The 53,884-nt window shown below is 70.0% G+C and carries 60 protein-coding genes, 1 rRNA gene and 1 riboswitch (1 of these 62 cut by a window edge); of the genes, 44 read left to right on the top strand and 17 right to left on the bottom strand.

Going from position 1 to position 53,884, the window contains the following annotated elements; translation table 11 throughout:
* The 3 genes from rrf to DFR74_RS18700 all read left to right on the top strand — a co-directional run.
* Positions 1-93: ribosomal RNA gene (rrf, locus tag DFR74_RS18690) — 5S ribosomal RNA — on the top strand; the annotation flags it as partial.
* 515 nt (positions 94-608) lie between these two features.
* Complete coding sequence (locus DFR74_RS18695; protein WP_211334142.1) at positions 609-1,439, top strand: helix-turn-helix domain-containing protein; 831 nt, start codon at positions 609-611, stop codon at positions 1,437-1,439.
* A 66-nt stretch (positions 1,440-1,505) separates the two neighbouring features.
* Positions 1,506-2,087, top strand: a complete 582-nt coding sequence (locus DFR74_RS18700; protein WP_067513969.1) for a dihydrofolate reductase family protein — start codon at positions 1,506-1,508, stop codon at positions 2,085-2,087.
* Positions 2,088-2,109: 22 nt separating this feature from the next.
* Here the strand turns inward: DFR74_RS18700 and DFR74_RS18705 are convergent, their stop codons facing one another.
* From DFR74_RS18705 to DFR74_RS18715, 3 genes are all read right to left on the bottom strand, one after another.
* Positions 2,110-3,132, bottom strand: a complete 1,023-nt coding sequence (locus tag DFR74_RS18705) for an ABC transporter substrate-binding protein (protein WP_067513970.1) — start codon at positions 3,130-3,132, stop codon at positions 2,110-2,112.
* Positions 3,129-4,007: an ABC transporter ATP-binding protein gene (locus tag DFR74_RS18710; protein WP_084538170.1), complete on the bottom strand. Its 879-nt coding sequence runs from the start codon at positions 4,005-4,007 to the stop codon at positions 3,129-3,131. The genes DFR74_RS18705 and DFR74_RS18710 overlap by 4 nt, the downstream gene beginning before the upstream one ends.
* Before the next feature lie 450 nt (positions 4,008-4,457).
* Entirely contained in the window at positions 4,458-5,477 is a 1,020-nt protein-coding gene (locus tag DFR74_RS18715; protein ID WP_067513971.1) for a FecCD family ABC transporter permease, read from the bottom strand.
* Positions 5,478-5,519: 42 nt separating this feature from the next.
* Positions 5,520-5,605, bottom strand: a riboswitch (adenosylcobalamin (AdoCbl) riboswitch).
* A gap of 94 nt (positions 5,606-5,699) precedes the next feature.
* Here DFR74_RS18715 and DFR74_RS18720 point away from each other — a divergent pair.
* From DFR74_RS18720 to DFR74_RS18745, 6 genes are all read left to right on the top strand, one after another.
* Positions 5,700-6,863: an alpha/beta fold hydrolase gene (locus tag DFR74_RS18720; RefSeq protein ID WP_067513972.1), complete on the top strand. Its 1,164-nt coding sequence runs from the start codon at positions 5,700-5,702 to the stop codon at positions 6,861-6,863.
* Positions 6,864-6,929: 66 nt separating this feature from the next.
* Positions 6,930-8,015 carry an ABC transporter substrate-binding protein gene (locus DFR74_RS18725; RefSeq protein ID WP_067513973.1) on the top strand — a complete coding sequence of 362 codons (1,086 nt, stop codon included), beginning with the start codon at positions 6,930-6,932 and terminating at the stop codon, positions 8,013-8,015.
* Between the two features lie 2 nt (positions 8,016-8,017).
* Entirely contained in the window at positions 8,018-8,887 is an 870-nt protein-coding gene (locus DFR74_RS18730) for an ABC transporter permease (RefSeq protein WP_067513974.1), read from the top strand.
* Entirely contained in the window at positions 8,863-9,606 is a 744-nt protein-coding gene (locus DFR74_RS18735) for an ABC transporter ATP-binding protein (RefSeq protein ID WP_195126791.1), read from the top strand. Before DFR74_RS18730 ends, DFR74_RS18735 begins: the two co-directional genes overlap by 25 nt.
* Positions 9,603-10,952 carry an LLM class flavin-dependent oxidoreductase gene (locus tag DFR74_RS18740; protein WP_067513975.1) on the top strand — a complete coding sequence of 450 codons (1,350 nt, stop codon included), beginning with the start codon at positions 9,603-9,605 and terminating at the stop codon, positions 10,950-10,952. The genes DFR74_RS18735 and DFR74_RS18740 overlap by 4 nt, the downstream gene beginning before the upstream one ends.
* A gap of 133 nt (positions 10,953-11,085) precedes the next feature.
* Positions 11,086-12,342, top strand: coding sequence for an MFS transporter (locus DFR74_RS18745; RefSeq protein WP_232331916.1), 1,257 nt, complete (start codon positions 11,086-11,088; stop codon positions 12,340-12,342).
* 280 nt (positions 12,343-12,622) lie between these two features.
* On the opposite strand, the gene DFR74_RS18750 is transcribed toward DFR74_RS18745, so the two are convergent.
* Positions 12,623-13,210 carry a TIGR03086 family metal-binding protein gene (locus tag DFR74_RS18750; RefSeq protein ID WP_084538171.1) on the bottom strand — a complete coding sequence of 196 codons (588 nt, stop codon included), beginning with the start codon at positions 13,208-13,210 and terminating at the stop codon, positions 12,623-12,625.
* Positions 13,211-13,271: 61 nt separating this feature from the next.
* On the opposite strand from DFR74_RS18750, the gene DFR74_RS18755 reads away from it, so the two are divergent.
* On the top strand, positions 13,272-14,051 hold the full coding sequence (locus DFR74_RS18755; RefSeq protein ID WP_084538172.1) for an AraC family transcriptional regulator: 780 nt from the start codon (positions 13,272-13,274) through the stop codon (positions 14,049-14,051).
* Positions 14,052-14,093: 42 nt separating this feature from the next.
* Here the strand turns inward: DFR74_RS18755 and DFR74_RS18760 are convergent, their stop codons facing one another.
* Together DFR74_RS18760 and DFR74_RS18765 are read right to left on the bottom strand one after the other, a co-directional pair.
* On the bottom strand, positions 14,094-14,540 hold the full coding sequence (locus tag DFR74_RS18760) for a hypothetical protein (RefSeq protein ID WP_067513976.1): 447 nt from the start codon (positions 14,538-14,540) through the stop codon (positions 14,094-14,096).
* Positions 14,541-14,608: 68 nt separating this feature from the next.
* Complete coding sequence (locus DFR74_RS18765; protein WP_067513977.1) at positions 14,609-15,193, bottom strand: TetR/AcrR family transcriptional regulator C-terminal domain-containing protein; 585 nt, start codon at positions 15,191-15,193, stop codon at positions 14,609-14,611.
* A gap of 105 nt (positions 15,194-15,298) precedes the next feature.
* Between DFR74_RS18765 and bioB the strand changes: the two genes are divergently transcribed.
* The 6 genes from bioB (at position 15,299) to DFR74_RS18795 (ending at position 20,380) form a co-directional block, all read left to right on the top strand.
* Entirely contained in the window at positions 15,299-16,336 is a 1,038-nt protein-coding gene (gene bioB, locus DFR74_RS18770; RefSeq protein ID WP_067513978.1) for a biotin synthase BioB, read from the top strand.
* A gap of 10 nt (positions 16,337-16,346) precedes the next feature.
* On the top strand, positions 16,347-16,574 hold the full coding sequence (gene bsaP / locus DFR74_RS18775; protein ID WP_067513979.1) for a biotin synthase auxiliary protein BsaP: 228 nt from the start codon (positions 16,347-16,349) through the stop codon (positions 16,572-16,574).
* Complete coding sequence (locus DFR74_RS18780; protein WP_067513980.1) at positions 16,574-17,212, top strand: DUF2567 domain-containing protein; 639 nt, start codon at positions 16,574-16,576, stop codon at positions 17,210-17,212. The genes bsaP and DFR74_RS18780 overlap by 1 nt, the downstream gene beginning before the upstream one ends.
* A 373-nt stretch (positions 17,213-17,585) precedes the next feature.
* Positions 17,586-18,119, top strand: a complete 534-nt coding sequence (locus DFR74_RS18785) for a DUF1353 domain-containing protein (protein ID WP_067513981.1) — start codon at positions 17,586-17,588, stop codon at positions 18,117-18,119.
* 191 nt (positions 18,120-18,310) lie between these two features.
* A complete protein-coding gene (locus DFR74_RS18790) occupies positions 18,311-20,080 on the top strand; it encodes a thiamine pyrophosphate-binding protein (RefSeq protein ID WP_067513982.1) in 1,770 nt (589 codons plus the stop codon).
* 117 nt (positions 20,081-20,197) lie between these two features.
* Positions 20,198-20,380 carry a hypothetical protein gene (locus tag DFR74_RS18795; RefSeq protein WP_067514001.1) on the top strand — a complete coding sequence of 61 codons (183 nt, stop codon included), beginning with the start codon at positions 20,198-20,200 and terminating at the stop codon, positions 20,378-20,380.
* Between the two features lie 27 nt (positions 20,381-20,407).
* On the opposite strand, the gene DFR74_RS18800 is transcribed toward DFR74_RS18795, so the two are convergent.
* On the bottom strand, positions 20,408-21,166 hold the full coding sequence (locus DFR74_RS18800; protein WP_067513983.1) for an NUDIX hydrolase: 759 nt from the start codon (positions 21,164-21,166) through the stop codon (positions 20,408-20,410).
* 76 nt (positions 21,167-21,242) lie between these two features.
* Here DFR74_RS18800 and nadA point away from each other — a divergent pair, with 76 nt between their 5' ends.
* The 3 genes from nadA to nadC all read left to right on the top strand — a co-directional run bounded on the left by nadA (position 21,243) and on the right by nadC (position 25,106).
* Positions 21,243-22,286, top strand: a complete 1,044-nt coding sequence (gene nadA, locus DFR74_RS18805) for a quinolinate synthase NadA (protein WP_067513984.1) — start codon at positions 21,243-21,245, stop codon at positions 22,284-22,286.
* Between the two features lie 195 nt (positions 22,287-22,481).
* A complete protein-coding gene (locus DFR74_RS18810) occupies positions 22,482-24,170 on the top strand; it encodes an L-aspartate oxidase (RefSeq protein ID WP_067513985.1) in 1,689 nt (562 codons plus the stop codon).
* Positions 24,171-24,245: 75 nt separating this feature from the next.
* Entirely contained in the window at positions 24,246-25,106 is an 861-nt protein-coding gene (gene nadC, locus DFR74_RS18815; RefSeq protein ID WP_067513986.1) for a carboxylating nicotinate-nucleotide diphosphorylase, read from the top strand.
* Positions 25,107-25,292: 186 nt separating this feature from the next.
* Here the strand turns inward: nadC and DFR74_RS18820 are convergent, their stop codons facing one another.
* Positions 25,293-25,955 carry a GNAT family N-acetyltransferase gene (locus DFR74_RS18820; RefSeq protein WP_067513987.1) on the bottom strand — a complete coding sequence of 221 codons (663 nt, stop codon included), beginning with the start codon at positions 25,953-25,955 and terminating at the stop codon, positions 25,293-25,295.
* Positions 25,948-26,397, bottom strand: a complete 450-nt coding sequence (locus DFR74_RS18825; protein WP_067513988.1) for a MarR family winged helix-turn-helix transcriptional regulator — start codon at positions 26,395-26,397, stop codon at positions 25,948-25,950. The genes DFR74_RS18820 and DFR74_RS18825 overlap by 8 nt, the downstream gene beginning before the upstream one ends.
* 77 nt (positions 26,398-26,474) lie before the next feature.
* On the opposite strand from DFR74_RS18825, the gene DFR74_RS37215 reads away from it, so the two are divergent.
* Together DFR74_RS37215 and DFR74_RS37220 are read left to right on the top strand one after the other, a co-directional pair.
* Positions 26,475-27,107 (top strand): MFS transporter, encoded by a 633-nt coding sequence (locus tag DFR74_RS37215; protein ID WP_228801709.1) that lies wholly within the window; start codon positions 26,475-26,477, stop codon positions 27,105-27,107.
* Complete coding sequence (locus DFR74_RS37220) at positions 27,065-27,541, top strand: MFS transporter (RefSeq protein WP_067513990.1); 477 nt, start codon at positions 27,065-27,067, stop codon at positions 27,539-27,541. The genes DFR74_RS37215 and DFR74_RS37220 overlap by 43 nt, the downstream gene beginning before the upstream one ends.
* 149 nt (positions 27,542-27,690) lie before the next feature.
* On the opposite strand, the gene DFR74_RS18835 is transcribed toward DFR74_RS37220, so the two are convergent.
* Positions 27,691-28,869, bottom strand: a complete 1,179-nt coding sequence (locus tag DFR74_RS18835) for a winged helix DNA-binding domain-containing protein (protein WP_067513991.1) — start codon at positions 28,867-28,869, stop codon at positions 27,691-27,693.
* 745 nt (positions 28,870-29,614) lie between these two features.
* Between DFR74_RS18835 and DFR74_RS18840 the strand changes: the two genes are divergently transcribed.
* The 4 genes from DFR74_RS18840 (at position 29,615) to DFR74_RS18855 (ending at position 35,315) form a co-directional block, all read left to right on the top strand.
* Positions 29,615-30,607: an alpha/beta hydrolase family protein gene (locus tag DFR74_RS18840; protein WP_067513992.1), complete on the top strand. Its 993-nt coding sequence runs from the start codon at positions 29,615-29,617 to the stop codon at positions 30,605-30,607.
* A 337-nt stretch (positions 30,608-30,944) separates the two neighbouring features.
* Positions 30,945-31,808, top strand: a complete 864-nt coding sequence (locus DFR74_RS18845; protein ID WP_067513993.1) for an arylamine N-acetyltransferase family protein — start codon at positions 30,945-30,947, stop codon at positions 31,806-31,808.
* A gap of 56 nt (positions 31,809-31,864) precedes the next feature.
* The gene (locus DFR74_RS18850) at positions 31,865-33,613 is read left to right on the top strand and encodes a penicillin-binding transpeptidase domain-containing protein (protein ID WP_067513994.1); all 1,749 of its coding nucleotides are present in this window, start codon (positions 31,865-31,867) and stop codon (positions 33,611-33,613) included.
* A gap of 115 nt (positions 33,614-33,728) precedes the next feature.
* Positions 33,729-35,315 (top strand): serine/threonine-protein kinase, encoded by a 1,587-nt coding sequence (locus DFR74_RS18855; RefSeq protein ID WP_113975185.1) that lies wholly within the window; start codon positions 33,729-33,731, stop codon positions 35,313-35,315.
* Positions 35,316-35,447: 132 nt separating this feature from the next.
* Here the strand turns inward: DFR74_RS18855 and DFR74_RS18860 are convergent, their stop codons facing one another.
* The 3 genes from DFR74_RS18860 to DFR74_RS36690 form a co-directional block, all read right to left on the bottom strand.
* Positions 35,448-36,293, bottom strand: a complete 846-nt coding sequence (locus DFR74_RS18860; RefSeq protein ID WP_067514178.1) for a helix-turn-helix transcriptional regulator — start codon at positions 36,291-36,293, stop codon at positions 35,448-35,450.
* A gap of 381 nt (positions 36,294-36,674) precedes the next feature.
* On the bottom strand, positions 36,675-37,517 hold the full coding sequence (locus tag DFR74_RS18865; RefSeq protein ID WP_228791432.1) for an inositol monophosphatase family protein: 843 nt from the start codon (positions 37,515-37,517) through the stop codon (positions 36,675-36,677).
* Positions 37,453-38,325 (bottom strand): DUF5919 domain-containing protein, encoded by an 873-nt coding sequence (locus tag DFR74_RS36690; protein WP_067514184.1) that lies wholly within the window; start codon positions 38,323-38,325, stop codon positions 37,453-37,455. Before DFR74_RS36690 ends, DFR74_RS18865 begins: the two co-directional genes overlap by 65 nt.
* 196 nt (positions 38,326-38,521) lie before the next feature.
* On the opposite strand from DFR74_RS36690, the gene DFR74_RS37650 reads away from it, so the two are divergent.
* The 6 genes from DFR74_RS37650 to DFR74_RS18895 all read left to right on the top strand — a co-directional run bounded on the left by DFR74_RS37650 (position 38,522) and on the right by DFR74_RS18895 (position 43,702).
* Positions 38,522-38,644 (top strand): hypothetical protein, encoded by a 123-nt coding sequence (locus DFR74_RS37650; protein ID WP_267465206.1) that lies wholly within the window; start codon positions 38,522-38,524, stop codon positions 38,642-38,644.
* Positions 38,645-39,195: 551 nt separating this feature from the next.
* A complete protein-coding gene (locus DFR74_RS18875; protein WP_067514176.1) occupies positions 39,196-39,414 on the top strand; it encodes a hypothetical protein in 219 nt (72 codons plus the stop codon).
* A gap of 3 nt (positions 39,415-39,417) precedes the next feature.
* The gene (locus tag DFR74_RS18880; protein ID WP_067514175.1) at positions 39,418-40,800 is read left to right on the top strand and encodes a hypothetical protein; all 1,383 of its coding nucleotides are present in this window, start codon (positions 39,418-39,420) and stop codon (positions 40,798-40,800) included.
* Between the two features lie 8 nt (positions 40,801-40,808).
* A complete protein-coding gene (gene cyaB / locus DFR74_RS18885) occupies positions 40,809-41,375 on the top strand; it encodes a class IV adenylate cyclase (RefSeq protein ID WP_113975201.1) in 567 nt (188 codons plus the stop codon).
* Positions 41,376-41,738: 363 nt separating this feature from the next.
* Positions 41,739-42,770 (top strand): aldo/keto reductase, encoded by a 1,032-nt coding sequence (locus DFR74_RS18890; RefSeq protein WP_267898909.1) that lies wholly within the window; start codon positions 41,739-41,741, stop codon positions 42,768-42,770.
* Between the two features lie 320 nt (positions 42,771-43,090).
* Complete coding sequence (locus DFR74_RS18895; protein ID WP_438944321.1) at positions 43,091-43,702, top strand: maleylpyruvate isomerase family mycothiol-dependent enzyme; 612 nt, start codon at positions 43,091-43,093, stop codon at positions 43,700-43,702.
* A 5-nt stretch (positions 43,703-43,707) separates the two neighbouring features.
* Here the strand turns inward: DFR74_RS18895 and DFR74_RS37655 are convergent, their stop codons facing one another.
* A complete protein-coding gene (locus DFR74_RS37655) occupies positions 43,708-43,836 on the bottom strand; it encodes a hypothetical protein (RefSeq protein WP_267465207.1) in 129 nt (42 codons plus the stop codon).
* 144 nt (positions 43,837-43,980) lie between these two features.
* A complete protein-coding gene (locus tag DFR74_RS18900) occupies positions 43,981-44,211 on the bottom strand; it encodes a hypothetical protein (RefSeq protein WP_067514171.1) in 231 nt (76 codons plus the stop codon).
* A 238-nt stretch (positions 44,212-44,449) separates the two neighbouring features.
* Between DFR74_RS18900 and hisD the strand changes: the two genes are divergently transcribed.
* From hisD to DFR74_RS18925, 5 genes are all read left to right on the top strand, one after another.
* On the top strand, positions 44,450-45,787 hold the full coding sequence (gene hisD, locus DFR74_RS18905) for a histidinol dehydrogenase (protein ID WP_067514170.1): 1,338 nt from the start codon (positions 44,450-44,452) through the stop codon (positions 45,785-45,787).
* Entirely contained in the window at positions 45,784-46,917 is a 1,134-nt protein-coding gene (locus DFR74_RS18910; RefSeq protein ID WP_067514169.1) for a histidinol-phosphate transaminase, read from the top strand. Before hisD ends, DFR74_RS18910 begins: the two co-directional genes overlap by 4 nt.
* A 16-nt stretch (positions 46,918-46,933) precedes the next feature.
* The gene (gene hisB / locus DFR74_RS18915; RefSeq protein ID WP_113975203.1) at positions 46,934-47,569 is read left to right on the top strand and encodes an imidazoleglycerol-phosphate dehydratase HisB; all 636 of its coding nucleotides are present in this window, start codon (positions 46,934-46,936) and stop codon (positions 47,567-47,569) included.
* Positions 47,566-48,201: an imidazole glycerol phosphate synthase subunit HisH gene (gene hisH / locus DFR74_RS18920; RefSeq protein WP_067514168.1), complete on the top strand. Its 636-nt coding sequence runs from the start codon at positions 47,566-47,568 to the stop codon at positions 48,199-48,201. Before hisB ends, hisH begins: the two co-directional genes overlap by 4 nt.
* 137 nt (positions 48,202-48,338) lie before the next feature.
* A complete protein-coding gene (locus DFR74_RS18925; RefSeq protein WP_232331923.1) occupies positions 48,339-48,857 on the top strand; it encodes a hypothetical protein in 519 nt (172 codons plus the stop codon).
* Between the two features lie 129 nt (positions 48,858-48,986).
* On the opposite strand, the gene DFR74_RS18930 is transcribed toward DFR74_RS18925, so the two are convergent.
* Entirely contained in the window at positions 48,987-49,511 is a 525-nt protein-coding gene (locus DFR74_RS18930) for a nuclear transport factor 2 family protein (protein WP_084538200.1), read from the bottom strand.
* A 101-nt stretch (positions 49,512-49,612) separates the two neighbouring features.
* On the opposite strand from DFR74_RS18930, the gene DFR74_RS18935 reads away from it, so the two are divergent.
* From DFR74_RS18935 to hisI, 8 genes are all read left to right on the top strand, one after another.
* Positions 49,613-50,065: a MarR family winged helix-turn-helix transcriptional regulator gene (locus DFR74_RS18935; RefSeq protein WP_067514166.1), complete on the top strand. Its 453-nt coding sequence runs from the start codon at positions 49,613-49,615 to the stop codon at positions 50,063-50,065.
* A gap of 63 nt (positions 50,066-50,128) precedes the next feature.
* Positions 50,129-50,860 carry a bifunctional 1-(5-phosphoribosyl)-5-((5-phosphoribosylamino)methylideneamino)imidazole-4-carboxamide isomerase/phosphoribosylanthranilate isomerase PriA gene (priA, locus tag DFR74_RS18940; protein ID WP_067514165.1) on the top strand — a complete coding sequence of 244 codons (732 nt, stop codon included), beginning with the start codon at positions 50,129-50,131 and terminating at the stop codon, positions 50,858-50,860.
* Positions 50,861-50,869: 9 nt separating this feature from the next.
* Positions 50,870-51,697, top strand: a complete 828-nt coding sequence (locus DFR74_RS18945) for an inositol monophosphatase family protein (protein ID WP_067514164.1) — start codon at positions 50,870-50,872, stop codon at positions 51,695-51,697.
* Positions 51,698-51,702: 5 nt separating this feature from the next.
* A complete protein-coding gene (gene hisF, locus DFR74_RS18950) occupies positions 51,703-52,476 on the top strand; it encodes an imidazole glycerol phosphate synthase subunit HisF (protein WP_067514163.1) in 774 nt (257 codons plus the stop codon).
* 147 nt (positions 52,477-52,623) lie between these two features.
* Entirely contained in the window at positions 52,624-53,037 is a 414-nt protein-coding gene (locus DFR74_RS18955) for a MarR family winged helix-turn-helix transcriptional regulator (protein ID WP_067514162.1), read from the top strand.
* 4 nt (positions 53,038-53,041) lie between these two features.
* Positions 53,042-53,239 carry a hypothetical protein gene (locus tag DFR74_RS36045; RefSeq protein ID WP_157115897.1) on the top strand — a complete coding sequence of 66 codons (198 nt, stop codon included), beginning with the start codon at positions 53,042-53,044 and terminating at the stop codon, positions 53,237-53,239.
* On the top strand, positions 53,236-53,382 hold the full coding sequence (locus DFR74_RS18960) for a hypothetical protein (RefSeq protein WP_195125828.1): 147 nt from the start codon (positions 53,236-53,238) through the stop codon (positions 53,380-53,382). The genes DFR74_RS36045 and DFR74_RS18960 overlap by 4 nt, the downstream gene beginning before the upstream one ends.
* Positions 53,383-53,433: 51 nt before the next feature.
* Complete coding sequence (hisI, locus tag DFR74_RS18965; RefSeq protein ID WP_067514161.1) at positions 53,434-53,781, top strand: phosphoribosyl-AMP cyclohydrolase; 348 nt, start codon at positions 53,434-53,436, stop codon at positions 53,779-53,781.
* A gap of 10 nt (positions 53,782-53,791) precedes the next feature.
* Here the strand turns inward: hisI and DFR74_RS18970 are convergent, their stop codons facing one another.
* A protein-coding gene (locus tag DFR74_RS18970) for a MarR family winged helix-turn-helix transcriptional regulator (protein ID WP_084538199.1) crosses the window boundary here: on the bottom strand, positions 53,792-53,884 show its 3' end. The gene runs 396 nt beyond the window's last position; 93 of the gene's 489 nt are visible here — the last part of the coding sequence; the start codon falls outside the window, past its right edge; it ends in the stop codon at positions 53,792-53,794.

The following is a 53,884-nucleotide window of genomic DNA, read 5'->3' on the forward strand; positions in this document are numbered from 1 at the left end:
ACGCCCGGACCCATTCCGAACCCGGAAGCTAAGGCCACCAGCGCCGATGGTACTGCACTCGACAGGGTGTGGGAGAGTAGGACACCGCCGGACAAATCTTGTGAAAGGCCCCCAACCTCACGGTTGGGGGCCTTTCCGCATTTCCGGGCCCTTCCCCTACGCGGTTCCCCGGCACACGTATTCGGCGGCGCGGGCTTGCCATGCTGCGGTCGGCTGTCGACGAATCCGCAAGCGGTGGAGTGCGATCGACACCGACGATCCCGCCAGCCGCGGCGAGATGACGGTCGTCTACCTTCTCGCCGCCGCCGACGGTGGCACCGACCTGCACGCGACGCACTACAACGTTCCGCCTTCGGTTCGCCCGGAGGACAACGAACTCGGCTGGTCCTCTCCCTCGCGAAACTCACCGATCTCGCCGAACGCGCGGCATGGTGAGCCGCGGAGGGGTCTATGAGTGTCGCCCCCCGGAAAGAGCGTGCCGGGCAGGTCAATCCGGCGTGGAAGCGGGCGACCATGGCAAACGGCCGGGCTCGGTTCCGGAGGCGCAGCGGCTGGGCCATCCCGGCGCGCGACGCCGGCACATCGGCGATGCTGTGAGCATGGAGTACGTGTCCAGAGTGCCGCGACCTCCGCTGGACGGACTGATCGACGACCTCTACTACCTGGAGGGTGCGCCGCCGTACGACCGGCTGACGCTGCCGCCGTCGCCTTCGGCGTTGCTCATCGTCAATCTCGGGGCGCCGTTCCGCATCCGCGGCGGCACCGATCGCGAGACGTCCGAGTACGTCGACGGCTGCGTGGTCACCATGCCCAGTCGTGCGGTGGAGTTCGGCTACCCGCCGTGGACTCGGTCCGTCGGCGTGCACTTCAAGCCGTGGGGGCCGGCGCCGTTCCTGGCGATGCCCGCGACCGAACTGCGTGATCGGCCGGTGACGATCGAGCAGGTGTGGGGCCGGGCCGCCGTCGCTGAACTGCGAGACCGGCTCGCCACCACGGACTCACCGCACTCGATGCTGACGCTGCTCGAGGAGGAGCTGATGCGGCGGCTGCGCGAGACCCCGGGCATGGGGCTGGTCCAGTACACGAGCAACGTCATCGTCGCGACCAATGGGGCGGTGGCGATCGGCGACCTGAGCGAGGCGGCCGGAGTCAGCAGCACCCATCTGGCCCAGCAGTTCAAGGAACTCGTCGGCGTCACGCCGAAGCGACTGGCCCGCGCGCAGCGCTTCACCACCACCGTGCTCGCGATCGATTTCGCCGGACCGATCGACTGGGGCGAGATCGCCGCCGGCGCGGGCTACTTCGACCAAGCTCACTTCGGCCACGAGTTCCGGGCGTTCACCGGTCTCACGCCGACCCGGTACGCCGAGGTCCGGCGGCGGTTCCTGCGCGAACACCCCGGCCACGTCCTCGACAGCTGGCCGCTGCCCGCCGATTGATTTCTTACAAGAGCGACGGATCACGACACGCTAATTTGAGGGCACCCCGAAGCAGAGGAGAGCCCCGTGGGCAAGGTGGTCATGTACAGCTCGGTGTCGGTGGACGGCTTCATCGCCGACGAGAACGACCAGCCCGGACCGCTGTTCGACTGGCTGGCCAGCGGTGACGTGCCGTTGGACGAGAGCGGCACGGTGAAAGTCTCGCAGACGTCCTACGACTACACCCGGCAGTACTGGGACCGGATCGGAGCGACCATCGCAGGCCGCCACGTCTTCGACATGACGGACGGCTGGGACGGGAAGCCCCCGGGCGGGATCGACCACGTGGTCGTCGTGACGCATCGGCCGCCGCCCGAGGGCTGGGACCCCGAGGCGCCGTTTCACTTCGTCGAGGGCATCGAGGCGGCCGTGGCCACAGCGCAGGAACTGGCGGGCGAGCGCCTGGTTGAGGTCGCGGCCGGTGACGTCGGGGGCCAGGCGCTCGCCGCGGGTCTGGTCGACGAAGTGCGAATGGACGTCGTTCCCGTCGTGTTCGGGTCCGGCAAGCGCTACTTCGGGTCGGTCGACGCGCAGCACTTGCTGGAGGATCCCGACGTGGTGATTCAGGGCAACCGGGTGCTTCACCTGCGCTATCGGGTGCGCCGTTGATCGACCTCGACGCCGACCACTCTCAGCGGAGCGCGTCGTCGAAACGGGGCGTGATGTCGGACGGCGGCACCAGGTTCCACGCTTCGAGCTGTTTGCGGATCTGCTCGGCGGCGTCGATGTTCAACGGGCCGCTGGTCCACAGCGCGTAGGGCAGGTTGAGGAAGCGGCCCTCGACCACGGCGGGGAGCTGGTTGATGCCGGGCTTGGCGCGCAGCAGGTTCACCTTCTCCTCGAAGGTCTGCGGCGGGTAGTCCACGAACATGATGGCGTCCGGGTTCGAGGCGGCCAGGCGCTCCCAGGACACGCGGGTCCAGGTGTCCTCGACGTCGCCGAGCACGTTGCGCGCACCGGCCGCCTCCAGGATCGCCTGCGGCGCACCGAATTTACCGCTCGAATACACGGTGTCGCTGGCGCTGTCGAACAGGAAGACCTCCGGGGCGCGTTCGGGGCGCGGGGCTGCGGTGAGGGCGGCGAGGCGGGCGTCGAGGTCGGTGGTGAGTTCGGTCGCGCGGTCCTCGCGGCCCGTGATGGCGCCGAGGTTGGTGAGGTCGGTACGCAGCGCCGTCCACGGTTCCACGATGCCGCGCGCGTGCTCGCCCGACCGGCAGCTCTCGGTGAGGACGTACGCGGCGACGCCGTCCTTGCGCAGGGAATCCGGGGTGAGGTTCTTGGCCTCGTCGTAGCCGTAGCTCCAGCCCGCGACCATCACGTCGGGGCGCTGCGCCAGCACGGTCTCCCGCGAGGGATATTCGGGCGCAACGGAATTCAGGCCGTCCACCACGTCGCCGTAGTGCCTGCGCAACGTATCCGCGTCGCGCTGGATGCTGGACACCGCCGTCACCTGGTCCTGCGCCCCGAGCGCGAGCACCATCGAGATCAGGTTGCCGTCGTTGACGAACATCCGCTGCGCGGGCGCGGGGAACGACACCTCCGCATCGCAGTTGCGCACGGTGAGGTCGCCGGCCGCGGGCGGCTGGGAGGTGCCGCACCCGGCGAGGGTGACGGCCAGCGCGGTCGCGGCCAGCGCTCGATTGCGGATATTCATGAGGTCGCCTCTCGTGGGGTGATCAACAGATGGTCTTCGCCGGTGTCGGGATGGCGCACGCGGGTCGCGCGCACTCCGAACACCTCGCCGACGATCTCGGGCCGCAACGCGACCTCCGGTGGTGTGAGCGGGAGTGCGGAGCCGTTGTGCAGCACCAGGATTCGATCGCAGTACCGGTCGGCGAGCGCGAGTTCGTGCAGCGCCGTCACCACGGTGCGGTTCAGGGTGCGGGCCAGCGACAGCAGTTCCAGGCGGTGCGTGATGTCGAGGTGGTTGGTGGGTTCGTCCAGCATCAGCACCGGCGTGTCCTGGATGAGCGCCCGCGCCAGCAGCACGCGCTGACGCTCGCCGCCGGAGAGTTTGTGCACCGGCCTGCCCGCGAATCCCGCCAGGTCGACCGCCGCCAGCGCCGCGTCGATGACGTGCTGTTCGCGCGGCCCGCCGACACCCCACGGCGGCAGGTAGGGTGTGCGCCCGAGTGCGACCACCTCACCGGCGAGCAGATCGGCGGGCGGCCGCTCGTCCTGCGCCACCAACGCCACGGTCCTGGCCCGCGCCCGAGCCGAAACATCGTGCACGGCAACACCATCCACGGTCACACGCCCGGCCTTCGGTCTGCGCACTCCGGCCAGGACGTGCACCAACGTGGTCTTCCCGCTGCCGTTCGGCCCGACGATCCCCACGACCTCTCCGGGGCCGATCTGGAACTCCGCGCCCCGCACCACTTCTCGGCGCCCCACCGCACACGTCAAACCCTCGGCCACGATCGCGGCCCCACCCTGCTCCCGCCGCCCGAACCCGGACGTGTCGCCGTGCGCCCGCGTTACCCCGGCGCCCAGGACTTCGACCGGTTCGTGGCGCTGAACCTCACTCATCGCCGGCCGCCCGTGGTCCGCTCGGCATCTCGTGCCGGATTCGAGATGGCGCCCCGGTTGCCGCCGCGCGGGTATGCCCATCGCCCGACCGATTGGTACGTCGGGCACGGGTCGGACCTACCGCACCCGCCTGATGCTCGGCGGAGCGGCATTCAGGACCCGTTGCCTCGGTGGCGATTTCGCCGAATCCCGGAGTCTGATGGCTGGCGTGAGGACCCTCGGGCCGACGGCGCGAACCCGGGCTGTGCCCGGTGCCGTTGCCGGAGATCGGAGCCAGACCCGAAGTACCGCTGAGCCATACAACGGAACGATGGCCGCGAGCGGAGTCGGGCCATGGTGGGCTGAGTCTGCCGCCGACACCCCGGCACGCATGGTTCAGCCGAGGTCGCTGGGCTACACGCTGATCGACGGGTAGTGCAACGCCGAATCCCGGAGCCCGGTGAACGCCCCTCATGCGTCACCGAACCGGTAGCGGCGGCGGCCGAGGAGGAGCAGGAATGTCGGGGCGCCGATGAGGCCGGTGAGGACGCCGACGGGGATCTCGGTGGGCGGGACCAGGACTCGGGTGGCGGCGTCGGCGACGACCAGGAACAGGGCGCAGACGGGCAGGAGCGTGCGGTGGCGCGGGCCGACGAGCAGGCGGGCGGCGTGCGGGACGACCAGGCCGACGAACCCGATCCCGCCCGACACCGCGACCAGCACCCCCACCAGCACCGCAAGCAGTACGAACAACGCGATCCGCAACTGTTTCACCGGCACGCCCACGGAGGTGGCCGTGTCCGCTCCCAACGTGAGTGCGTCCAGCCAGCCCGCCGCCGCGACCAGCGCAGCCCCGCACAGCAGTACCACCGTCAACGGCAGGCCGAGGGTCGCCCAGTCCGCACCGGCGAGACTGCCGAGCAACCAGAACAGCACCGACTGCGCGGCGGCGGGATCGGCGCTGCGGAACACGAGGTAGCTGCTCAGCGCCGCGAACGCCGAGCCGAGCACGGTCCCGGTGAGCACCAGCCGCAGCGGCGTGAGACCGCCCTGCGCGATCGCGATGAAGAACACGAGCCCGGCCGCCATCGACGCACCCGCCAGCGCGCCGCCGGTGAGCGCCCACACACCCGCGCCGGCAAACAGCCCGGAGGTGATGACGGCCGCCGCGCCGACCCCGGCCCCGGACGACACGCCGAGCAGGAACGGATCGGCGAGCGGATTGCGCACCAGCGTCTGCATGGCGGCCCCGGCCAGCGCGAGTCCGGCGCCCACGATCGCGGCCAGCAACGTTCTGGGCACCCGCAGCTGCCACACGATGGTGTCCAGGCTCAGATCCACCGGCGCCACGCCCGTGAGCCGGTGGCGCAGGACCTCCACCACCGACGACACCGGCAGTGTCTCCGCGCCGAAACCGGTGGCCGCCACCATCGCCACGACCAGCAGTGTCCCGAGCACGGGGACGGCGATCGAGGTCCGCACGCGGATCATCGGCGGTGCTCCACAGGCAAGTCGCGGCCCTTCCAGAGAAGTCCGGCGGGGGAGGTCTGACTTTCGCCGCGAGGCGATCACAGTGGCGCGACCGTTCCGGATTCTCACCGGATTCCCGCACCCGCCGGGGATTGATCAGCAAACTCTACCGTTCGGCCCGCGCCGCCCCGACGGCCGGTCGGCGACGTGGCGAGGGTGCGCGTCCGTCGTTACCGTGAAGAGATGTCGCCGAGGGACGAACGGCATCCGTCCACCGTCAGCGACTGGGATGACGAGCGGCGCAAGGCCCGGCTCCGCGAGACCCGGTTCGGGTTCCGGTGGGAGGGGTGGCGTCGCACCCGGCTGACGCTGTCGCGGGTCGCCGCGCTGCTGATCCTGGCCCTCACGGTCGCCGCCCAGTACTGGGTGTACGACGTGATGCCCGAACGGGCGCGGCTCGCGCTGACCGAGCCGGCGCTGCTGCCCGTCGCGCCGCCCGCCGAGGATTCGGGCTGGGACACCGCGGTGGTCGACATGGTGGGCCTGGGCAACTTGAACGCCGCCGACACCGCCGCCGCGCTGCCCTCGCTCAACCGGATCGGCGTGGTGTGGGCGATCCGCTACGACAACGAAGGCATCGACAGCCGCGTGATCGCGGACCTCATCGTGCGCGCCGCCCAGATGTCGGGGGTGCGCAATATCGTGCTGGCCGGGCACAGCATGGGCGGGGTGATCGCGCTCGAGGTCGCCGAGCACATCCACCGCGGCAGCGACCGGCGGCTGGTGGCGGTGCTGCTCGACTGCACGCCCATGGATCTGAACGCGGTGCGCCCGGAGAGCCGCGGCCGGGGCGAGGACATGCTGCGCTGGATGGGCTGGCTGCCGGGCGCGCGGGAGAGCCGCACGATGCGCTTCGCCGTCGAAACCTACGCTCGCCGTGATCGTTTCATCGACCGGACCGGTCCGGTGCCCGGGATCGCGGCCGGTGAGCTGGGCGAGGTGTTCGACGAGGTGCTGACGGAGAAGATCCTCTCGCACAACGCCGCGAGCAACGGGCTGATCCATTCGCAGTTCCTGGCCATCGTCGGCGGCGGCGCGGTGGACAATCTGCGCGCCCTGTCCGAGCCTGTCGACGGAAAGCCGCGCCCCGCAATCGTTTTCCTGCGGCCGCGGGTCGGCTCGCACGACGGCGTGGTCGACGTGGACTACTCGCACCGGGTGTTGCTCGAACAGGTCGGCGGGCCCGACGGCAGTCTGCTGGTGGCCTATCCGCGCGGCACGGGCCACGCGAATCCGCGCCAGGCTCCGCAGGGCTACAACGAGGTGATCGAGGCGCAGGTGCTGCCGTTCGTGCAGCGCTATCTGGACCGGGCCCGCGACGTCCACTACACCGCGTCACCTCGGTGAGTGTCTTTCGAATCACGCTAACGCTAACGGTTTCAGCGGCTCCCGGGCCCTGCTTCAATTCGCGTCATGTTTCGACCGAGTACGTTCCTTCCCGGCCTCCGTGGCCGCACCACCGCCGCTCTGCTCGCCGTGGCGACGGCCGCGACCCTCGGACTGACCGGCTGCGCGAAGGACGACGCTCCGGTCGCCGCCTCCGACGCCCCGCTCACCTCCACCGTGCCCGCGGGCACCGAACTCGTGATCGCCGACCAGTCCGAGCGGTTGCAGCAGGCGCTGCGCGCGTCCGGTGAACTGGACAAGCTGCCGTTCGAGGTGGAATTCGCCAACTTCGTCGGCGGCCCCGCGATTCTCGAGGCGTTCCGCGCCGGCGCGGCGGATGTGGCGCCCGTCGGTGATGTGCCGCCGATCCACGCGCTGGCCGCGGGCCAGGACGTGCCGATCATCGCCGCCTATCGCACCGCCACCAACGCGCTGAAACTCGCGGTGGCGCCGGGACAGTCGATCACGACGCTGGCGGAGCTGAAGGGCAAGAAGATCGCCTACGCCGAGGGCACCGCCCAGCAGGCGGCGGTGCTGCGGGCGCTGGACAAGGCGGGCCTGGAAACCGGTGACGTGGAACTGGTCCGGTTGCAGTTGGCCGAGTTCCCCGACGCGATCCGCACCGCCCAGGTGGACGTGGCCCCGCTGATCGAGCCGAACGTCACCCGGTTCCTGCGCACCCCGGGCGCCTCGCTCATCCCCGATTCCGAGACCGAGGGCATCTACCCGGGCCTGGCCTATCTCTACGCGCGCCGCGAGGCGACCAACGATCCCGCCAAGTCGGCGGCGCTGGCCGTGCTGGTCGGCGCGTATGTGCGGGCCTACCAGTGGGTCAACACCCACCCGCAGGAGTGGGCGCAGCAGTACTACGTGGACAACCAGAAGGTCGGCCCCGAGGACGCGACCCGCATCATCGAGTCCCTGGGCGCCTACACCTTTCCGAACTTGAACGAGGATCTGATCGCCCAGCAGCAGTCCACCATCGACGCGATCGACGCCGCGGGCGAACTGCCCAGGAAGGTCAGCGCTTCCGACGGTTTCGACCTGCGCTTCGCCCCGTTCATCGAGCAAGCGGTCGCCGAATCCGGCGCCGCCACCGACCCCAAGGAATAGCGATGGCGACCATCGAGGCCGGGGTGCTCGGCCGCCGCGTCGGCGGCGCGGCGAGCAGCAACCCCGCGGAATTGCAGGCGCGGGGCAAGGTTTCGCGCCGCAGGCTCGGTCCGGGCAAGGCGATCCCGTTCGGATTCGCGCTCGGCCCGGCGCTGCTGATCCTGGCGTGGGTGCTCGGTTCGGCGACCGGGTCGCTGGATCCGGAGACGTTGCCCGCGCCGTGGACGGTGGCGCAGACGGCCGGCGATCTCATCGCCGACGGCCGGTTGCAGTCCAACCTGCTCACCTCGGTGCAGCGCGCCGGGATCGGCCTGGTGCTGGGCGTCGGCATCGGTGTGGTGCTCGCGCTGCTGGCGGGGCTGAGCCGGTGGGGCGAGGCGCTGCTGGACGGGCCGGTGCAGATCAAGCGCGCGGTGCCGACGCTGGCGCTGATCCCGCTGTTCATCGTGTGGTTCGGCATCGGCGAGGAGATGAAGCTCGTCGTCATCACCACCAGTGTGCTGGTGCCCGTCTACATCAACACCCACGCCTATCTGCGCAGCGTGGACGCCCGGTACGTGGAACTGGCCGAGACCGTGAAGCTTTCGTGGTGGCAGTTCATCCGGCGCATCGCGCTGCCGGGTTCGCTGCCCGGGTTCTTCATCGGATTGCGCCTGGCCGTGACGATTTCGTGGCTGGCCCTGGTGGTGGTGGAGCAGGTGAACGCCACCAGCGGCATCGGGTACCTGATGACGCAGGCGCGCACCTACGGCCAGATCGACGTGATCGTCGTCGGTTTGGTGATCTACGGATTGCTCGGCCTGTTCGGCGATGTCGCGGTGCGGGCGTTGGAGAGGAAGGCGCTGTCGTGGCGGCAGACACTGGCGGACTGAATGTGGTCCGTACCCGCGCGCTGAGACGCGGGTTCGGCGACCGCGTGGTGTTGCGCGGCATCGATCTGGACATCGCGCGCGGCGAATTCGTCGCGCTGCTGGGCCGCAGCGGCTCGGGCAAGAGCACACTGCTGCGCGCGCTGGCCGAATTGGACGACGACGTCCCGGGTTCCGGTGAACTCACCGTGCCCGAGGAGCGCGCCGTAGTGTTCCAGGATTCGCGGCTGCTGCCCTGGGTGCGCGTGCTCGACAACGTGACGCTGGGCCTCACCGGCTCCGGCGCGGCCGAGCGCGGCCGGGCGGCGCTGGCCGAGGTCGGGCTCGAGGGCCGGGAAAAAGCTTGGCCGCGTGAGCTTTCCGGTGGTGAGCAGCAGCGTGTGGCGCTGGCGCGCTCGCTGGTGCGCGAACCCGAATTGCTGCTGGCCGACGAGCCGTTCGGCGCGTTGGACGCGCTGACCAGGATCCGCATGCACGTGCTGTTGCAGGACCTGTGCGCCAAGCACAAGCCCGCCGTGCTGCTGGTGACCCACGATGTGGACGAGGCGGTGCTGCTCGCCGACCGCGTGCTGGTGCTCGACGAGGGGCGCATCGCGCTGGACCGCCGCATCGAGCTGGATCGTCCACGCCGCCACAGTGATCCGGGGTTCACCGCCTACCGCGAAGAGCTGCTGGCGGGGCTGGGCGTGGAGACTTACGAGGAAGAGAAGAAGGCGTCATGACCGAGCCGCGTCAGCTGAGCCTGAATGCGTTCATCTACCCGTCGGGCCATCACGAGGCGGCCTGGCGGCACCCGGACAGCAGGCCCGACCGCATCTACGACGTCTCCTACTACCAGGAGATCGGCCGTACCGCCGAGGCCGCCACGTTCGACGCGGTGTTCTTCGCCGACGGTCCCGCGCTGCGCACCAACGTGCGGCACAACGCCGCGCCCGGACTGGAGCCGATCACGCTGCTCACCGCGATCGCCTCGGCCACCACGCATCTCGGGCTGATCGCGACCGCGTCCACCACCTACTACGAGCCCTACAACCTGGCGCGGCTGTTCTCCTCGCTGGATCACATCTCCGGCGGGCGGGCCGGTTGGAACATCGTCACCACCGCGACGGAGGTGGCGGCGGCCAACTTCGGGCTCGAGCACCACCCCGACCACGTCGAAAGGTACGCGCGGGCACGCGAATTCGTCGATGCCGTGATCGCGCTGTGGGACAGCTGGGAGGACGACGCGATCCTGCTGGATCGCGAGGCGGGCGTGTACGCCGATCCGGACAAGATTCACCGCATCGACTTCGAGGGCGAATATCTCAAGGTGCGTGGGCCGTTCAGCGCCGCGCGCACCCCGCAGGGGCACCCGGTGCTCGTGCAGGCCGGCGCGTCGAACGAGGGACGCGCCTTCGCGGGCCGGTACGCGGAGGCGATCTTCACCGCGCACCAGCGGCTCGAGGACGCGCAGCGCTTCTACGCCGACATCAAGGAGCAGGCGCGCGGATTCGGGCGTAACCCCGAGCATGTGAAGATCCTGCCGGGCATCTCGCCGTTCATCGGCGACACCGAGGCGGCGGCGAAGAAGCTGGAGCGGGAGTTCAACGAGCTCACCGTGCCGGAATACGGTCTGGCGCAACTGGAGAGCATCGTCGGCAAGAGCTTGCGGCACCTGCCGCTGGACGAGACGGTGCCCGCCGACGTGTTCGCCGACGCGGGCGACGTCACCGACAACAACCGCAGCCGGTTGCAGGTCGTCGCGGGCATCGTGGAGCGCGAGCGGCCGACGGTGCGCGGGTTGCTGCACCGGCTGGCGGGCGCGCGCGGGCATCGGGTGTTCGCGGGCACGCCCGAGCAAGTGGCCGATACGATCGAGGGGTGGTTCCGCCACGGCGCCGCAGACGGTTTCAACGTGATGCCGCCCTACTACCCGGGCGGGCTGGAGGTGTTCGCGGAGACGGTGGTGCCGATCCTGCGCGAGCGCGGGCTGTTCCGCACCGAGTACACCGGCACCACCCTTCGCGATCACTTCGGGTTGCCGCGTCCGGAGAGTCAGTTCGCCCGCCGTCCCGTGCTCGCGGGATGAGGGTGGGGCGTTGTCCCGAGATCAGTTCGCAGGACCGCGGCTCTCGTAGTGAATCACACGGTGGCCGAACGTCATTGACGGTGTGCGGTCGACCGGCTCCGGTCGGCGGGGCCCCTCGCGCGGAGACCGCGCGGTGAGCCTCACCGGCGAATCCGACCTACGCGGCGCGACACCGGAACCCGGGAAACCGCCGCCGCGCACCAAGTTGCGGTCCATGGCGCTGGCGGTGTTCGTGCCGTCGGCGGTGTTCGGAATCGGTTCCGGCGCTTCGGCTCCCATGTTGCCGCTGCGGGCGCTGGAACTCGGCGCATCGGTCGGTATGGCGGGTGTGGTCGTCGCGATGATGGGTTTCGGCCTCATCCTCGGCGACCTGCCCGCCGGGCGGTTGGTGGCGCGCACGGGGGAGCGCAAGGCCATCGCGCTCGGCTCGCTGGTGTGCGCCGTGGGGATGCTCATCGCCATCCTCGCGCCGAATATCGCGGTGTTCGCCGTGGGGCTGTTGATCAACGGCGCCGCAGGTGCGGTGTGGGGCCTGGCGCGGCAGACGTATGTGGTGTCGGTGGTGCCGAGCGCCGATCGCGGGCGGGCGTTCTCGGCGCTGGCGGGGTGGATGCGGTTCGGGTTCTTCAGCGGACCGTTCCTCGGCGCGGGCGTGGTGCACTGGCTCGGGCCCGTCGGTGGACTGTGGATGCACTTCGCCGCCGTGGTCGTGGGTGGTCTGCTGGTGTTGGCCATGCCCGAACCCGAGAGTGCGCCGATGACCGCGAGCCACCACACGATTCGTTCGGTCGTGGTCGAAAACCGCAGGCTGCTGGGCACTCTCGGACTGGGGGCGCTGCTCATGGGGGCGGCGCGCGCGTCCCGGCAGTCGCTGCTGCCGCTGTGGGCCGTGCACGTGGGCGCCGACGCCGCCACCACCAGCCTGCTGTTCGGCGTGGCGGGGGCGGTGGACGTGCTCATGTCGTATCCGTCCGGGATCTGGCTGGACCGCTTCGGGCGCCGCGCGATCGGCGTGCCGTCCATGGTCCTGTTCGGGATCGGTTACGCCGCACTGCCGTTCGCCGGCTCCGTCGCCGGGCTGGCGGGCGTGGCGGTGCTGCTCGGCTTCGCCAACGGCCTCAGCAACGGCGTCATCATGACCGTCGGCGCCGATATCGCCCCACCCGGCCGCCGCGCCGAATTCCTCGGGGCCTGGCGCCTCACCCACGACATCGGCATGTTCGCCGGCCCCATCGCGGTGGGCGTGATCAGCGGTGTCACCGTCCTCGGGGCGGCCGCCGCGGCCCTCGCGGTGGCGGGTGCGGCGGGCGCGGGCGCGATGTATCGCTGGTTCCCGGATCACCCACGGGCCGAGACGGTTTCGGCGGACGGCTCGGCGAAGCCCGCGTGAATCGGCCGCCGGTGCCGGATGGGTTCGTGAGCGCGTCGGGCTCGACGCGATGGTTTCCGCCTTCTCGACCCCTCGCTGTGTCGGGACAGCTTCGCCGCGAGAGGCCGGCTCGCGGCCTTCGAATCGAGTCTGATCGGCGATGCCGAGAGTGCGGAGAGCGGCCGCTGGGATGCGGTGGATTTCGTCGTGTACGACGCGTTCACGGCCGCCCGTCTGCCCGGCTATCCGAGGCCGGGCGACGACCGGTGGTCGCCGCCCCGTCCAGCGGGGAATCCGTGGATCAGTCGGGCCGCGTCCAGTGCGGGTCGCGGCCGCTGAGGCCGAGGAGGCGGTCGAGCAGGGGAGCGGTGGGGGATACGGGGACTTCCGGGCCGAAGGCGCCCATGTCGCGGCCCATCGGGGCGGTGGCCTCGAGGTGGTCGTGCGCGAAGCGGAGCAGGTCGTCGTCCCAGATCGGTGTGAGGTTCAGGGCGCGGCTCAGATCCCAGCTGTGGACGGTCAGTTCGGTGACGACCATGCCGCCGATGAGCGGGGCGGGCAGCTCCGTGGGGCCGGCCACGTGGGTCGTGCCCTGCCAGGCGGACGGGTCGCGCCACGCGGCGGCGAGGTCGTCGAGGTAGGTGTCGAGGGCGGCGGACCAGTCGCCCGCGACGAGATCGACCTCGGATTCGGTCGGGGCGGGTGGGGCGACGGTCTGCTTGCGGGCCGCCCCCGCCAGGGACGGACCCCAGAACAGCAGGTGGTTGAGCAGGGCGCGCACGTCGAATTCGGCGCACGGTGTCGGCGCGGTGAGCTGCTGCGGCGACACCGATCGAATCAGTTTCGACATCGGGGCCGCGGCCCGCTCCACGAGTTCGGTTTCGGACATACATCGAGGTAACCACCCTGATCGGGCGCTGTCTTGAACAAACGCGACATACACTCGCCGCGTGCGGCGCGACGTGCGGGAACTCGGCGGTGCGTGGCGCGAATTCCAGCGCCACACGGTCACCGCGCCATCGGAGGCGCTGGCGCGCCACGTCGAGCGGTACTGGGCCGTCACCTGGGAGTACGAGCGCCCCTACCGGCAGCTGGTGGTGCCGCTGCCGAACGTCCACCTGTCCTTCCGCGACGGACGCGCCGAACTGCACGGCCCCTCGTCCTCCCACGCCTTCCGCGAGCTGGCGGGCGCGGGCTCGGTGTTCGGCGTCGCGTTCCGCCCCGGCATGTTCCGCCCGTTCCTCGGCGCTCCGGTCTCGGGCCTGCGCGACCGGGTGGTCGACGCCGCGACGGTGTTCGGCCCCGATCTGCCGGAGCCCGAGGTCGACGCGGTCGAGCGGTTCCTCCTGGAACACCTGAAGGGGATGCGACCCGACACCCGCGCGGAGACATCAGTACCCGACACCGATCCACAAGCCGACCTGGCCTACCGCGTGGTCACCGCCATCGCCGACGACACCGGCGTGACGAGAATCGACGAGATCGCCCGCCGCTTCGGCCTGAGCGTGCGCGGAGTGCAGCGGCTGTTCGCGGACTACGTCGGCATCGGCCCGAAGTGGGTGGTGCGCCGCTATCGCTTGCACGAGATCACCGAACGCCTGGCCGAGGACGCCGACATCGACTGGGCCGCACTGGCCGCCGCGCTCGGGTACGCCGACCAGGCCCATCTCAGCCGCGACTTCCGCAAGATCTTCGGCGAACCGCCGACCCACTACGCGCAGCGGTACTGAGCGCGGGACGGACCGCGCCGAACCGGCCGCGATCCCGTCCGCTCAGCCGACCTTCTTGCAGATCGAGTCCTGGTAGGTGGGGTCGGTCGGCAGCGGGAGTCCGAGGTAGGTGACCACTGTGTCGATGATGTCGAGCAGTCCATTCGCCGGTGGCACGGTGATCCGGCCGTCGTAGACGGTGCGGCCGTCGGGCTCGCGCACCTCTAGCCGGTGCTCACCCGCGGGCGCCGGGCAGATCCGGTGGTACTTCGGCGCGCCGGCCAGGTCGCCGCGGCCGAATTCGCACTCCTCCTGCTGATTCCCGTTCAGCCAGATGGTGTGCCGGGTCGGTTCGGCGGGCGAGTCCTTCACGATGGTGACCAGGTACCGGCCCCGGCCCTCGAGCACGGACACGGACTGGGCCGCCGACGCGGTGGGCATCGCGAGCAGCGGCAGCGCGACGGCGGTGAGCGCGGTCGCGGCGGCGAGCATCTTCCGGCGTTGGGTCATGGTGTCATCGCACCATCCGGTCGCGGCGGCGCCATGACCACAGTTCTCGCGTGTCCCGGCTCTCGCGGTCAGCGCACCTCGGCGCCCAGCCGGTGCCGCACGCCGCTGGCGAACAACTGGAGCCCGAAGTCGAAGCGCGCGGTGGGGTCGGGGGCCTCGTCCAGCGGCGAACCCGAATCGGGCAGGGCGCCGGCCGAATCCATCTGCAGGCGCGACTGTTCGTCGAGGGTGTAGCCGAGCACGTAGTACAGCAGCGTGTAGGCGGCGAGTTCGGCTTCGGCGCGGGGCATGCCGGCGCGCAGGATCGCCGCCACCAGCCGCTCGCGCCCCTTGCTGGTGGTCAGGCGTGAGGCGTAGGTGGCCGAGACCAGTTCGGCGCCGTCGCGGTAGGCGAGCAGGCAGTCGCGCAGGCGGTGCGCGAGTTCGCCGATCCGCCCGGCCCAGTCCTCGGCGGCGACCGGATCCTCCATCGGCGCCAGGATGCGGTCGGCCACCGCGCCGAGCAGCGCCTGCTTGTTCGGGAAATGCCAGTACAGCGCGCCCGGCTGCACCTGCAGCGAGCCGGCCAGCCGCCGCATGGTCAGATCGGCCAGACCGTACTGGTCCAGGATGGCGATGGCCCCGTCGACCACGTCCGACCGGTGCAGTTGCACGGTGTGGGTCCTCCCCGTCGTGTTTTGACTCACTGTTGCCGCTACCCTAGCCTGAACACCGTTCAAGTTGCACGGCCACCTCGGCCGGACGAAGGGATTCGTGCTGTGACCCAGGCACCCGTGAAGACCGGCGAGCCCGTCGGGACCGACACCGACATCTTGGCCGTCGCCCGCGAGCAGGTGCTCGAGCGCGGCGTCGGCCTCACCCAGGAACAGACCCTGGACGTGCTGCGCCTGAGCGACGACCGGCTCGAGGAGCTGCTCGCCCTCGCGCACGACGTGCGCATGAAGTGGTGCGGCCCCGAGGTCGAGGTCGAGGGCATCATCTCGCTCAAGACCGGCGGCTGCCCCGAGGACTGCCACTTCTGCTCGCAGTCGGGCCTGTTCCAGTCGCCGGTGCGCGCCGCCTGGCTCGACATCCCGAGCCTGGTCGAGGCCGCCAAGCAGACCGCCAAGTCCGGCGCCACCGAGTTCTGCATCGTCGCCGCCGTGCGCGGCCCCGACGCGCGCCTGATGGCCCAGGTCGCCGCGGGCGTCGAAGCGATCCGCAACGAGGTCGACATCCAGGTGGCCTGCTCGCTGGGCATGCTCACCCAGGAGCAGGTGGACCAGCTGGCCGCCATGGGCGTGCACCGCTACAACCACAATCTCGAGACCGCCAAGTCGCACTTCCCCAACGTGGTCACCACCCACACCTGGGAGGAGCGCTGGGACACCCTGCGCATGGTGCGCGAGGCGGGCATGGAGGTGTGCTGCGGCGGCATCCTCGGCATGGGCGAAACCCTGGAGCAGCGCGCCGAATTCGCCGCGCAGCTGGCCTCGCTCGAGCCCGACGAGGTGCCGCTGAACTTCCTCAACCCGCGCCCCGGCACGCCGTTCGGCGATCTCGAGGTGCTGCCGGCCGCCGAGGCGCTCAAGGCCGTCGCGGCGTTCCGCCTCGCGCTGCCGCGCACCATGCTGCGCTTCGCGGGCGGTCGCGAGATCACCCTCGGCGACCTGGGCGCCAAGCAGGGCATCCTGGGCGGCATCAACGCCGTCATCGTCGGCAACTACCTCACCACGCTGGGCAGGCCCGCGGAGGCCGACCTGGATCTGCTGGGCGAGCTGAAGATGCCGATCAAGGCGCTCAACGAAACACTGTGACGGCGCGGCCATGAGTAATCTCGTGGACATGGACGAGCGCTACAACCCGTTCACCGGCAAGCGGATCGTGCCGGGACTCGACGACGCCATGCCCGCCGCGGCCGCGCTGGGCCTGGAGCCGCCCCGGTTCTGCGAACAGTGCGGACGCCGCATGATCGTGCAGGTGAGCCCCGACGGCTGGTGGGCCAAGTGCTCCCGGCACGGCGTGACCGACTCCAAGAGTCTGGAACACCGCTAGTGGCGGCCGTCGGAGTGCGCCGGGAGGCGTCGTCGGCGCTGCTCGTGCTCGCGGGCGTGGTGGTGGCCAGTCTGCTGGTCGGCGTGCTGTGGGGGTGGCTGGCGCCGTCCGAGCAGTTGCTCGTCGTGGAACCCGAACGCGGCTCCTCGCTCACGGGGGAGAGCATGCACCGGTTCGATGCGCTCGCGCTGTTCGTCTGCGCGGGTGCGGTGACCGGGCTGCTCACCGCGGTGGCGGCGTGGCGGTGGCGCGCGGTGCGCGGGCCGCTGCTGCTGCTCGGGGTGGTGTCGGGTTCGCTGATCGGCGCGTACGGCATGGCGTGGGCGGGGGAGCTGGTCTCCGAGGTGCGCTATCCGCGCCCCGACAACCCGGCGGTCGGCCAGATCGTCACGCTCCCCGCCGAATTGGACACCGCGCTCGGACTCCTCGCGCAACCGCTGGTGGCCTCGCTGGTGCTGCTGTTCCTCGCGGTGCTCAGTCCCACGGAGGACCTGGGGACCGGCTATAGCGGGCCGTTCGGGCAGAGCCGTCCCGTCGAGACGTACACGCCCGGACCGGCGGGCCCGGTCGACCCGTTCGCAATACCCTACGGAACCTACGGCGGCGGAACCGATCCCAGGTCACACCACGCTCACTGAACACGCGACGCGAAGGCGCACCCGACCTGGAATGGTGGGTGCGCATTCGCTTTTCGAGGCGTGCCTGCCGCGCTGATGAACACCGCCGCGGCCGGGCCGCTATCGGGAAGCGGGTTCGCGAGCGAGGTTCACGCGGGAACGAACGGGTCGCGCAGTGGGCGGAGACCATCGGTTGTCTCGCCCTGCTGGTCGGCGCGGCGGAGGTGGCGCTCACCACCGGGACGGCGCCGGTGTTCGTGCTCGCCCTCTGCGGAGCCGCCGCGCTCGGCGGTTACGTGCTCCGGTACGCGACCGACCGGCGCCTGGCGCCCGACCGCGCGCGCCGGCCATAGACTCCCTCGCGTACAGGGGATTTTCCGGAGAGAGGAGGGCCATGGCGTTCGTCGGCGGCGGTCCGATCGTCGAGGAACTCGACGCGCAGTTCTGGCGGCTGACCGAGCCGTTGGTGTATCGCGGCGCGGTGGACGAGTTCACCGTGCCCGCCGGGTTCCGCACCGACTTCGCGTCGGTGCCAAGGGCGCTGGTGTGGTTGATCCCGCGTATCGGCGCCTACACCCGCGCCGCCATCCTGCACGACTACCTGTTGCAGTCGAAGGTGGTGAGCACGGTCGACGCCGACGGCCTGTTCCGCCGCTGCCTGCGCGAACTCGGCGTCTCGTTCGCGCGCCGCTGGATGATGTGGGCCGGAGTGCGCGTCGCGAACAGGCTTGCCGGCACCACCGCGCGCGAGTTCGCGCTGTTCTTGCTCATCGCCGTGCCGTCAGTGGTGTTCCTGGCGGTGCCGGTGATCGTGGTGACGCTGTTCCTGTGGTTGTTCTGGGCGGTGGAGCTGGTGTTCTGGGCGGTCGGGAAGGTGCTGGGCCGTACGACCGAGGCCGCGCCGCCGCCGCAGATGAAGACGGACTGAGCGTGCTCGGCCGGACCCGGTGCTCGTGATCGGTTCGATGCGACGGCTGCGCGGGTGCGTCGCAGAGGTCCTGCGGAGTTGACCGGCAGTCCTCGGTGCGGTGGTGCATCATCGTTGTGACGCAACGAAAGGCCGGGCACGCCAGCATGACTCGTACGACGCAGGACACTCCATCAGAATCCGCGGCTCACTTGCTGACCGGGGCCGAGTCGATCGCGCACGCCTTGGCGCGGCACGGCTACTCGACGGTGTTCGCCTACCCGGGTACCTCGGAGCTCGCCTTGAGCGCGGCGATCGCCGAGCACGACGATCTGCGGTTGGTCAATTCCCGCGGTGACAAGGAAGCCGCGTTCATGGCGGCGGGGGGAAACTTCTCCGGCGATGCGCGCTGCGCGGCCATCCTGCACGGCGCCCGCGGACTGACCAACGCGTTGGGCGCGACAGCGGACGTTCGGCGCAGTGAGGTGCCGGTGCTGTACCTGGTCGGCATGCCCTCGCGGTCGTCGGCCCGGTTCCTGCCGCCTCACGCCGAGCCCGGGCTCATCGACGCCGCGGGTGCTTTCGCCAAGGCCGCCTTCGACTGCTCGACGGTGAGCGGTTTCGACCCGCGGGCGTTTCTCGAATTGGTCATCGACGCGTTGGGCACGCCCGCGGAGTCGCCCCGAGGTCCGGTTCTCCTCGGTCTTCCGCAGGATCTGCTGGTGCGCCGATTCGTTCCCGCCGATCTGCTGCCCGAATCGGGCCCGGACCGTTCCGCCCACCCGCGAACCGACCTGGCCGAGGCGACGGCGCTGGTGGCCGGGGCGCGGAACCCGGTGATTCTCGTCGAGGACTACCTGCTGCGAGAGCCGACCGCCGAGCGGGACCTGGCCGCCTTCGCCGCCGCGCTGGGCGCGCCCGTCCTGCAGACGGCCTACCAGCGCGGCCCCATGCTTTTCCAGCAGGTGCGTGCGGAGGTCGTGCCGACGTTCGCCGGACCGTACGATCCCACCGACGCGGACCACCGCCGCCTGCTCGGCACGGCTGATCTCTTGATCACCGTCGAAGATCGCAACATGTACCCCCGTGTGGTCGGTCCGCTGCCGGACTGTCGCAAGCTGGCCCTCACGAGCAATGTCGCGGCGACCGCGAAGAACGGCTATCTCACCGCCGCCGACGTGCTGGTGCCCGGCGATGTGTGTCGGACGATGCGGGGGATCACCGATCAACTGACGGCCCTCGGCGGTGCGGGAGAACACGGCCCCGCCGGGATGACCGAGCCGGCCGGTGGCCGTGTCCCGATACCGGCCCCGCCCGAGCCGGGTTGTTCCCCGAGCGCCGTGGAACTGGTGCGCGCCGTCGGCAACGGGCTGGGCGCGGTCGTTCGGCCGGTTGTCGTGGACGACAGTTTGATGTTCGGCGGACTGGTGGCGCGCAATTACCGGCACCTGCCCACCACGGTCCGGGTCTACGGCAGCCACGGCGCCTTCGTCGGCGGGGGCCTGCCGACCGCGGTCGGACTCGCCCTGAGCGCCCCGGATCTCCACGTCATCGCGACCTTGGGCGACCACGGTTTCACCAACGGTGTTCAAGCGCTGGCCGCCGCAGGCGAGCACGGCGCACCGCTGGTCGTACTGGTGTGCAACAACGGCGCCAGCGTGTGCCTGGGTAAGCAGGCGGAATTCGACGGCGTCGGAAAGCACATCCTGCCGCTGGACAACGTCGCCAAGATGAGCTACGCGGATATCGCCGCTGGTTTCGGGCTGTCGACGGCGGTCCTCGAGTGGCCGGACGAAACGTCGCAGACCGATACCGTCGCCTCGGCGTCGGAGAAACTGTCGGCCGAGATCGAGCGGGCCATGGCCGCGCGACGCCCGCACTTGATCGAACTGGTCACACCCGGCAGTCCGGAGTTCTGGGCTGGAGTGTGGCGGGTCGAGGGCATGGAGAACGCCGCCCTGCCCACGGCCGACGACGAGTGAGGCACGGCTCGGTTACGCGAGCGCGCGGGGTCCGGGTCCGCGCGGCGGAAATTCGGTGGCTCGCCGGCAGGACAGCCGCTACGGTTGTCGCGCCGAGTGCGGGAGGAGGTGATCGGCATGCGCGGGCGCGCAGAGCACGACACGAACGACCGTGCGCGCGCGGAAGACGGGGAGCGCCCCGACCTCGCGGCATGGCGCCGCCGCCACGAGATCCGGCGATCCAATGCGGCGCAACCGATTCCGGACAAGCGGCGGTACCGCCGCACGGTCAAGCACCGGAACCGGTCGCACGACGGCTGACCGGGAAGCAGTGAGCTACAGGGGGATTCAGACTCTGGGGCGGAGCGCGGCGAACTCGTCGGTGACCCGCAGCCCGGAGTCGGTGAATCGGTAGACGGCCGCCGGGCGCCCGCCGGTGCGGCCGGGCGCGGCGGTGTCGCCGGTGGGGGTGATCACCTTGCGGCGGGTGAGGACGCGTTGCAGATTCGTCGTATCTACCTCGTAACCGAGTGCCGCACAATAGATTTCGCGCAACGTAGACATGGTGAACGTCTCGGGGGCGAGTGCGAACGCGATATTCGTGTAGGAGAGCTTCGCCGCCAGCCGGGTGCGGGCGTGCTCGACGACCGTCCCGTGATCGAACGACATGGCGGGCAGTGCCGAGACCGGATGCCAGGTGGTGTCCGGCGGTAGTTCCGGCTCCGCCGTCAACGGCACCAGGCCCAGGTAGGCCGAGGCGATGCGGCGCGGGTCGGGCACCCGGTCGGGCGCGCTGAACACCGACAGCTGCTCGAGGTGGGCCAGTTCGCGCACGTCGACCTTCTCGGCGAGCTGACGCCGCGCCGAGGTGTCCAGGTCCTCGTCGGCGCGCAGGCGCCCGCCCGGCAGCGACCAGGTGCCGATCTGGGGGTCCAGCGCGCGTTGCCACAGCAGCACCGCCAGTTCCGGCCGCCGGCCGTCGCGTTTGCCGTCCGCACGGGGGCGCGGGACAGTCGCACCGCCGTGACCTGCGGTTTCTCCTGCGAGGAACCGGCGAACCTGGAACACCGCGGTGAGCGATTCGTGGATGGTGCTACTATGGGGCACGTTTTCGATTGTAAGTCGAAAACCTGGTTTGGTGCGAATCGGCGGTGTTGCCGGCCGCACGAGGAAGGGAGCCATCATGGCGACGACGGGTGCGAAGCTGGCGCCCCCGCTGATGGGGCAGGTCATCGACGGGCCTTCGGGCTACACGGGTGTCGAGGCGACGCCGGAGTGGGCGCACGAGATCAAACGTCTCGCCAGGGAGCGCAACGCGACCATCCTGGCGCACAACTACCAGCTGCCCGAGATCCAGGACATCGCCGACCACGTGGGCGATTCGCTGGCCCTCTCGCGCATCGCGGCCGAGGCCCCCGAGGACACCATCGTGTTCTGCGGCGTGCACTTCATGGCCGAGACGGCCAAGATCCTCAGCCCGGACAAGACCGTGCTCATCCCCGACGCGCGCGCGGGCTGCTCGCTGGCCGACTCCATCACCGCCGCGGAACTGCGCGAGTGGAAGGCCGAGCACCCCGGCGCGATGGTGGTGTCGTACGTGAACACCACCGCCGAGGTGAAGGCGCTCACCGACATCTGCTGCACCTCGTCCAACGCGGTCGACGTGGTCGCCTCCATCGACCCGGAGCGCGAGGTGCTGTTCCTGCCCGACCAGTTCCTCGGCGCGCACGTCAAGCGCGTCACCGGGCGGCAGAACATGCATATCTGGGCGGGCGAGTGCCACGTGCACGCCGGCATCAACGGCGAGGAGCTCACCGAGCAGGCGCGCACCCACCCCGACGCCGAGCTGTTCGTGCACCCCGAGTGCGGCTGCGCCACCTCGGCGCTGTACCTGGCGGGCGAGGGCTCGTTCCCGGCCGACCGGGTGCACATCCTGTCCACCGGCGGCATGATCGACGCGGCCAAGACGGCCAAGTCCCATCAGGTGCTGGTGGCCACCGAGGTCGGGATGCTGCACCAGTTGCGCAAGGCCGCGCCCGGCATCGACTTCCAGGCCGTCAACGACCGCGCCTCCTGCCCTTACATGAAGATGATCACCCCGGCCGCGCTGCTGCGTTGCCTGGTGGAGGGCGCCGACGAGGTGCACGTGGATCCGGAAACCGCGGCGCTGGGCCGCAATTCGGTGCAGCGGATGATCTCCATCGGCAATCCGGGCGGTGGTGAGTGACGCGCGACCGCATCCGGTTCGCACCGGAGCGTCGCGGATGAGCGCGGGCCGTGCCACGGAATCGCTTGCGGTCGAGCGGTCTTCGGTCGGCGGTCAGCGGGCTGGCTCGCGACGGTCGGGCTCGCAGCGGGCTGGCTCGCGACGGTCGGGCTCGCGGCGGGCGACGTTCGCGCGCGGCGGACGGGAGGAGTGGCGATGACTCCGAGTATCGAGTGGGAGGCGTCGGCCGATCTCGTCGTGATCGGCGGTGGTGTCGCCGGCCTGACCGCCGCACGCACCGCCTCGCTGCGCGGGCTGCGGGTGCTCGGCCTGAGCAAGGGCGGGCCGATCGACACGTCCACGCAGTACGCGCAGGGCGGGATCGCGGTCGTCGCGCCGCACGGGGATTCGGTCGAATCGCACGTGCTGGACACGGTGGAGGCCGGCGCCGGGCTGTGTGAGCCCGCGGCGGTCGCGTCCGTGGTGGCGGGCGGTCAGGCCGCGGTGGCGGCGCTGACCGACCTGGGCGCGGTCTTCGATCTCGGCCGCGACGGCCAGATCTCGCGGACCAGGGAAGGCGGGCACAGCACTCGCCGCATCATCCACGCGGGCGGTGACGCCACCGGCGCGGAGGTGCAGCGCGCGCTGAACGCGGCCGGGCTGCCGGTGCTCTTCGGCGCCGCCGCCTGCGAGGTGGTGACCGGGCCGCGCGGCGTCGAGGGTGTGATCGCCGTGTCCGACAAGGGATTCGGCGTCGTACACACCCCGGCCGTGCTGCTGGCCACCGGCGGGCTCGGGCAGCTCTACGCGCTGAGCACCAACCCCTCGGGCGCGACCGCCGACGGCATCGCGCTGGCGCTGTGGGCCGGTGCGGCCGTGGCCGACCTCGAGTTCGTGCAGTTCCATCCGACCGTGCTCTACACGCCGGGCGGCGCGGGGCGGCGGCCGCTCATCAGCGAGGCCGTGCGGGGTGAGGGCGCGAAACTCGTGGACACCGAGGGCAATTCGGTGACCGAAGGCGTGCACCCGCGCGGTGATCTCGCGCCGCGCGATGTGGTGTCGCGCGCCATCGCGGCGCGGATGCGGGCGCTGGGCGCCGACCACGTCTACCTGGACGGCCGCGCGATCGACGGTTTCGCGCAACGCTTTCCGACGATCACCGCGTCGTGCCACGCGGCCGGGATCGACCCGTCGGTGGACCTCATTCCCGTCGCACCCGCCGCTCACTACCAGTGCGGCGGCGTGGTCACCGATCCTTATGGGCGCACCGGTGTGCCGGGCCTCTACGCCGCGGGCGAAGTGGCGCGCACGGGACTGCACGGCGCGAATCGCTTGGCCTCCAACAGCTTGCTGGAAGGGCTGGTGGTGGGGGAGCGCGCCGGCGCGGCCGCCGTGGAACGGCTCGAGGCTACCGAAGGCGTCACCGAGGCCAGGCTGCGCACCATGCCCCGGGTGGCACGCGGACTGGTGCAGCAGGTCATGACCGCGCACGCGTCGGTGGTGCGGGAGGCGGACGGATTGCGCGAGGGTGCTGAGACGCTGGAGCGGGCCGTGCTGCGCGGCATGTCCAGCCGGATCGCCGGAAACGAGGGTGGCGCTGCGATGCCGGGCGACGCGGGCGAGCTGTCCGCGCGGCGCATCGCGGAGGTGGAGGACGGCGCGCTCACCCTCACCGCGCGCGTGCTGCTGCTGGCCGCCGCCGCCCGCACCGAAAGCCGTGGCTGCCACACGCGATCCGATCACCCCGCGCCGGACGAGGCGCTGCGCCACAGCATCCCGATCCGGCTCGACCCCGACGGCCACCCCGACATCCTGCCGCTGGCCGGCGCGCCGGAAGGGGAGTCGCTGGCCGCGCGCCTGTCCGCGGACCCGGACGCGCCCGCGCTGGAACTGGCGGTGCCGTGAACAGGCGTCACGAACCCGGCGTTTTTCGACCCGATCCCGTGTTTCCTTGCGGGACAACAGATCAGGAGTGTTGAGATGAGCCTGGACGCCGCGCTGGACCGCGACGAGGTGCTGACGCTGATCCGCACCGCGCTGGACGAGGACCTGCGGTACGGGCCGGACGTGACCACCGTGGCGACCGTGCCCGCCGACGCGGTGGTGAAGGCATCGGTGGTGTCGCGGCAGCCGGGCACCGTCGCGGGGTTGGACGTGGGCCTGCTGGTGCTCGACGAGGTGATCGGCGCGGGGGCCTACGAGGTCACCGCGCGGGTGCCCGACGGCACCAGGGTGCGGCCCGGCGACAGCGTGCTGTCGGTGGTCGCGCCGACGCGGGGCCTGCTGACGGCCGAGCGCACCATGCTGAACATCGTCTGCCACCTGTCCGGGATCGCCACCGCCACCGCCGCCTGGGTGGACGCGGTGGAGGGGACCTCCTGCCGCATCCGCGACAGCCGCAAGACGCTGCCCGGCCTGCGCGGGTTGCAGAAGTACGCGGTGCGGGTGGGCGGCGGCGTGAACCACCGCATGGGTCTGGGTGACGCCGCGCTGATCAAGGACAACCACGTCGTGGCGGCCGGGTCGGTGGTCGAGGCCCTGCGCGCGGTGCGGGAGCTGGCACCCGATATCGCGTGCGAGGTGGAGGTCGACAGCCTCGAACAGCTCGACGCCGTGCTCGCCGAGAACGTGGCGCTGGTGCTGCTGGACAACTTCCCGCTCTGGCAGACCCAGGCGGCGGTGCAGCGCCGCAACGCGACCGCGCCCGACACCCAGCTGGAGTCCTCCGGTGGTCTCACCTTGGACGCCGCCGCGGACTACGCGCGCACCGGCGTGGACTACCTCGCCGTCGGCGCGTTGACGCACTCGGTGCGGGTGCTGGACCTCGGACTCGACATGTGAGAGCGGCCGTGTTCCGAAGGACGTGAGCATGATTCGCGCTCCTCGGGCGAGGGCGGTCGTCCACGGGTGATGCCGGCCCTTCGCAGAGTCGGTCGACCTCGGCGCGAGGCGGGCAGCGTCTTTCTCGCACCGCCGGAACCGCGCTTCGGCCCGGCGTCGACCGGAACACTCACGCATTGCGCGAGTTCAGATTTCGCGGACCATCGTCTGCTGGTGTACCGGCGCGCCCTGGTAGCGCAAGCCGGGCACCGGCGGGGTCGGCCCGTATGCCCGAAATTCCGAGCGCTCGAAAAACTTTACCGCCCGGTGGTTTTCGACCAGGGTCTGTAAGTGGCAGCCCGGCGAGCCCGACTCGCGGAGGTGGTCGAGGAAACGCCGCACCAGCTCGGCGGCGGCTCCGGTGCCGCGCGCTTCCGGCGCCACGTTGATGTGCAGGTGGGAAGGCCACCGTGGATCGGTGAAATCACCCGCGGCCGGCTCGCCCCGGCGCTTCGCGCGCACCGTGTCGAGCGTGGCGCGGGCGAAGAACGCGACCGGCTTGCGGCGCAGCACGAGTCGGTACTCGCGGATCGCCGCCGTCAGTCGCTCCTCCTCGCTGGGGAACGCGGCACTGTCCACACATCCGGCCAGGTAGCCGACAATCGCGCCGTCCCGCACCGCGACGAACAGGGACTGCGGCTCCAGATCCATATAGGGCGTCAGATACACCGCCAGTTCGGATTCCGGATGCCCCCACAGCGAAGCCGTCGGCGCCCCTTCCCCCGCCCGCGGCGCCACTCGCAGCAACTCGGACCGGTCCTGCTCGGTGAACCCGCGAACTTCCACCCGGCCCAACCTACCGTCACTCATCCAGGCTCGCCGTGAGCGCGCGCAGCAACTCCTCGAAGCTGTCCAAGGTTTCGGGCGGATAGCCGGCCAGGACCGCGTCCTGCCGTGCGTTGGCCGGGCGGAAGAACTCGTCGGCGAGCGTGCGCACCTTCGGGTCGCTGCGCAGCGTGACCACGCGCCGGTCGGTGTGTTCGCGCGTCCTGGTGATGTATCCGGCGCTCTCCAGCCGGTTGAGCAGGGTGCTCATGGCGCCCGAGGTGAGCGCGATGCGTTTGCCGAGCTGCGCGGGTGACAGCGGCGTGCCCATCGCCTCGGCGGAGGTGATCTCGAGCAGGGCGAACGCGTCGGTGGAATGCACGCCGAGTTCGCTCGCGAACCGCCGTCCGAGCTCGGCGAATCCCGCGCCGTACGCCCGCAGCGCGTCGGCGAGCCGTTCCCGTTGCGCGGCCCGGTCTTTCGACATCTGCCCTCCTCGCGGGCCCGTGCGGCCCGGATTGACAACATACCGGACCCGATACCGCTTCATCATAAAGTAACTTGATGAAAGAGGCATCTGTGACGACGGAAACCGACCCCGGTGCCGCGCGGCGCTGGCTCGGCTTGATCGCGATCTCGCTGGGCGTGGCGCTGATCGTGGTGGACTTGACGATCGTGAACGTGATCGTCGCGCCGATCATCGACGACCTCGGCATCACCTCCCTCGAGGCGCAGTGGGTGCAGGAGTCCTACGCGATCGTGTTCGCCGCGCTCCTGCCGCTCACCGGAAGACTCGCCGACTTATACGGCGCGCGAAGGCTTTTCGTGATCGGCCTGGTGGTCTTCGGCGCGACCAGCCTGCTGGCCGCCCTCGCGCCGAGCGGCGGATTCCTCATCGGCGCCCGCTTCCTGCAGGGCATCGGTGGCGCGATGGTCCTGCCGACCTCGCTCGCGCTGGTGAACGCCGGATTCTCCGGACAAGAGCGCGGTCGCGCGTTCGCGGTGTGGGGCTCGACCATCGGCGCGGCGGCGGCGGTCGGGCCGCTGCTCGGCGGGTGGCTCGCCGACCTCTCCTGGCGGTGGGCCTTCGGGATCAACATTCCGCTGGTGCTCGTCATCGGGGGCCGGCGTGCTGTGCGGCCGGTCTGGCACTCGTGGGACTCACGGCGTCGGCGGACACCGCCTGGTGGGTGCTGACGCTCGGGTTGTTCGTCTACGGTGCGGGCGTCGGCTTCGCGACCGGACAGGTCACCAACGTGGTGCTCGCGGAGGTGCCGGGCGAGCGGTCCGGGCAGGGTTCCGGCATCCAGAGCGCGGTGCGCGAACTCGGCTCGGCCGTCGGCATCGCCCTGCTCACCACCGTGTTCTTCAGCGTTCTCAGCGGCGGGCTGGACGATCGGTTCGACGGCGACCCCGCCGCGGCCGAGATGACCCGCGCGATCACCGACAGCGCGGGCGCGGCGATCCCCGGTCTGGCCGCCGACCCCGCGACGGCCGCTGCCGCCGACGCGGGTCGCGACGCGATGAGTTCCGCGATCACCGTCACCAGCCTGCTCTGCACGGGCCTGCTGCTGCTCGCGCGCGCGGCGACGGTGACGCTGCGGCGTGCGAAAGAGGCTGTGCCCGCTTGATATCGGCGCGAACGGCCGCCGTTGCCCTCGACCGGCGGCCGTTCGCGGTCGACTCGCGTACAGAGGGTCTGCTTCCAGGACGTCGCCGCACCCGGAGTGAGACGAAGGAATCGCCTGTCCGCGAGCGCGACGCGGCGGCGGTTTCCGAACTACGCCGTGAGTTCGCGTTCCAAAGGCGTCCTGAAGCGGGGTGTGTGGCGCACGTCGCCGTACCACGTTGCGGTGCGCTCGATTTCGCGCTCCAGCAGAATGCGGGCGTCGGCGCCGATGTCGTCGAGGAGGCGGTGGGCGATCTCGCCGTCCTTGCGCTGGGCCCAGCCGCCGACGATGCGGCCGTTGCACCAGATGCTGGGACCGATATTGCCGTTGCGGTCGAAGAGGGCGGGGGCGTGTGGGCCGAGGAACCAGTCGCGGGACTGCCAGCCCATCGGGGTGGCGTCGAGGGCGGGCAGGAGCGCGACCCAATCATCCGGGGCGGCAACGGGTTCCAGATCGTCGGACAGGACGACGCCTGCCGTGCCGTCGAGGTCGACCTCGGTGACGTCCAAGCGGGACAACGCCTTGCGGACGTCGCCGAGCGTCCAGCCCGTCCACCACTTGATGTCCGACACCGGTGCGGGACCGAACGCGCTCAGCCATCGCCGCACCAGCTCGGCCCGCGCCTCGTCGGCGGGCATCGACGAAATGCCTTCGGGCAACCAGGATTCCACCGGTTCCCAGCGGTATTGACTGCTGGCCCAACTGCCGTTCGTCCGGCCGCGCACGATCCGTCCTTCCGCGCCGAGTGTGACCAGCACCCATGTGGTGATATTCGTGGGCTTGGAGTACGACTTCCCCGGTGCGGCATCGATCTGCGTGCGCAATCGCGGCACGTCCTTGCCGAGCTGCGCGCCGGTGGCGGCGCCGCGGGCCAGCAGCGCCCGATGGGTCTCCTCCTCGACTTCGGCCCACCACGCGGCCACGTCGTCGCCCCCGAGCCCGGCCTGTTCCACGAAACGCGCGTAGGTGCGGCGCTGTTTGGTGGCGAGCGCGTCGGCGCACGAAGCCTGTAGTGCCGGAAGGAGTTCCACCGGTGCGACGAACATGGTGCGCCGCATGGCCAGCAGGCGCAGCAGTGTGCGCGCCTCGTACAGGGCGTGTTCCACGTCGGCGGGCGTCGCGGTCACGCTGCGCGCGGCGAGGGAGAGGAACACCGTCGCCGGATCGGTCGCGTGCAGCACGACCAGCGACCGCGCGACGGCCGCCACATCGTCGCAGTGGTGGACGGTAGCCAGCCGGTGGCGTACGGCTAGCCGGGCCCGCCGCTGGGTGATGTCGATCGCGCGCATGGCCCGAATCGTATCCGTAACCTGGGTAACGATCGTTTAACCCCGAGAGACTCGTTTCGAAATATTCGCTCGGCAGTATTCACGTCACCGGGGCCGGGAAATCGAAAACCCCAGTGCCGGTTCTGTTTACACGCTGGATTGAAGGAGAGATCGATGAAGGAAATCAGCCTTATCACCGACCTGCTCTCGCTGGTCAGCAACCTGCTGAGCGGCCTGCTCGGCGGTCTGTGATCCCGTAGCTCGACCCTAGCTCGACCCAGCTCTACCAGCTTCACCAAGCTCTACCCTAGTCGATGCCGCCGGGTACCGGCATTACCCGGCGGCATCGTCGTGCCCGGACATCGATGCCGAACCGCCCGCGCCAGTGCATGATTCGTCAAGCACTGGCGCGGGCGTCGTCGTGTCCGAAACCTGTTGTGCGGAAATGTGATTCATATCATGGTTTGAAACATCAAGCGCCCGAACATCTTCGGGTGTGATGGTGCGCACGAGGCTCGGCAAACTTGCGGCACCCCCCGGGTGCGGAGGCTTCCATGAGATCTGGACGTTTGCCCAATTTTTGCGTACGGGATGCCGCGCGAGCGCGGGCACCGCCCGCGCGGTTACCTGATCGGCGCGCCCGTGGCGGGCGAGGCAGCGCCGAGGGCCGCGTTCTCCGATCGGCGCACGCGCCCGGAGCGGTCTTCCCGCGACATGACGATGCTTGTCGCCACCCACCTCCCGCGCCCCGTGCGATGATTCCGCCATGGTGCGCGGATCCGCTCTGCTCGGCGCGTTGTGCCTGCTCCTGACCCTCACCGCGGGCGCGTCCCCGCCGGTCACGGCCACCCCGGACTGCCGGGGCGGCGTGGACGTGCGCCCGGTGTCGATCCAGGTCGACGGTGAGGAGGCCACCGGCCGCGTCTACGAGCCCTATCGCTGCGCGGCGGGCGATCTGCCGCCCCGCGCCCTGGTGATCGCGGTGCACGGGCACGGCGGTTCTTCCGCCGATTACGCGAGCTACCTCACCTCGCTGTCGCGCCGCACCGGCACGCCGTTCCTGTCCATGGACCTGCGCTCCGCGACCAGCGTGTGGCGCACCGGCGAGTGGAACCTGTGGGCCGGGTGGCGCGATCTGGTGGCCGCCACCGAGTGGTATCGGTCCGAGCATCCGGGCATCGACCGGACCGTGCTGTGGGGCTGGAGTCAAGGCGGGATCACCAGCGGTCTCGCCGCGGCGCACGGTCCGCGCGGGTTGTTCGACTACTGGGTCGACAATTTCGGCCCCGCCGACACGTTTTCGATGTGGCTCGGCGCCGGCGCGGTCGCCCCGGACCTGCCCGCCCAGATCCAGCGCGACGCGGGCGGCTGCACCCCGCTGGTGTGCCCGCTCGCCTACGCGGACCGGTCACCGGCCCTGCTCGCGGACCGGATCGACGTGCGGCGCGCCTTCCTCATCCACGGCATCGCCGACGACGTGGTGCCGTTCGCCGCGTCCGCGGAACTGCGCGCGGGCCTGGTGGCGGCGGGCAAACTCACCTCGATGTACACCATCGTCAGCGGCCGCGGCCTGGACGGCGCGGTCGCGCCCGGTGATCACAGCGTGGGCCCGGCGTTCTTCGAGGGCGGGTGCGTGGTCGAGCGAGTGCTCTCCGGCGCCGAACCCGTCGACGGGCCCGACGCGGACTACGTGGTCGACGTCGCGCGCGGGATCGTGACCGCGCCACCGGCCCCGGCCGGCGCGAAGTGCGCGGCCTGAGCCGGCGTCGGCGAGTTCGGGCGCCGGGCGGGCGACGCGGCGCTGAGTGGGCGGTCCGAGCCGGACCTGTCCACATGGTGCCGCGGGCGTTCGAACCGGCACTGAGTGCGCTGCCCGTAGCCACCCGGGGGCCGTTGCGGGGTGCTCGAACCGGTGCTGAGTGTGCTGCCCGGTCCATCGGGTGGCCGTTGCGGGGTGTTCAAACCGGTGCGTGGTGCGCTGCCCGGGTCCACCCGGCGGCCGTAGCAGGGCGTTCGAACCGACACTGCGCGGCCCGGAACACTCCCGGCGCGAGCGCGGTTGTTCGGAACATACCGACGACGAAGTGAGGTGTGCGATGACCAAGCCCGCCGACCCGGCCTACCACTGGAACGGCGCGGAGCTGGACCTGGACGCCTATCTGACCAGGATCGGATTCACCGGCGAGCGGGCCGCGACCGTGGATACCCTGCGGGAACTCGTCCGCGCGCACACCACCTCGATCCCGTTCGAGAATGTGGAGGCCGTGCTGGGCCGGCCGGTGCCGCTGGACCTGGCGACCTTGCAGGACAAGCTGATCGGCGGCGGGCGCGGCGGGTATTGCTACGAGAACGTCCTCGTGTTCGCGGCCGCGCTGGAGCGGCTCGGCTTCGGCGTCACCGGCCTGTCGGGCCGGGTCACCATGGGCGCGGGCGGCATCCGTCCGGCCACCCACGCCATGCTGCGCGTCACCACCGACGAGGACGACCGCGTGTGGATCTGCGATGTCGGCTTCGGCCACGGGCCGCTCGCCCCGTACGAATTGTCCGAGGGCACCGGCGAGTTCACGGCCGGGGACTGGCGGTTCCGGCTGGAGCGCACCGAAGGGGAACTCGGCACCGACGTGTGGGTGCTGCACCAGTTCGGCCGCGACGGCTGGGTCGACCGCTACACCTTCACGATCCATCCGCAGTACCGAATCGACTTCGAGGTGGGCAACCTGTTCGTGTCCACCTCGCCGCGCTCGCCGTTCCGCACCCGCCCGTTCCTGCAGCGGTTCCTGCCCGACCGCCACCACGTGCTCGACGGCGCCCAGCTCGTCACCGAGTACCCCGACGGCACGAGCGAGAGCCGGCGGTTGGAGCCCGGCGAACTCGGCAAGGTGATCGCGGAGGTCTTCGACATCGATCTCGCGCCCGCCGATATCGACGCGCTGACCGGCGGTTCCTGGTTCCAGGACTGACGCGCCCGCGCGCCGGGTCCGTGGCCGGGCGCACGCGTTTCGGTACCGTCGGCGGGGTGCGCACCCACCGCAAGCTCCTGGTCCTGTCCGCAGCCCCGTTGCTCGCGCTGGCCGCGTGCAGTTCGGGCCCGGATCAGCCGCAGACGGTGGCCGGGCAGTTCGCGGAGGCGCTGAACACCGACGACGTGGCGGCGGCCGCCGCGCTCACCGACGACCCCGCAGCCGCGACCGCCGCGCTGAACCAGCTCTACGAAGGACTCGGCAGGGAAGTGTCCTACACGGTGCGCGGCACCGACGGCGACACCTTCACCCTCGACGCCACGTGGAAGCTGGGCAAGGACGGCCGCGACGAGTGGACCTACTCCACGACCGGCAGCGCGAGCGAGGACGGGGACTGGAAGATCCGCTGGGATCCGGCCACCGTCGCGCCCGGCCTCGCGTCGGGGCCGCTCAGCTACGGACCCGCCTACGGAACCCCGGCGCGCGTGCTCGACGCGGCGGGCGGCGACCTGATGACCGAGCACATCGTCACTTTGGTGAACCTCTCGCCCGGCGTGGACACCGCCGCCGTCGCCGCGCTGCTGCAACCGCTGGCGCCCGGCATCACCGCCCAGAGCCTGCAAGCGGATCTCGATGCGGCGCAGGGCAAACCGGTCACCGCCATCTCGCTGCGCGCCGTCGACATCGGCCCGATCAACGACGCGCTCGCCGCGCTGCCCGGCGTCACCCTCGCGCCGCAGACGCGGCTGCTCACCACCGACAAGGCGCTCGCCGGTCCGACGCTCGCGGGCCTGTCGGAGCTGTGGCAGAGCGAGGCCGACGCCGCCGCGGGCTGGAGCGTGCGGACGCGGACGCCGAGCGGCACCGAGCGCGTCGCGGGCCGCGATCCGCAACCCACCGCCGATATCCGCACCACCCTCGACGTCGGCCTGCAACGCGCCGCCGAGGACGCGCTGGGCGGCATCGGGCAGCCCGCCGTGATCGTCGCGCTGCAACCGTCCACCGGGAACGTGCTCGCCATCGCGCAGAACGCCGCCGCCGACGCGCAGGGCCCGATCGCGCTCACCGGCCTCTACCCGCCCGGTTCGACCTTCAAGACGGTCACCGTGTCGGCCGCGCTGCAAGCCGGCGGGGTGACGCCCGACACCGTGCTGCCCTGCCCCGGCAGCGCCGACATCGAGGGCCGCCGCATCCCCAACGACGACAATTTCGACCTGGGCCAGGTGCCCCTGCACACCGCGTTCGCGCGGTCCTGCAACACCACGATGGGCATGCTCGGCGTGCAACTGCCGCCCGACGCGCTGACGAACGCGGCCGCGCAACTGGGCCTGGGCATCGACTACGTGACGCCCGGCCTCACCACCGTCACCGGCAAGGTGCCCGCCGCCGACACCCCGGCCCAGCGCGTCGAGTCGAGCATCGGTCAAGGGCAGGTGACGGCCTCGCCGTTCGGGATGGCGCTGGTCGCGGCGTCCATCGCGCACGGGTCGGCGCCCGTGCCCACGCTGGTGCAGGGCAAACCGGGCGTAGCCGACCGGCAGCCGGAACCGGTGCCCGCCGAGGTCGACCAGCAGCTGCGCACGATGATGCGCGAAACCGTCACCGGCGGGACGGCGACCCAGCTCGCCGACATTCCCGGCCTGCTCGGCAAGACCGGCACCGCCGAGTACATCGACGACACCCACGCGCACGGCTGGTTCGTCGGGATCGACGGCGATCTGGCCTTCGCGGTGTTCGTCAGCGACGCGGGCAGTTCGGCCCCGGCCGTCGACGCCGCGGGCCGCATGTTGCGCGCCGCGCGGTAGAGCCTCCGCAGTACAGAGCGTTTTCGGCCGATCTGGGCTGTCGATGGACCCGGCTGGCGCATACGGATTCGTCCGCGCCCGCTACACTCGTTCGCGGGCCGTAGACGCGGTCAATATGCGGGATGTCACGATTTCGAGAAGGTTCGGAGTAGGCGCCATCGATACCGGTCAGTTGATCGCGGAGCATTACCGCCTGGTCGAGCGGATTGGTAGCGGCGGCACAGGCGTGGTCTGGCGTGCCACCGACGAGCGCCTGCGGCGGTCCGTGGCCATCAAGCAGATCGCCATTCAGCCCAGCCTGCCGGAGTCCGAACGCGACATCGTGCGCCAGCGCGCGATCCGCGAGGCCCGCAACGCGGCTCGGTTCCAGCACCCCAACGCCATCGTCGTGTTCGACATCACCGAACACGAGGGCGACCCGTGCCTGGTGATGGAGTACCTGAAGTCGCGCAGCCTGGCCGCGGTGCTCTCCGCGCAGGGCACGCTGCCGCTCACCCAGGTCGCCCGGATCGGCGAGCAGGTCGCCTCCGCGCTGATCGCGGCGCACCAGGCGGGCATCGTGCACCGCGACGTGAAACCGGGCAACGTGCTGCTCGACGATCACGGCACGGTCAAGATCACCGACTTCGGCATCTCCCGCGCGACCGGCGACGTCACCCTCACCGAGACCGGCCTCATCTGCGGCACGGCGGCCTACCTGGCGCCCGAGGTGGCGCGGGGCGCGGACCCGACGCCCGCCGCCGACGTGTTCTCCCTCGGCGCCACCCTGTTCCACGCGCTGGAGGGCGAGCCGCCCTACGGTTCCAGCGCCAACCCGCTCGCCGTGCTGTACGCGGCGGCCAACGGCCAGGTCAGCGAGCCGCGCAACGCCGGGCCCGCCACCGACTTCTTGCTCGCGCTGCTGAACCCGGATCCCGAGGACCGCCCGTCGATGCGGGTCGCGCGCGACACCCTCGCCGCGTTCGCCGACTCCGGCGCCACGCCGGTGCCCGCCGGATTCGTGCCCGCCAGCGAGGCTTTCGCGCGCCGCCAGGGTGCGCAGGAGGCCGCCACCCGCGCGCTGCACCGCGCCGCGCCCGCGCAGTCCACCGAGCGGATCTCGCGGCCGCTGCCGCCGCCCGCGCGCGGCGCCGCCCACCCCGACACCGCCGCGCACCCGCGCACGGCCGCCCAGCCCAGGCCCGCGTCGTCCGGCGCCTCGGGCAAGCGGCGGGCCGTGCTGATCGGCGGCGCGGTCGGCGCGGTCGTCGCCGTGACCGCACTGCTGCTCACCAGCACCAACGACTCCGATTCCGGGGCGCCGTCGGCCCAGGCCGACACCCCGTCGATCAGCACGTCCGCCGGTGGCACCACCTCGGCGCAGCCCTCGCAGGTCGGGCAGACCACCAACGCGGGCCCGGTCGACATCGGTTCGGCGGGCATGCTCATCGAGCGCTTCTACAGCAACCCCGGCTCCTCCTGGGACCTGCTCACCCCCGCGGTGCAGAGCTCGTTCGGCAGCAAGCAGGCCTACGAGCAGTACTGGGCGCAGGACACCATCCAGAGCTTCGGCCGCATCTACGCCCCCAACGGGATCAACTCCGACAAGTCCGTCGACCTGATCGTCAGCGGGCTCACCTACGGGGGCAGCACGAAGAACCCGCTGCTGCGCGTGATCGACGCGGGCGGCGGGCGGTTGCTGATCGACAGCGACCCGCGGTAGGGGCGGGGCGGGCGGTTTCTCGGACACGCCCGGACTGCCGGTGTTGTTGTGCGCGGCGATCGCGCGCCCGTAATCAGGTGTGGCCCGTGACGCTGGTGGCGCAACGCCGCGGTGGAGGGCTGGTCGGGTTCGTCAGCGGTGGGCGTGGGTGTCGCCCGTGACGGTGCTCAGGAGGCGCAGGGCGGTGGCGCCGGGGGAGTCCGGGGCGGTGGTGTGCATGACCAGCGCCTGGTCGGGATCGTCTGGGAGCCGGAGGGTTTCGAAGGCGAGGTCGATGTCGCCGACCACGGGATGCCGGTAGACGTAGCGGCCGTGGGTCTTGTCCTTGAGTTCGTGGCGTTCCCACAATTCGCTGAACTCCGGCACCGCGACGAGATCGTCGATGAGCGCGGCGATACCCGGGTCGCCGGGATTGCGCGTGGCGTCCAGGCGCAGGTAGGCGACCACGTCGGCGGCTTTGGCCGGCCAGTCCGCGTACAGCTCGCGCATACCCTCGTCCAGGAAGACCAAGCGGGCCAGGTTGCGTTCGGCGGGCGGCAGCGCCCCGAAATCGGTGATCAGCGCCGCCGCCAGGCGATTCCACGCCAGCACCGCGGTGCCGCGCCCGACGATATAGGCGGGCACGTCGGCGGCGGCGTCGAGCAACCGGCGCAACCCGGGCCGAACCTGTTGCGCGCCCGGCGTTTCCGCACCCGACCACGGCCGCGCCAGCCGATACAGGTGCGCCCGCTCCACCTCGTTCAACCGCAACGCGCTCGCGACAGCGTCCAGCACCGATTCCGAAAAATGCAACGTGCGCCCCTGCTCCAGACGCACATAGTGATCCACGCTGACCCCCGCGATCAGCGCCAACTCCTCCCGCCGCAACCCCGGCACCCGCCTGGTGCCATGCCCCGGCAATCCCACCTCCTCGGGCCGCAGCCGCGCCCGCCGGGACCGCAGGAACTCGCCCAACTCCGCCCGTCGCTCCACGCCCATACCCCGAGTATCCCCATCCCAGCCGGGTATTGCCTGGTCACGGGATGACCAGGCAGCCCGGGGCCGCACCAACACGGTCATCCCGTGACCAGGCAGGGGGGAGCTGGCAGGCCTCGGATCGTCTGCGACTACGAGATTTCGGCGGCGGACGTGGATCGTCCGGGATTGCGGGAACTACCGGGGGACGCCTGGCCTTCGAAGACGGTGCTGGAGCGCTGCTGACTCACGATTGCGACCTGGGCGACGAGTTGATGAAGCTCGGGTGGGGCAGGTGGGGAGGTTGGCTGCCGCAGGTCGGGTGCCGGTGTCACCGACCCTCGCAGCACCCCCGTCGGTGGCCGGTGGCCCACGTTCTGTCGTAGTAGATGGTCAGTTCTTCCGCTATTGGGTGGATTCGCGTTGAGCCAGTCCCACGAGCGCCACGAGTTCCTTTGCTGTCAGCCCGTTTCCGGCGATCGTGTGACGTGAACCAATGTCATGGGTGCTGCCGTCCGAGTCCAAGACGACGCCGCCGCTCTCCCGGACGATTACCGTGCCCGCCGCGATATCCCACGGGTTGTTCGACAGGATGACACAGCCATCGGTACGGCCATCGGCCACGCACACCAGGTCGAACGCGGCAGACCCGAACATCCTGATCCGCTCTGCCCGCGCCGCGAGCAGTGCCGTCAGCGACAGTCGTGGGCGATTTCGCTCTACCGCGCCCTTTCCCACGGCGTAATCGCCGATGGAAACAATCGACTCCGAAAGATGCGAAGCGTCTCCGACTCGAACCCTTTCGCCGTTTCGGTAGGCGCCCATCCCTGTTGCCGCATAGTATTCGACGCGCAAAGCTGGCATTGCTATGACGCCAATGGTTGGTTGATTGTTTTCGAGCAGTGCGAGAGATATCCCGTAAAGTGGTAGTCCGTGTATGAAATTAGATGTCCCGTCTATGGGGTCCAGCGCCCAGAGGAGCTCACCTTCGAGTTCATGTCCCCGGTCTTCCTCGCTGAGGAATGCGATATGCGGCGCTGCCGAACTCAGAAACGCTCGAACACTCTCTTGCACTGCTATATCGATATCCGTCACGTAGTCGCGATCGCCTTTGGAAGAAACGGACCCGACGTTTCTCGAATCAACTATCGACACGCCGCCGGATACTGCGCGTCGAGCTACTTCAAGCAGTGACTCCCTGGTTGCACTCAATTGCGAGTTCCGTGCCCTTCCTCCACATTTCCTCAAACACTTCCGAGAACGTGTTGAATGTCCCGTCGATACCCTTCTTCCTGGACATGAAAGTCGGCGATTCCAGTCCGCGCGAGAACGGAAGATACGGCTGCATAATGCACACTTCTGCATTGACTATGCAAATGTTGAACCGAACCGGTGCATCGTAGACCCGGATCTCGATCTTGCCGTCCATCGCGCTTGTCCCGTGAGATTGTACGCGTTGCATCATATGGATATTCAGTCTTGTAAGGCTTGACAGTGCACCCGGCGTATGCCCCTCCTCGCGCTCCCGCTCGGAGATGTTCGATCCTTCCGGATCCAGGAAGAGGCAGCGAATCCTGGTTCCGCCCCGCATCATACGCAGCACCTCACTGTCCGAGCACTGCTGGCACAGGATATTCAACGAAAGTCCTGCAAGGTCGATCGTACTGGCGTCTCTGAACAGCCTTTGCGGAGGAATCGCCTTCAAGAACTCGACTCGTCGCGAAAAGACTCTCTCGATATCGGAGAACTCTCCGGGGGTCATGCTGTACGCGTGCGCAATATCCGTTCGGTCGGATAGGTCCATACCCTCGACGTAGCTGGAGAACAGTTCTTCGATAGTCCATCCCGGGAATATGCCCTGAAGTACCCGGCAGTGATGCGGATAAGGTAGCGTGGAAATATTTCCCGAAAGCCATCGGTAGAACTGTGCCTTCTTCGGTCCGGCTCCAATCGCCGCTGGATCAATTCTTGATGCGGCAGCATCATACTCGCGATTGAATGCAGACACCGTCTGAAGGTGTCTTTGTTGAAGCAAAGCCTTGAGCACTGTACCCACACTGCACCCCTCGCCTTCGTGTGACCTTATCGCCCGATCGTAGGACAGGTGAGCCATAGACGAAACCGGATCAGGCAACGAAGGGCCGAGATAAGACACTCCGGGCGTCGCCGCGATACCGCCCCGCATACCAAAGTTGTTGGATACAGCCGGGGTGGCGGTCTCACCCCGCCACCAAGGCAGGAGGTGCAGGGGTATGAGGACCATGACCGCTGTCTGGGAAGCGGTGACGTCCAGCCCGCGACTCTCGAATCTTGACGAGTTCGACGTGTGGCTGGTCAGCACGGTCCGGCATGGGCGAGAGGAGGGCTGGTCGTGATTGGTGACCGAACCGAGTTGATCGGTATCGTTCCCAAGGCGGACACGCCTTTCACGCGGTGCGACTCGATCAGCGCCATCAGGCCGTGCCGGGTGTGGTGGTCGTGCTTGTGGACCTTCAGGTGCTCGGACTACCGCAACGTCTGCCATTTGCCCGCCGTGGTCGAGCCCAACACCGGTCGTATCAGTTTCCAGACCGGGCCATCTGGGCGGTGCGGATGCCCGCGGATTTGGGTCAGAGCGTGAAGATCGAACTGGATCGTTGCCAGGCTGGTGGTGGGCCGATCGTTTCCCACCCGCGAAGCCACACGTGGACGTTTCTGATCCGGTCGGATCTGCCCGCGAAGGCCGGGGCGGAAGAGGGCGTGTTGTTCTGGCATTGCGTCCACATCATCCGCGCGGGTGGCACTGTCACGGTCCCCTCGCCGTGCCAGTACGGCACGCTATGCCTGCACGCGTGGATCACCCCCCCGCGCACAGCCCTTTCCGGCCGTCCGGGTTGGTGGTACTCGCGGCCGTTCAGACCTGCCTGGATCGACGGGAGTCCCGGTCGTGAACATCACTCGTATCTCCCCGCGCCCGAACGAAGCCGACGTGCACCTATCGGTGTTCCTGCACGGCATACGTCTCGACTTCACCGCCTGCCTGACCGCGGCGTTGGTGTTCGCGCGGGATCACCAACGCCGGCACTACGTCGACGCGGTAGAGATCTCGCTGTCCCGCAGCATATTTCGTCGCCTCCCGAATGAACGCCTCTATCTGGAGCCCTGATGGATGATCGATACATCGAATTACTTTGCTCATCAACAGAAGTCCGAGGCAACCTACCTCGACGTTGCCGCCAACGACCACGGCCAGGAGAAGGGGCTACTCGTTCACCGTGCCCTTGCTCGAGTTGCCGACGGCGATCCGCACGTCGTCGAGATCGGCCCCGGTGGCGGCGCGGCCGTCACGTTCCTGGCATCCCAACTGGAGTCCGAGGCCCGCGACGTTCGTCTCACCCTCATCGAGGCACCCGGTGTAGTTTCCCGCACCCTCACCGAGGCAATCGACCGTTTCAAGACCGTAGGTACGTGCGCACTGGTACATGGGTGGGCGCAAGACATCTCGACTTTGGTCGATGAACCGGTCGATGTCATCAGCGCATCGGCGTTGCTGCACGAGGTCTACTCCTACGGTGGCGCCTACAGCGGCCTGCACACGATGATCCGTACCTTTCCGAGTGTGCTGAAACCCTATGGGTTCTTCGTCTATCGCGATGTGTACGCCGTCGCCGCGCCGTCGCTGCACGAGCCCGCAGTCCAGTCCTACAGTGCCCCATCATGGTTGCAGTTCTTGCGCCTCTTCCTCCCGCACTACCTTCACCACGGCACCCACCCCTACCACCATCACGACGACGAGGTCATTGTCCGCCAGAACTCGCGCATCGTCGCCGCCCCGGAACTCGACCCCCGCGTGTGCGCAGTCATCCACGCCCCGATCGGGCTGTTCCGTGAAGCGCAACGCCACTACATCACCCTGCGCGACCACGTATGGCGTTCGGGAATCCTGGGATTCACACCAATACTCGACGGCCAACTCGCGGGGGACTGGATAGACTTCCGCACCGGCCACAAGCGCGTGCACTTCGGATTCACTGACAGCGCGTGGATGTCGACCAACGACCGCGCCAACATCCAGGCGGTCAGCGAAACCTACGGCGACCATCACGTGATCGACGGTGACATCTTCGACGCCATCACCGATGTCGCGCTGAACCTGTTCCTGGCAGCCGTCGAACGCGGAAACAGTGACTGCGGCCAGATCTGGAGTGGCTGGCTCGAACGTGAAGGCCGCGAAACCTACGCCTACCTCACCGCTGACGAGCTACTGACAGCATTCGCCGTCCACTCCGCCTCGGCCGACACCGGCACGCCGTCCGTCCTCATGCCGGTACAACCCACCGATATCTTCGTCCGCGAACGCCACTACTACAACCGGTTCCTCGGAAAAAGCCTCGCCAACCCACTCAGCGACGCCAAACAGATGGTGTTGTTCCAGAACATCCCCGTCACCGACTCCGACGCTCTACACGGGGCACTCGGAACCATCCGCCAACATTGCTCCAAACCCAAACTTGCCCGCATCCATACCGCCATCCACCACACGAGAGGATGATCGAACCCATGCACTTGATCGAGGTCGAGCGTAAACGCGAACTCCCCGACCCAAAGCCCCTCCGCCGGCGGCTGGCCGAACTCGGGTACCGCGAGGCCGGGCATCTCACCGAGGTGGACACCTACTACAGCCGCCCGGATGTCGACTACATGAAAACCGTTGAGTGCCTGCGTATTCGTCGGAGAGATGGGTTCGGCGAAATCACCTACAAGCCACCGTCGAACGCCAGCACCCACCGCGACGCCGATGTGATCGCCAAACGCGAAACCAACGTGTTACTCAGTGGTCCCGACCAAGCCTCGGCGGCCAGCCAACTGCTCGCGGCTATCGGCATGGTGGAACTGGTTCGGGTGGAGAAGGACCGCGCCATCTACAAGCACCCCGACCACGACGACACCATCGTCAGCATCGATGTCGTAACCCGCGCCGGAACATTCGTGGAAACCGAGGTCACCGACACTGATCCCGACGCCGCTGCCATCCGCCTCGGGGAGGTCGAAACCGAACTCGGAATCGTCGACTGCTCGGTCGTCGGGTTGCCATACCGCGATCTGGTAATGGCTGCCGCCCACTGATGCCAACGCGGCATCGACCACACACCTACCGCTGACGCCTATTGCCTGCACACACCCGCGATCAGCGTCGGCTCTTCCCACTGCAACCCCGGTGCCTGCTTGGTGCCGTGCCCCGGAACTCCCACCTCCTCGGGCCGCAGCCGGCCCGCCGGGACCGCAGGAACTCGCCCAACTCGGCTCGTCGCTCCACGCCCATACCCGAGTAGCCCGGTCCGGGCTGGGTGTTGCCTGGTCACGGGATGACCAGGCTTGTTCCGGTCATGCGGTGCCCAGGCAGCGGGGGAGCTGGTACGGACTCGGGAGTGCGCGCGAGTGTGGTTGGGCCGGAACAGGTTCGGCGCAGGCTTGGAGCGGGAGATGATGATGATCCGTCCATTCGGTGACACCGGAATCGATATCACGCCGTTGGGGTTCGGTACTTGGGTGCTTGCGGGTGCGGGGTGGCAGTACTCGTGGGGAGCGACCGATGATGATGCCTCGATCGCCGCTGTGCGCCACGCGGTCGCGACGGGACTCAACTGGATCGATACCGCCCCGGCTTACGGTCTCGGCCACGCTGAGGAGCTGGTGGGGCGCGCGCTCGCGGACATTCCCGAGGACGAGCGGCCGTATCTGTTCACGAAGACCGGGCTGATCTGGGAGGAGGGCGATGACCGGTCGGGTCCGCCGCGTCGGGTCGTCCGGCCCGATACGGTGCGCCGGGAACTGGAGGACTCGTTGCGCAGGCTGCGTGTGGGTCACATCGACCTGTTCCAGGTGCACTGGCCCGATACCGGCACGCGGTTCGCCTACGGCGCCGAGGCCGAGGTCGGCGACGCGACTCCGCTCGCCGAATACTGGCAGGCGATGGCGGATCTGAAGAAAGAAGGCAAGGTCCGCGCCATCGGACTGTCGAATCACGCTGTGGCGCAACTGGAAGAGGCCGAGGGCATCGCTCACGTGGACGCGATTCAGCCGCCGTTCTCGGTCATCACGCGTTCCGCCGCGCCCGAGGTCGCCTGGGCGCACGGCAACGGGACCGGCGTGATCGTCTACTCGCCGCTCCAATCCGGTTTGCTCACCGGCACTTTCACCGAGGAACGCGCCCGCGGCCTTGGTGCGGGTGACTGGCGCGCGAGCCACCCGGACTTCACTACGGGGCTGTCGGCGAACCTGGCGCTGGTGGACGCGTTGCGGCCGATCGCGGCGCGCCACGGGGTTCCCGTCGCGCAGGTCGCGCTGGCGTGGGCGCTGGCCTGGCCGGGTGTCACCGGCGCCATCGTCGGCGCGCGCACGGCCGGTCAGATCGACGAATGGGTCGGTGCGGGGGATTTGGTGCTCACCGCCGAGGACCGGGCTGAGATCGCCACCGCCATCGTCGCCACCGGCGCGGGTAGCGGCCCCGCTCGGCCCTGACCATTCGCTGTGGTCGTTGCCGGTGCGGGCGGCGGCTCTGTCCGGCCCTGATGCCCACCGCCATCGTCGTCACCGGCGTGGGTGGCGGCTCTGTCCGGCCCTGACGCCGCCGTCGCCGCCGTCGCCACCGGCTGGGACGGCGGTTCAGCCCGACGCCGCTGCCGTCGTCGTTGCCGTCGTTGCCGGTGCGGGTAGCGGCCCTGACGACACGGCCATCACCATCACCGGCGCGGGTTACTTTCCACCTTGATCCAGACGACACCGCTTGCGTCGCAACCTGTTTCACGTTTCCGTGGGCCGAGGCGGGTGACACGACTACCGTGGCGGGTGTGAACGTCCGGGGGATGCTGGCGCAGGAACGCGCCGAACTGATCGAACTGCTCCATGATCTGAGCGACGAGGACTGGGAGACGCCGTCGCTGTGCGCGGGGTGGCGGGTGCGCGACGTGGTCGGGCATCTCCTGTCCGACAACATCGCGCCCGTCGATTACGCCGGCATCGTGCTCCGGCACCGCTTCGCCGTGGACCGCGTCAACGAAACGCTGGTCGGGAAGGCGCGGTCGCTGTCCACCGCCGAGCTCGTGGACCGGTTCGAACACCGCACCGGCAAGCTGTCCCGTTTCGCGCCGAAACTGGTGCTGGCCGATACGTTCGTGCACCAGCAGGACATCCGCCGTCCTCTGAACCGCCCCCGCACGGTCCCCGCCGAACGCCTGGCGATGGTGCTCGCCCACCCCGATCCGTTCGCGTCGCCGTGGCGCAATACGAAGGGCCTGCGCTTCGTCGCGACCGATGTGGACTGGGCGCGCGGCACGGGACCCGAGGTCCGTGGTACCGGTGAAGCTCTCGCGCTGGCGATGGTGGGGCGCACGGTCGCTTTGGCCGACCTGGACGGTGACGGCGTCGCCGAACTACGCCGCCGCCTGTCCTGACCGCATCAACCGGTCGGCCCGAACGCGATCGCGGCGAGGGCCGCCGCCAGCGCTGGAGCCCACCCCATCACCAATGGCCCCACCGCTTCGAAGAACGCGCTGATCAGCATCTCGGGAGAGAAGAGCAGGCCCATACCGGCGTCCTGCCACCGACCGCGCCGGTCTCCCGCCGCGACGCGTCGGCGATGTCGACCGCCCGCGACCTGCTGCTCCGCCTGTGGACGAGCACCATTATCGCGGCCCGTACATCGGTGATCGGCGCGCCTGCCGGCGCGGTCTCACCGACCCGGTGTGTCGTCGGCGCTGTCCGCCGGCTCGGCGGCTCCGGCCGGCTCGGCGAGGTCGCGGCGCCCGGCTTTGCGGTGCCGGACGAGCACCACGATCGCCGCCACACCCCACACGACGGCGAACGCGATCGCCCGCTGCACGCTCCAGTCCGACGCGAGCAGCGCGACGGCGACCACCGCCAGGAATCCCAGCAGCATCTTGGGGTCCGCGAAGTTCGCCATCGGGCGATCATCACATGGTCGCGCGCGTTCCGACACCCGGCGATGGTTGGTGCCGGCGAATCGCCGGGACTCGTGACGTACCGAGGCGCCCGGTTCCGGCGTAGATCCGCAGTGTGGGCGCGGTCACCGCCCACCCCACCCCCCGCGCCCGCGCGGAAATCGGGTCGACCCCGTCGACTAGGCTGGTAGCGGCAACTTTCCTGTTGTGACCAGCCGGAGATTAAGGATCGACACCGACATGACATCCCGCATCGAGCTCGCCCGCGTCGATTTGCGCGGTCGTACTCCTTCCGCTGCCGAGCTGCGCACCGCGCTGCCGCGCGGGGGAGTCGACGTGGACTCGGTGCTGCATCATGTGCGGCCGGTCGTGGAGGCGGTGCGCGATCGGGGTGTCGAGGCGGCTCTCGAATTCGGCGAGAAGTTCGACGGGGTGGTTCCCGCGAGCGTGCGCGTGCCGGAATCGGAGCTGGTCAAGGCCCTGGACGAGCTCGATCCCGCCGTGCGCGCCGCGCTGGAGGAGTCCATCGCGCGCGCCCGCAAGGTGCACGGCGACCAGCGCCGCACCGACACCGTCACCGAGGTGGTGCCCGGCGGCACCGTCACCGAGCGGTGGGCGCCGGTGGAGCGGGTCGGCCTGTATGTGCCGGGCGGCAACGCCGTCTACCCGTCGAGCGTGGTGATGAACGTGGTGCCCGCGCAGACCGCGGGCGTCGGCTCGCTGGTGGTGTCCTCGCCGCCGCAGGCGCAGTTCGGCGGGCTGCCGCACCCGACCATCCTGGCTGCCGCGCGGTTGCTGGGCGTCGAGGAGGTGTGGGCGGTCGGTGGTGCGCAGGCCGTGGCGCTGCTCTCCTACGGCGGCGTCGACACCGACGGCGCGCAGCTCGAGCCGGTCGACCTCATCACCGGCCCCGGCAATATCTACGTGACCGCCGCCAAGCGGCTGTGCCGGGGCCTGGTCGGCATCGACGCCGAGGCGGGCCCCACCGAGATCGCGATCCTGGCCGACGCCACCGCCGATCCGGCGCACGTCGCGGCCGACCTGATCAGCCAGGCCGAGCACGACGTGCTCGCCGCCAGCGTGCTCGTCACCGACAGCGCCGAACTGGCCGACGCGGTGGACGCCGCGCTCACCGCGCAACTGCCCGTCGTCAAGCACGCCGAGCGGGTGCGCGAGGCGCTCACCGGCAAGCAGTCGGGCACCGTCCTGGTGGACGACCTCGATCAGGGCCTGCGCGTGGTGAACGCCTACGCCGCCGAGCACCTCGAGATCCAGACCGCCGATGCGGCCGCCGTCGCCGCGCGGGTGCGCAGCGCGGGCGCGATCTTCGTGGGCCCGTACGCGCCGGTCAGCCTCGGCGACTACTGCGCGGGCTCCAACCACGTGCTGCCCACCGCGGGCTGCGCGCGCCACTCCAGCGGGCTGAGCGTGCAGACGTTCCTGCGCGGCATCCACGTGGTCGAATACACCGAGGCGGCGCTCAAAGACGTTGCCGGACATGTCGTCGCGCTGTCGCAGGCCGAGGATCTGCCCGCGCACGGCCAGGCCGTCACCGTGCGATTCGAGGCCCTGTCGTGACCGGACAGCTCACCGTGCCCGGCGCCGCGATCGGGCTCGACGATCTGCCGCTGCGGGAGAACCTGCGCGGCAAGAAACCTTACGGCGCACCGCAATTGACGGTTCCCGTGCAGTTGAACACCAACGAGAACCCGCACCCGCCGAGCAAGGCGCTCGTGGACGATGTGGCCGAATCCATTCGCGCCGCCGCCGCCGAACTGCACCGCTACCCCGACCGCGACGCGGTCGCGCTGCGTACCGATCTGGCGGCATACCTGACCCGCCAGACGGGCGTCGCCGTCGACACCGCGAACGTGTGGGCGGCCAACGGGTCCAACGAGATCCTCCAGCAGCTGTTGCAGGCATTCGGCGGACCGGGCCGCAGCGCACTGGGTTTCGTGCCCTCCTACTCGATGCACCCGATCATCTCCGAGGGCATCGACACCGAGTGGATCGAAGCCAAACGCGGCGCGGACTTCTCGCTCGACATCGACCACGCGCTGGCCGCCCTCGCCGAGCGCCGCCCCGACGTCGTGTTCGTCACCAGCCCGAACAACCCGACGGGACACAGCATTCCGAACGCGGAGCTGATCCGCCTGCTGGAGGCCGCGCCCGGCATCGTGGTGGTGGACGAGGCGTACGGGGAGTTCTCCGCCGAGCCGAGCGCGATCGCGCTCATCGACCGGTTCCCGGCCAAGCTGGTGGTGAGCCGCACCATGAGCAAGGCGTTCGCGTTCGCGGGCGGGCGGCTGGGATACCTGGTGGCCGCGCCCGCCGTGATCGACGCGATGCTGCTGGTGCGCCTGCCCTACCACCTCTCGGTGGTCACGCAGGCCGCCGCCCGCGCCGCGCTGCGCCACGCCGACGAAACCCTCGGCAGCGTCGCGGAATTGGCGGCCCAGCGCGACCGCGTCGCGGCGGCGCTCACCGAGCTGGGCTACGACGTGGTGCCCAGCGACGCGAACTTCCTGCTGTTCGGCCGGTTCGCCGACGCGCCGCGCGCCTGGCAGCGGTACCTGGACCACGGCGTGCTGATCCGCGACGTCGGCATCCCCGGCCACCTGCGCGCCACCATCGGCCTGGCCGCCGAGAACGACGAATTCCTGCGCGTGAGCGCGGAATTGGCCGCCACCGAACTCACGCCCCGATGAACCCGTGGAGGAAGCGATCATGAGCAGGACCGCGCGGGTCGAGCGCATCACCAAGGAATCCAGCATCGTCGTCGAACTGGACCTGGACGGCACCGGCAAGACCGAGATCTCCACCGGCGTCCCGTTTTACGACCACATGCTCACCGCGCTGGGCGCGCACGCCAGCTTCGACCTGACCGTGCGCGCCGAGGGCGACATCGAGATCGAGGCGCACCACACGGTGGAGGACACCGCCATCGTGTTCGGGCAGGCGCTCGGAAAAGCCTTGGGCGACAAGGCCGGTATCCGCCGCTTCGGCGACGCCTTCATCCCCATGGACGAAACCCTCGCGCACGCCGCCGTCGACGTGTCGGGCCGCCCGTACTGCGTGCACACCGGCGAACCGGATCACCTGCTGCACGCGGTGATTCCGGGCAGCCCGGTGCGCGGGCGCGGCGAGCCGGGCGCGCCGTACTCGACGGTGCTGAACCGGCACGTGTTCGAGTCGATCGCGCTCAACGCCCGCATCGCGCTGCACGTGCGGGTGCTCTACGGCCGCGACCAGCACCACATCACCGAGGCCGAGTTCAAGGCGGTGGCGCGCGCGCTGCGGGCCGCCGTGGAGTTCGATCCGCGCGTCACCGGCGTGCCGTCCACGAAGGGAACGCTGTGACCACGAAATCCGTCGCCCTGCTGGACTACGGATCGGGCAATCTGCACTCCGCCGAGCGCGCGCTGGTGCGGGCGGGCGCCAAGGTCGAGGTGACGGCCGACCCGCAGGTGGCGCTGGCCGCCGACGGGCTGGTGGTGCCCGGCGTCGGCGCGTTCGCGGCGTGCATGGCGGGGCTGCGGGCGGTGCGCGGTGAGCGCATCATCGGGCAGCGGCTCGCCGGTGGGCGGCCGGTGCTGGGCATCTGCGTGGGCATGCAGATCATGTTCGAGCGCGGGGTGGAGTTCGGCGTGGAGACCGAGGGATGCGCGGAGTGGCCGGGTGTCGTGGAGCGCCTGTCCGCGCCGGTGCTGCCGCACATGGGGTGGAACACCGTGTCGGCACCGTCGGACAGCGTGCTGTTCCACGGCATGGACGCCGGCACCCGCTTCTACTTCGTCCACTCCTACGCCGCCCAGACCTGGGACCTGCCCGCCGCCGACCATTTCGCCGCCCCGAAACTCACCTGGGCCGAACACGGGGTGCCGTTCCTGGCCGCCGTCGAGAACGGCGCGCTCTCGGCCACCCAGTTCCACCCGGAGAAGTCGGGCGACGCGGGAGCGCACCTGCTGCGCAACTGGATCGACGCGCTGTAGTCGCGCACCCCTCGGCTCCCGGATCCGGTCCGGGAGCCGGAGCGTCAGGGTGTTCCCTGAGGTGGGTCGGCGGGGGATGGGTGGTCGCGCCGGATGTGGTGGCGCGGGTGCGGTTTTAGCGTCGAATCATGAAAACGATGACTGTTCCCACCACCGTGATCGGCGGCTACGCGGTGGTCGCGAGTTTCGTGTTCTCGGCGACCATCGTCGAGACGATCATGTTCTACCCCAATATCTTTCGTGACATCCCCGAATCGCTGGTGCTGCACGACGAGTTCATGAGCGCGATCGGCATCGGCGATATCATGCGACCGCTGGGTGCGGTGATGACGCTGTGCGCGCTGATCGCGTGCGCCGCCGCCGTGCGCTATCGCATCGCGCGCGGTTGGGTGGTGGCCTCGCTGGCCTCCCTGGTGGCCGGGCAGTTCCTGCTCTCGGTTCTCTACCAGTGGCCGCGCGCGTCCATTCTGTTCGATGACCGCGACCAGTACACGGTGTCCGAACTCGAAAGTGCGGCAACCGAATTCCTGATCGGGCACGGACTGCGCATGGTGGCGGCGCTGATCACCGCCGTGTGCGCGGTGGTGGCGGCACTGGCGTGCCACCGGGTGCTGGTGCTGGCGCGGGCCGAGCGAGCGTTGGTGCCCGCCGGGTGATCGCCTGGCGGAAGTCCTGGTCCGCCTGACGATCACCGAACAGAACCAGAGCTCTGGTCCATGATCCGGTCATCGTGAGAGTGGAATCCGTTGTGACGGAGTGGATTTCGTCGGACCGCCGAGCGCCGTTCAAGGCCGGGTCCCCACGGCCCAGCGCGGTTCGGTGCGGACGGAGGTGAGCCGCCACCCGTCCGACGTCCGCGCGGCGTCGAAGTGGTAGATCGAGCCGAGCGTGTAGCCGGGCGCGGCGAGGGGCCCCGCGGGCGCGAAGACCACGACGAGGTTGGCGCGGACGGTGGCGGCGTCGCCGCGCAGGTCGATCCGCACATTGCTGATGAAGTGCTGGATGCGCAGGTCGGGGGAGTGGTTGCGGCCGGCCTGGGCAATCAGCGCGTCCACGCCGCGCGCCGTGCCGCCGGGGGTGGTGGCGGTGGCGTCGGCGGCGTAGATCGCGCGGAAGTCGTCGAAACGGCCGTCGTCCAGGGCGATGCCGAGCCGGTCGGCCAGTGCCGTGATCTCGGCGCGGTCGAGCAGCGCCCGGATCTCGGGGTCTTGCGCGGTGTCGGCGCGGGACGCGCTGGTGACCGTGCAGGCGGCGGCGAGCAGGGTGAGCGGCAGGACGGCCAATGGCGACAGACGGCGGATCTTGTTCATCGCGGGGACCTTTCGGAAAACTCGTTGGAGAGGCCAACGTTGGCCAAACCAACAGTATCGAATGTTGGTGTAACCAACAAGTGGGTTGTTAGATTGGACTCATGGAGATCGCGCATCACGCCGCCGCGGCCAGGCTCCGCGCGCTACCCACGCGCCTGGTCAACCAGGTGGGGCTGATCGCCGACCGCCTCACCGAACGGGCCCTCGACGACACCGGATCGCGCAGGCATCACTACGCCCTGCTCACCACGCTGCGCGAGTTCGGCCCGGCCAGCCAGGCCGATCTGGGCCGGCGCACCCACATCGACCGCAGCGATATCGTCGCCGCCGTCAACGACCTCGTGGCGCGCGGCTTCGCGCGGCGCAGCCCCGACCCCGGCGACCGCCGCCGCAATATCGTCACCGTGACCGGCGCGGGCGAACGCCACCTCGGCGAACTCGACCGCCGCCTCGACAATGCCCAGGACGAACTGCTCGGCGCGCTGTCCGAGCCCGAGCGCCGTCAGCTGATCGGGCTGCTCACCCGCATCCTGGATGATCACTCCCGCGGCTGAACCCGGCGGCGTTTGCGCAGGCCGGAGACGGGACACGGCGACCGGCCGACTATGCTTCCCGGAGTGAGTCTCGTGCTACTGCCCGCCGTCGATGTCGCCAATGGAGAGGCCGTGCGCCTCGTGCAGGGGGAGGCGGGCAGCGAAACCGGCTACGGCTCGCCGCGCGACGCGGCGCTGGCCTGGCAGGAGGCCGGGGCCGAATGGGTGCACCTGGTGGATCTGGACGCGGCGTTCGGCCGCGGCTCCAATCGCGACCTGCTCGCGGACGTGATCGGCGAGCTCGACGTCAAGGTGGAACTGTCCGGCGGCATCCGTGACGACGACTCCCTGAAGGCCGCGCTGGCCACCGGGTGCGCGCGCGTCAACCTAGGCACCGCCGCCATCGAGGACCCGCGCTGGTGCGCCCGCGCCATCGCCGAATACGGCGACCGCATCGCCGTCGGCCTGGACGTGCGCATCGTCGACGGCGAGTACCGCCTGCGCGGGCGCGGCTGGGTGAGCGACGGCGGCGACCTGTGGGAGGTGCTCGAACGGCTGGAGCGCGACGGCTGCGCCCGCTACGTCGTCACCGACATCACCAAGGACGGCACGCTGACCGGCCCCAACCTGGACCTGCTGCGCGAGGTGTGCGCGGCCACGGAGTCCCCGGTGGTCGCCTCCGGCGGCGTGTCCACCGTCGAGGACCTGGTCGCCATCGCCGGGCTGGTGCCCGAGGGCGTCGAGGGCGCGATCGTCGGCAAGGCGCTCTACGCGGGCCGTTTCACGCTGCCCGAGGCGCTGGCCGCGGTGCGCTGACCGATCGCGATGGCCGTCGACCCGATCTCCCGCCTGCCCGACCTGCTCGCCGCCGCGAGCGCCGTACTCGACGGCGCCAGTGCGCGTTTCGTGGACGGTCTGGGCGCGCCGAGCGCGGTCACCAAGGGCCGCAACGACTTCGCCACCGAACTGGACCTGGAACTGGAGCGCACCATCTCCGAGGCGCTCACCCTGCGCACCGGAATCGACGTGCACGGTGAGGAATTCGGCGGTCCGCAGCTGACCTCGGGCACGGCGTGGGTGCTCGATCCGATCGACGGCACCTTCAACTACTCCTCCGGGCACCCGCTCTCGGGCATGCTGCTCGCGCTGGTGCACGACGGCGAGCCGGTGCTCGGACTGACCTGGCTGCCCATCCTCGGCCGCCGCTACGCCGCCGTGCGGGGCGGGCCGGTGCTGCTGAACGACGCGCCGCTGCCGCCGCTGGGGCCGGGCAAACTGGCCGAGGCGATGATCGGCTTCGGCACCTTCAACGTGGATTCGGCGGGCCGCATCCCCGGCCGCTTCCGCTTCGACCTGCTCGGCCCGCTGAGCCGGTTGTCCTCGCGCGTGCGCATCCACGGGTCCACGGGGATCGACCTGGCGTTCACGGCCTCCGGCGTGCTGGGCGGGACGATCGTCTTCGGCCACCATCCGTGGGACAACGCCGCCGGCGTGGCGCTGGTGCGCGCGGCGGGCGGCGTGGTGACCGACCTCGCGGGCGATCCCTGGACGATCGAATCGGGGTCGGTGCTCGCGGCCGCGCCGGGGGTGCACGAAGAACTTCTGGACATGATCAGCACGGTCGCCGATCCGTCGGCCGCCGGGGAGAGGTGAGCCGAATGACGTTGGCGGTACGCGTGATCCCGTGCCTGGACGTGGATGCGGGCCGGGTGGTCAAGGGCGTCAACTTCGAGAACCTGCGCGACGCGGGCGATCCCGTCGAACTGGCCGCCGCCTACGACGCGCAGGGCGCCGACGAGCTGACCTTCCTCGACGTCACCGCCTCCACCGGCGACCGCGGCACCATGATCGATGTGGTGACCCGCACGGCCGAGCAGATCTTCATCCCGCTCACCGTCGGCGGCGGCGTGCGCACCGTGGACGACGTGGACCGGCTGCTGCGCGCGGGCGCGGACAAGGTCTCGGTGAACACCGCCGCCATCGCCCGCCCCGAGGTGCTGCGGGAGATGTCGGAGCGGTTCGGCTCGCAGTGCATCGTGCTGTCGGTGGACGCGCGCACGGTGCCCGACGGGCAGCCCGACACCCCCTCGGGCTGGGAGGTCACCACCCACGGCGGCAAGCGCGGCACGGGGATCGACGCCGTCGAATGGGCCGTGCGCGGTGCGGAATTGGGCGTCGGCGAGATCTTGCTGAACTCCATGGACGCCGACGGCACCAAGGCGGGCTTCGACCTGCCCATGATCCGCGCGGTGCGCGCCGCCGTGTCGGTGCCGGTCATCGCCAGCGGCGGCGCGGGGGCGGTGGAGCACTTCGCGCCCGCCGTGCAGGCCGGGGCCGACGCGGTGCTCGCGGCCAGCGTGTTCCACTTCGGCGATCTCACCATCGGCCAGGTGAAGGAGTCGATGCGCGCCGCGGACCTCGTCGTCCGCTGAACGACCCCGGCCGGCGGCCATGGCGGTGGTCGCCGGCCGCGGGAGCCCGCTCGTCCGCGAGCGGGAGACGGCGGCAGGGTGGGCCGGGGATGGTCACCCTGCCGCCGCGACTTGCCTCCGGCAGAAGTATGCATGTACAACTAATTCATGACTGATCTCGCGCGCGACGAGCGGATGTGGGCTCGACTGTCCGCCTTGCACTCCCGGGTCGAGCAGCGGCTCGGCACGGCGGTGCAGCGCGGGCACGGGCTGGGGCTCTCCGAGTTCCGCGCGCTGGGCTTCCTCGCCGACGCGCCCGACGGGGAACTGCGGATGCAGGAGCTCGCCGACCACCTCGGGCTCAACCAGAGCTCGGTGACGCGGCTGGTCGGGCGGTTGATCGACGCCGGGCTGGCCTACCGCGACCTGTGCCCGGACGACCGGCGCGGGGTGTACACGGTCATCTCCGACGCCGGGCGCGAGCGGCACCGGGCGGCGTCGAGCACGTATCGGGCGGAGTTGTCGGCGGCGCTGGACGAGTCGGAGGACGTCGCGGGCGAGCTGCGGCGAGTGCTGAGCTGATCGGATGTCCGCTCACCTCGAGCGAATCGCGAGAATCGGCCGGGCCGGAATCCGCTGTGCCGCCGCGCGGTTGCCCACCCACATGGGTATCGGAGTGGCCTGGGGGCCTGCGGCATTGGACACGTCCGGCAACGCGGTCGACGCGGCGGTGGCGTTCGGGCGGGAAGCGGTGGCGGCCGGACTGGACTCGCTGTGGTCGTGATCGGCGACGAGTCCGTGCTCGCCGCCCGCGTCGCCGAGTATTTCGACGCCGGCGCGACCGACGTCGTGCTCTCCCAGACCGACCTGACCACCCCGGAGGATCGCCGCCGCACCTGGGAGGCGCTCGGCGCGTTGACGTCCTGACGCCGGCAGCCGACCCGTGACGCCCCACCCGCCCCTGTTATAAACGGTGGTATGGCACTCGACCCCAGCATCGCCGCCCGTCTCAAGCGCAACGAGGCGGGCCTGTTCTCCGCGGTCGCGCAGGAGCGCGGCACCGGTGACGTGCTGATGGTCGCGTGGATGGACGATGAGGCCCTGGCCCGCACGCTGGAGACCCGCAAGGCGACGTATTACTCGCGCTCGCGCGGCCGGTACTGGGTGAAGGGGGAGACCTCGGGCCACACGCAGTACGTGCACGAGGTGCGGCTGGACTGCGACGGCGACACGGTGCTGCTGGTGGTCGACCAGGAGGGCGCGGCCTGCCACACCGGCACCCACACCTGCTTCGACTCGGATCTGCTGCTCGGCGAACCCGCCTGAGCCGGGCCCCTCAGTCCTCGCGCGATTCGGCGGACGGGCCCTCGGCCAGCACCCCGACCAGATGCGTCGCAAGGACCTCGCCGAGGTCGGCCAGCTGCTCCTT

Origin of the sequence: Nocardia puris, assembly GCF_003315035.1 — a bacterium.
Taxonomy (GTDB): domain Bacteria; phylum Actinomycetota; class Actinomycetes; order Mycobacteriales; family Mycobacteriaceae; genus Nocardia; species Nocardia puris.

What these genes read in the sequence shown, in the direction of transcription:
- DFR74_RS18835 (WP_067513991.1), bottom strand. Translation starts at nt 28,869, where the DNA reads ATGCGCGCGATCGACATCACCCAGCGGCGGGCCCGGCTAGCCGTACGC.
- DFR74_RS18955 (WP_067514162.1), top strand. Translation starts at nt 52,624, where the DNA reads ATGACTGATCTCGCGCGCGACGAGCGGATGTGGGCTCGACTGTCCGCC.
- DFR74_RS18760 (WP_067513976.1), bottom strand. Translation starts at nt 14,540, where the DNA reads ATGACCCAACGCCGGAAGATGCTCGCCGCCGCGACCGCGCTCACCGCC.
- bsaP (WP_067513979.1), top strand. Translation starts at nt 16,347, where the DNA reads ATGAGTAATCTCGTGGACATGGACGAGCGCTACAACCCGTTCACCGGC.
- nadC (WP_067513986.1), top strand. Translation starts at nt 24,246, where the DNA reads ATGAGCCTGGACGCCGCGCTGGACCGCGACGAGGTGCTGACGCTGATC.
- DFR74_RS37215 (WP_228801709.1), top strand. Translation starts at nt 26,475, where the DNA reads ATGAAAGAGGCATCTGTGACGACGGAAACCGACCCCGGTGCCGCGCGG.
- DFR74_RS18845 (WP_067513993.1), top strand. Translation starts at nt 30,945, where the DNA reads ATGACCAAGCCCGCCGACCCGGCCTACCACTGGAACGGCGCGGAGCTG.
- cyaB (WP_113975201.1), top strand. Translation starts at nt 40,809, where the DNA reads ATGCACTTGATCGAGGTCGAGCGTAAACGCGAACTCCCCGACCCAAAG.
- DFR74_RS37655 (WP_267465207.1), bottom strand. Translation starts at nt 43,836, where the DNA reads ATGGGCCTGCTCTTCTCTCCCGAGATGCTGATCAGCGCGTTCTTCGAA.
- DFR74_RS18785 (WP_067513981.1), top strand. Translation starts at nt 17,586, where the DNA reads ATGGCGTTCGTCGGCGGCGGTCCGATCGTCGAGGAACTCGACGCGCAG.
- DFR74_RS18860 (WP_067514178.1), bottom strand. Translation starts at nt 36,293, where the DNA reads ATGGGCGTGGAGCGACGGGCGGAGTTGGGCGAGTTCCTGCGGTCCCGG.
- DFR74_RS36045 (WP_157115897.1), top strand. Translation starts at nt 53,042, where the DNA reads ATGTCCGCTCACCTCGAGCGAATCGCGAGAATCGGCCGGGCCGGAATC.
- DFR74_RS18935 (WP_067514166.1), top strand. Translation starts at nt 49,613, where the DNA reads ATGGAGATCGCGCATCACGCCGCCGCGGCCAGGCTCCGCGCGCTACCC.
- DFR74_RS18715 (WP_067513971.1), bottom strand. Translation starts at nt 5,477, where the DNA reads ATGATCCGCGTGCGGACCTCGATCGCCGTCCCCGTGCTCGGGACACTG.
- DFR74_RS18705 (WP_067513970.1), bottom strand. Translation starts at nt 3,132, where the DNA reads ATGAATATCCGCAATCGAGCGCTGGCCGCGACCGCGCTGGCCGTCACC.
- DFR74_RS18825 (WP_067513988.1), bottom strand. Translation starts at nt 26,397, where the DNA reads ATGTCGAAAGACCGGGCCGCGCAACGGGAACGGCTCGCCGACGCGCTG.
- DFR74_RS18730 (WP_067513974.1), top strand. Translation starts at nt 8,018, where the DNA reads ATGGCGACCATCGAGGCCGGGGTGCTCGGCCGCCGCGTCGGCGGCGCG.
- DFR74_RS18720 (WP_067513972.1), top strand. Translation starts at nt 5,700, where the DNA reads ATGTCGCCGAGGGACGAACGGCATCCGTCCACCGTCAGCGACTGGGAT.
- DFR74_RS18900 (WP_067514171.1), bottom strand. Translation starts at nt 44,211, where the DNA reads ATGGCGAACTTCGCGGACCCCAAGATGCTGCTGGGATTCCTGGCGGTG.
- DFR74_RS18925 (WP_232331923.1), top strand. Translation starts at nt 48,339, where the DNA reads ATGACTGTTCCCACCACCGTGATCGGCGGCTACGCGGTGGTCGCGAGT.
- DFR74_RS37650 (WP_267465206.1), top strand. Translation starts at nt 38,522, where the DNA reads ATGAGGACCATGACCGCTGTCTGGGAAGCGGTGACGTCCAGCCCGCGA.
- DFR74_RS18840 (WP_067513992.1), top strand. Translation starts at nt 29,615, where the DNA reads ATGGTGCGCGGATCCGCTCTGCTCGGCGCGTTGTGCCTGCTCCTGACC.
- DFR74_RS18820 (WP_067513987.1), bottom strand. Translation starts at nt 25,955, where the DNA reads ATGAGTGACGGTAGGTTGGGCCGGGTGGAAGTTCGCGGGTTCACCGAG.
- DFR74_RS18750 (WP_084538171.1), bottom strand. Translation starts at nt 13,210, where the DNA reads ATGTCCGAAACCGAACTCGTGGAGCGGGCCGCGGCCCCGATGTCGAAA.
- DFR74_RS18710 (WP_084538170.1), bottom strand. Translation starts at nt 4,007, where the DNA reads ATGAGTGAGGTTCAGCGCCACGAACCGGTCGAAGTCCTGGGCGCCGGG.
- DFR74_RS18740 (WP_067513975.1), top strand. Translation starts at nt 9,603, where the DNA reads ATGACCGAGCCGCGTCAGCTGAGCCTGAATGCGTTCATCTACCCGTCG.
- DFR74_RS18890 (WP_267898909.1), top strand. Translation starts at nt 41,739, where the DNA reads ATGATCCGTCCATTCGGTGACACCGGAATCGATATCACGCCGTTGGGG.
- hisF (WP_067514163.1), top strand. Translation starts at nt 51,703, where the DNA reads ATGACGTTGGCGGTACGCGTGATCCCGTGCCTGGACGTGGATGCGGGC.
- DFR74_RS18930 (WP_084538200.1), bottom strand. Translation starts at nt 49,511, where the DNA reads ATGAACAAGATCCGCCGTCTGTCGCCATTGGCCGTCCTGCCGCTCACC.
- hisI (WP_067514161.1), top strand. Translation starts at nt 53,434, where the DNA reads ATGGCACTCGACCCCAGCATCGCCGCCCGTCTCAAGCGCAACGAGGCG.
- nadA (WP_067513984.1), top strand. Translation starts at nt 21,243, where the DNA reads ATGGCGACGACGGGTGCGAAGCTGGCGCCCCCGCTGATGGGGCAGGTC.
- hisD (WP_067514170.1), top strand. Translation starts at nt 44,450, where the DNA reads ATGACATCCCGCATCGAGCTCGCCCGCGTCGATTTGCGCGGTCGTACT.
- DFR74_RS18795 (WP_067514001.1), top strand. Translation starts at nt 20,198, where the DNA reads ATGCGCGGGCGCGCAGAGCACGACACGAACGACCGTGCGCGCGCGGAA.
- DFR74_RS18880 (WP_067514175.1), top strand. Translation starts at nt 39,418, where the DNA reads ATGATCGATACATCGAATTACTTTGCTCATCAACAGAAGTCCGAGGCA.
- DFR74_RS18725 (WP_067513973.1), top strand. Translation starts at nt 6,930, where the DNA reads ATGTTTCGACCGAGTACGTTCCTTCCCGGCCTCCGTGGCCGCACCACC.
- DFR74_RS18855 (WP_113975185.1), top strand. Translation starts at nt 33,729, where the DNA reads ATGCGGGATGTCACGATTTCGAGAAGGTTCGGAGTAGGCGCCATCGAT.
- DFR74_RS18810 (WP_067513985.1), top strand. Translation starts at nt 22,482, where the DNA reads ATGACTCCGAGTATCGAGTGGGAGGCGTCGGCCGATCTCGTCGTGATC.
- DFR74_RS18945 (WP_067514164.1), top strand. Translation starts at nt 50,870, where the DNA reads ATGGCCGTCGACCCGATCTCCCGCCTGCCCGACCTGCTCGCCGCCGCG.